This window comes from Algoriphagus marincola DSM 16067 (assembly GCF_000429405.1).
Taxonomy (GTDB): Bacteria; Bacteroidota; Bacteroidia; order Cytophagales; family Cyclobacteriaceae; genus Algoriphagus; species Algoriphagus marincola.
The window spans coordinates 57672-115342 of sequence record NZ_AUBU01000001.1 but is presented as its reverse complement, the minus strand read 5'-3'; the positions used below and the strand labels follow the sequence as shown (position 1 = coordinate 115342).

Here is a 57671-nt window from a genome sequence, read left to right as displayed (position 1 = left end):
TGAACCAAAGGGAAAAGAATCCTAGGGCAGTGGTCATCATGGTCAACAGTACCGGAATAAAAAGCTGCTTATAGGAATGTCTAATCGCTTCCTTTTGATCTGTATCGGCTTGAAGCTTCTTGACCAAATGAACAAAAAAGTGAATCAACGCACTGAGCCCAACTATCAGGAAAATGGTTGGTTGCATGACAGACATTAAGGCTAAGGGCTTTCCCATCCAAAGAATCACACCAAAAGCCCACAAAACCCCAATCAAGAGAACCACAAAAGGAATCACCACTCCCCACCAGGATCGAAATAACAAGGTCAGGATCAAGAGCATGACCACCAAACTAATGGCAAAGAAAAATCCGAACTCGGATTGCATCAATTTTACGAAATCTCCCTGAGTTTGAATTTTACCGGCAACGGCTCTTAGTTTTAATTCGGACTCATCGATTTCCTCACGAATAGCCTGGTAAAGCACATCCCCAGCCTCCTTACTCATCCCTGTTTTATTTTTTACAAGCAAAAGCAAGGCATTGCCATCCTCAGAAATCAAACTTCCTGCAAGCTGACTTTTAGGTAAGGTTAAGTTAACCCGACTTTCATCCCAAGTGACTACCTGTCTAAACTGAACTCCAAAAGCTCCAATTCGAGGCTCTCTTAGGTCTAAAACTGAAATGGTAGTATCCACTCCTTCCAAGACCTTAATTTGAGATTGTAGACTTTCGAAATTCGAAAGAAATTCAGGCTGCCAGAGTTCTTGGTCATCATTTTCAAAAGCAAGAAGAAGGTAATCATTGTCCCCTCCGAAAATATCTGCGTAACTCTTATAAAAGCTCAGCGCTTCATTATCCTGCGGAAAAAACTGTTCAAAATCATAATCAAACTTTGGAACGGGTCGCCAAATCAACAGAATGAGGGTAAAAAGTCCTGAAAGCGTGAGAAATATGTTTGATTGTTTTTTTGAAAACATTCTGAAATGCTGGTCCAAATCTCTGACAAGTATAAGCAGAAAGCTTCACCTTTGTTTGTAGAGATTCAGATTTTCCGAGGAAGCTATTATCTTGTATCAATATTTAAAACTTGAAGCAAAGACCATGAAGCAGTATCACGATTTGATGCAAAAGATTTTGGATGAAGGGACAAAGAAAACGGACCGAACAGGTACAGGAACCTTGAGTATTTTTGGTCATCAGATGCGATTTGACCTATCTGAAGGCTTTCCTGTGGTGACTACAAAAAAACTGCACCTTCGTTCCATCATCATCGAGCTTCTTTGGTTTTTGAGAGGAAGTACAAATATTGATTGGCTGAAAGAAAACGGAGTATCCATCTGGGACGAATGGGCGGATGAAAATGGAGACCTCGGCCCTGTCTATGGATATCAGTGGCGTCACTGGCCTGATGGCAAAGGCGGTGAAATCGATCAAATCAAGAAACTCGTAGAGCAAATCAAGAATAAGCCGGATAGTCGTAGACATATCGTCAGTGCTTGGAATGTAGCCGATGTAGACAATATGGCTCTTCCGCCTTGTCATACCCTTTTCCAGTTTTATGTGGCGGACGGAAAGCTTTCCTGCCAACTTTATCAAAGAAGTGCAGATGTTTTCTTGGGAGTACCTTTCAATATTGCTTCGTATGCGCTTTTCACCATGATGCTAGCGCAAGTATGTGACCTCGAGCCAGGAGACTTCGTTCATACTTTTGGAGATGCTCATCTTTATCTGAATCATCTTGAGCAAGCCAAACTCCAACTAAGCCGGGACCATAGGCCTCTCCCTACGATGAAAATAAACCCAGACGTGAAGGATCTTTTTGCTTTCAAGTACGAAGATTTCGAATTGGTGAATTATGATCCGCACCCACATATCAAAGCTCCTGTGGCAGTCTAATTAAGAATCTCGTGCAATGCTAAATCTACAAAGAGAGACACTAATCGATAGCTATATCAGCTCCTATAATCAAAAGGATGTGAAGGGAATGCTAAAACCTCTTCATAAAGATGTAATCTTTGAAAATTATACAAATGGAGAGATAACTCACAGTACCCAAGGAATTGATGAATTTGAAAAGCAAGCTATTCAAGCCTTGGATTTTTTTGAAACCCGGGAACAATCACCGGAAAAATATATTCACCAGGCACGTTACACTGAAGTTCACTTGAAGTATCATGCCATTCTTGGGAAAGATTTTCCGGATGGAAGCTTGAAAAAAGGTGAAGAAATCAACCTGAAAGGCAAATCAGTTTTCACATTTAAAGATGGATTGATTTCAAAAATTCAAGATTACTCTTAAAATAAAAAAGGCTGTCAAATTCGATGACAGCCTTCTTTTTTGGGATTATCTTAGTCTTCTAACTCATATTTGAGCGTCCTTCCTTTTTCTACAGCAGGCAGTCCCTCTGTCATCCAAAGTGGAGCTGGTGCACCTTTCAGATAATGGTCAAAGAACTGACTTAGTCGAATAGATAGATCCTTTCGATTTTTGCGTTGACGAAGGTTATGATCCTCTCCATTGTACTGTAAAAGCCATGCAGGCTGATTCAGTCTTTTCAAAGCCATAAACATTTCAATCCCCTGGTACCAGGGCACTGCTCCATCTTCATCATTGTGCATGATCAATACCGGTGTCTGTACTCTATCCATGAAGAATAGTGGAGAGTTTTCGATGTAGTAAATCGGCTTTTCCCAAAGCGTACCACCAATTCTTGACTGGGTCTGCTCATATTGGAACATTCGGCTCATCCCTGTTCCCCAACGAATTCCGCCGTAGGCAGAGGTCATATTTACCACGGGAGCACCTGCTCCTGCTGCCTTGAACATATTCGTTTGGGTAATCAAATAAGCAACTTGATAGCCTCCCCAACTCTGACCTTGAATGGCCATATTATCCGCATCCACAAATCCTTTTGCCACAATAGATTGTACACCTGGAATGATACAGTTGTAGGCACTAGGTCCCGGAAGTCCTAAATCGTATTTGATATCTGGCACAAATACCACATAATCATTGCTTACGAAATAAGGAATATTGATTGTGGAAGCAGAAGGTGCAGGAGAACGATAATTATGCAATCCATCACTGTTTCGCTCATAGAAATATACCATCATTGGATACTTCTTGTTCGAGTCAAAATACTCTGGCTTGTAGAGCAATCCTTGCAGTGGGGTACCATCATTGGCTAAATAATCTACCAACTCCACGCTGCCCCATTTGACCTGACTTTGCTGAGGATTCAGGTTTGACACCTTTTTCATATCCTTCAATTTCAAATCTGTGATATACAGGTCGGGACTTTCCTGATAGGTGCTTCTCTGAATTACCAAATGATCGCTCACTTTCGCTTTATTCAATCCATAGTATCTGTGTGGAGTCATCAAAACTTCTGAAAGCGTTTGTCCAGAATAATCTCCCTTGTACATTCCGGATTCCTTGGTAAGCTCGTTGAATGCAGTTAGATACAATTCAGATTTCGGATCAATAAATCGCTCTTCAAGATCCAAAGATTGACGTCTAAATGTGATCTTATTCTTTCTTCCCTCGCCTTTCGTAATATTCAGAGCTGCAGTGGGATTACGTGGATCAATCTTCCATACATCATAACGATCGTTAATCAAGATAGCCGCATCTCCTGCCATCCAGCCTCCAGTACCATATGAACCTGGTAGGGATGGAGAATCATGGAGTTCTTCATAGAATGGCACATCCAACGCCTTCGTCAGATTGATTCGCTTTTTATTTGCGACATCAAAAGCGACCCAAGAACTGTCCCGAGAGCCATACCAAGTGATGAATTTTCCTTCCGGAGAAAGACTTGGATAGCCTGGCACATCTTTCTCAATCAATGTCCGTTCACCCGTCTCGAAATCCACCAAGTAAATGTCTCTACCAATCTGAATATTCCAGCTGTATTCTCGACGATACGGACTATCTGTCCATGCGATTGCCGTGGTATTTTCTACTTTGCTAGGCAAAATCAGATTTTGAATCTCGCGGTCTTCCAGCTGATGGATCTGCTTTGAAGAAATATCCATCACCGCTTTGTATGCTCTTTTTTCCTCTCTCGACTTGTTTCTCAATTGCATAGGTTGGATTTCAGCATCCTGCCAGCCCCAGATATCCAAGCTTACTCGGTCTTCATCCAGAATGGTGGTGTCGCTTTCGTATGCAAAGTCCAAGTAATCATTGGTCACTCCGAAGAAGAGTAACTTTTCATCCTCTGAAAACACGATCGATTCATCCTGACTGATTCTAGCATCAGATAAAATTCCTTGAGAATTTTCATCGGCTATTTTTTCGAGGTTTTGAGAAGCTGTTTGATAAAGCATCAAGGAGTAATAGGGCTTTTCAGCTTTGGTAGAATCGTCTGTGGTCACAAATGCCAAAAACTTAGATGCTGGAGAAAACTTCATCCTAGAATACTCAGTGAAGCCTTCATGAATGCTAGTTTCCTCTCCAGTATGAAGGTTGAGCAGGTGAATGGATGCATTATCTAAGGTATCTTCTGTTGCCAAGACAAATTGAAGAAAGTCTCCATTTGGCGAAAAACCGTAGCTCTTTACCCGGTCGAATTCATACTTTTTCGAGCCATCCAAGGATCGAACCAATAATTTTGTTCCGTCAGTTTTCTTTGGCTTCTCAGCTTTTGCCGTTGAGTCTGCAGGGTCCTTTTTCGCAGGTTTTTCCTTTTCAAAATGAATAGCAATCCAACTTCCGGACTTTTCAGGAATGGAAAATGATTTGACCTCCGCTAGCTTTTCGATGGAGCCTTTAGCCAAATCATAGATGAACAAGCTATCCTTAGGCATTTCATCCTTTTTGGTCTTTTTAAGCTTCAAAACACGAACCGAGTCATACTGTGGCTCTATTTTCCCCACGGCAAAAGCATCGTCAGGAGAGAAATTCCAGCCTGATGCACGAGGGATAATCATTTTTTTGGAGGGATCCCGATAGGGCATCAACTCCAGTCTTGCATCCCCTTCTTGAGGTGAGATCATATATCCTACCCACTTCCCATCTTTGGTAATGCGGTCAGAAGATAGGCTCTCCCATCCGTCATAGTCCGCATGAGTCAGAGAGCGTTTTTGCTGAGCGTGCCCTTCTAGACTCAGAAAAAGCAGCAAGAAAACCCCTGCCGCAATTATTCTACTTTTAATCATCATATAATAATCAATTATTTAGCGTAATTTCTTGACTGATAAATCCTCCACGCGTGGAAGACAGTTTGATTTTTCCGGTGACTTCTTCATCCATTTTTACTTCCACCCGGAAGGTCACTTTTTTTGTCTCTCCTTTCCCTGTATGTCCTGCATAAATTGTTTTATCGTAAAGCTCAGGAGATGTGATTTTCACTTTGGCATTTTCATACCCTTCCATCAGTTCCTTATCAAACTCCAGCGAGACACGATCTTCCTGAACAATCTTAACCAATTTGGCTTGCTCAAGGGCAACAGGCAATCCACCTACATTGGTCCAAGAAAGCGAAACCTCAAATACCCCATCGGATATTTTTTTGACCTCTGGAGTCTCTACTTTCAACTCAGGTAATCGTTGAGCCATAGCCAAATTGAACAAGGCTTGTTTTCTAGCCCAATCCTCAAGTTGCCAAGGTGGACCATTTTGTCCAAAGAATTTAGGATGAAAACCTCCAATCTCTACTTCGCCCAATTCAGGATGGGTGAAAGGTGTCCAAGATTTAAATCCACGGCCTCCGTTTTCCTCTTCATCCCATACAAGACCATCATAGTCATCATAGACCCCATCCCCATTATAATCTTTCATAGCCCCGTTGTTCCAGAGCTCATCACCATACCAAATGCTTCCGAAATAAAAGTAGCCAAAGTCAGGACCATGACCGAAAAGCGGAGAAGGCTTGAGTGGATCACCTGTCAATCGATTGACTTTGTAGCGAGTAGAATAAGTCTCGTAGACATCTCCAGCCCATGGATAGGCCGTATAGGAAAGTCCAAGCTCATCCATTTCCTTGTAAATCGCCAAGTCTTCAGGATACATTCGCTCCTCACTTTTGGAAGTGGATGGTGGACGAAGGTGCATGGGAACACGTGTATCCATGGAGTTGACCACAGAAATATTGGGATGGCTTAGAATCCACAATACAGTAGAGCGGGTTTCTGCTTCACTTAATGGGTATTGACCGGCACCATATTGAGTGTAGCCTCTTCCTGTAAGGTCTCCTCCGATATCCGGACGCCAATTTTCAGGGTAATTTCTATGAAGGTCCAAGCCTCCTACCCCATCTTCATTGTAATCTCCATCTCCATCATTGTCGATTCCTTCGGTGAAAACTAAATAATCACCTTGGCCGGCAAAAACACGCTTCATCAGCTTGCCGGATGGATGGTCGGGATTCACGATATAATTTGCTTTTTTCTTTTCCTCCTCCGTAGCGGCCATTTTGCGCATTTGATATATGATCCCATCTCCATCAAGATCTTCCTCGGGATCTTCGTCCACCAAACCATCTCTATCATTATCATGAGGTCTCACGGTGCTTCTGTTTCTCTGAGCCGAAAAAAGATAAAGGTTGGAACCGTCCGGGTTATTTTGTGGTCGGAGATAAATTGCTTTGGTGTCAATCAGATGAGTGATCTCTTCGTCCTTTCCGTAGTTTTCCAATAGGTGCTTGGTCAGCCAAAGAATAGATTCTGAGGAAGTGATTTCACCTGAATGTCTCCCTCCTTCGAAATAAGCAGCAGGCTTATCGGTATCCTTCCCTGTCTCCTTATTCGTGATCGTCATTTGGTAAATGGGCCTACCTTCAAATGAATAGCCGATCACATATAAATCTGTGATTTCTGGAAAGGCTGCGGCCCATTTTTCGTACCAATGGTACATCACATCAACAGTGTGATACTTATCAAAAGTAAGTTGGTCACCAGGGGTATATTCCACTTCAGGGAAAACCTCCTTTTTGAAAAAAGAAGGACCATGGCGTTCACCAGATACAGTGTAGTATTTTCCTTTTGAGTCTTTTTCAGGATAGGCTTTATCCTTTCGGAACTCCTTGACTTGGGCAAATCCCTGCCCTAAACCAAAAAAGGCTAAGAGTAAAAGTGTGAGTTGCTTATACATATTGGTGGCATTTTATTACTTGGCTAAGGTAAAAAAGCCAAGAAATCGATTCACCACCGTTTAAAAAAAATGTAGGAGAATTATTCTTTTCGAATTGTCAATTCGAAAGTCGTCGAATTGTAAGTTGGGTATCCTGGCACAGCCTTGCAAGCAGGCAATTTCCTGATTAAATAATCCATCCGCTCTTGCGTACCTTTATCCAATTCAGTTATGAACTCATAACCACTGACTTTTCCTCTAAAATCCACCTTGACCAAGACCTTCACCTCTTCATACTCTCTTGACTTTTTGGTGCGGAACAAAAATGGCGAGTAAGAGTCAATCATATCTAAGGTATACTCTGGCCAAACCCAACTAGAAGCAAGATCGCGAGCAATCTCTTTTTCCTTCACTGTCAAAGGCAAATAGGTCACTTCTTCGGAAGATACTATCTCCGCCTCTAAGTTTTCATAGGCTAAATTTCTGAAACTAACCTTATTGTAATTTACTTCAGCTTTGGAGACAATGCTTGCTGCCTGTGCGCTTGAAGGTTGAATTGGGTGAACACTAATCAATGTTACACTTAAAAACGCTACAAAAATCTTGATGGATAGGGCTGTTTTAGTCATGATTTTTAAAGGATTGCTCAAAAATACATTAAATTTTTTTTCGAATACAATTTTTTGCATTTTAAATTTTAGAAAGCCCAAACAAAAAAGTCCTGCCACCGGCAAGACTTTTTTCAGAATATAAACCCAAATATAACTTTAGAGATTAAAAGTCCGATTTTTAGCTGAAAATTCGGATTTTATTAATCACTTCAAAATTAAAAATAATCAAAAGCAATTAAATCCAAATTTTTTAAACGTATTCAAATCGGCTACAAATAAAAAATAAAATCGATTCAATTACAAATTGAAAAAATAATTTTGCATTATTTTGAACAATCTCTAATTTACAAGCAGTTTCGTTAAAAATCATCTAAAAACTATCTAAAAAGATGGACAAAAATTCAGATATCGATAATATAGATTTAAAAATTATCTCCTTACTCAATGAGGACGCAAAGACTCCCTACACCGAAATAGCCAAAAAAGTCTTTGTCTCATCCGGGACGGTTCACGTCAGGATGAAAAAGCTAGAGGATATGGGGATTGTGAAAAGTGCCACCTTAAATATAAACTTCACCAAACTTGGATATGACATCGCGGCTTTTTTGGGAATCTACCTGGAGAAAAGCTCCCTCTACGACACCGTCATTGAGCGACTCAAAGAGATATCTGAAGTTGTCAGCGCCTATTATACCACAGGCAACTATTCCATTTTTGCAAAAATCATCTGCCGAGATACCAACCACCTCAGAATGGTTCTGGACAAAATTCAAAAGGTAGAGGGCATAGACAGAACAGAAACCTTGATCGTTCTTGAAGAAAGTATCAATCGCCCGATTCAATTTTTCGATAAAGAAACAAAATAAAAATACTATTTGGACTAAATCTAAATAAAAAACTATCCTGTTTAAAAGCCTCTATTGGGGCTTTTTTTTATTTTTATTTAAACTGAATTTCAGCGTTTTTCTGCTCATTTTCATTGACAAACAGCATCCCTGATAGAATTTTCGTATAACCGGGAACATTATATTTTGATTATAAGTTGTACCTTCGCAAGCAAAATGTAATTAGTCTAAATAACTCGCCCCATGAGCAAAGACAATCAGATTTTAGAAGAGTTTACATCCAAAGAATATGAGCACGGCTGGTCCGTCAATTATGAAGCAGATGAAGCTCCTTTAGGCCTTAATGAAGAAATTATACGATGGATTTCCGCCAAAAAAGAAGAGCCTCAATGGCTTTTGGATTGGCGCTTGAAAGCTTTTCGCGCTTGGGAGGCTATGGAAGAGCCTGAATGGGCTAACGTCACCTACCCAAAGGTGGATTTCCAAAAGCTTCGATACTATTCAGCTCCTAAGCAAACCAAAAAGCCAAAATCATTGGACGAAATCGATCCTGAGTTATTGGCCATTTATGAGCGCTTAGGGATTTCATTGAATGAGCAAAAAAGGCTTCAGGGAATTGCAGTCGATGCAGTCTTGGATTCCGTGTCTGTAGCAACCACTTTCAAAGGCACACTTGCCAAGTTGGGAATCGTATTCTGCTCCTTTAGCGAAGCAGTAAAAGAACATCCCGAACTGGTGAAGAAATACTTGGGATCAGTAGTTCCCATGACAGATAACTATTATGCTGCTTTGAATTCAGCAGTATTTTCTGATGGATCATTTTGCTACATACCGAAAGGAGTCAGATGTCCGATGGAGCTATCCACCTACTTCCGTATCAATGCTGCCAATACAGGACAGTTTGAGCGAACTTTAATTGTAGCCGAGGACGAGTCTTACGTATCGTATTTGGAAGGCTGTACTGCCCCACAAAGAGATGAAAATCAACTTCATGCTGCCGTTGTAGAAATTTATGCAGGAGCACATGCTGAAGTAAAATACTCAACCGTACAGAACTGGTTCCCTGGAGACAAGGATGGAAAAGGCGGAATCTACAACTTCGTAACGAAGCGTGGAATCTGTGCCGGAGATCATTCTAAAATTTCTTGGACTCAGGTGGAGACTGGTTCTGCTGTGACTTGGAAGTATCCTTCTTGTATCCTTAAAGGAGACAATTCAATCGGTGAATTTTACTCTGTAGCTGTCACAAACAACATGCAGCAAGCTGATACAGGAACAAAAATGATCCATATCGGCAAGAATACTAAATCACGAATCGTATCGAAAGGTATTTCTGCAGGTAAATCTCAAAACTCCTACCGAGGACAGGTTCAAGTGATGAAACGTGCTTCCAACGCACGGAATTTTTCACAGTGTGATTCATTATTGATGGGTGATCGATGCGGAGCTCATACCTTCCCATACATTGATATCCAAAATCCAAGTGCCAAAGTAGAGCATGAGGCTACTACTTCTAAAATTGGAGAAGATCAAATTTTCTACTGTAATCAGCGTGGTATCAGCACAGAAGATGCAGTAGCCTTGATCGTCAATGGATACGCCAAAGAAGTATTGAATCAACTTCCTATGGAGTTTGCGGTAGAAGCTCAAAAGCTTCTTGCCTTGACCTTAGAAGGATCAGTAGGTTGATCCAGTAAAACCATTAGAAATAACACAACTATGCTAACGATAAAAAATCTGCATGCCGCAGTGGAAGGCACGCCTATTCTCAGAGGAATCAATCTCGAAGTAAAACCAGGTGAGGTTCACGCTATCATGGGACCAAATGGTTCTGGCAAATCTACGCTTGCTTCTGTTTTAGCAGGACGGGAAGAATATGAGGTTACTGAAGGAGAAGTAATTTTCAAGGGAAAAGATCTATTAGACTTGGCGCCGGAAGACCGTGCTAGAGAAGGAGTCTTTTTGGCATTTCAATACCCGGTAGAAATCCCCGGAGTATCTTCTACCAACTTCCTAAGAACAGCCCTAAACCAAGTACGTGAATATCGTGGTCAGGAGCCTTTGGACGCAGTAAAGTTTCTTTCCTTGATGAAGGAGAAAATGAAATTGGTTGAGATTGACCAAAAATTGCTTAGCCGTTCGCTCAATGAGGGATTCTCTGGAGGAGAAAAAAAGAGAAACGAAATTTTCCAAATGGCAATGCTAGAGCCCACGCTTTCCATTTTGGATGAAACAGACTCTGGTCTCGATATCGATGCACTTCGAATCGTATCGAATGGCGTCAACAAGCTGAAAAGCGCTGACACTGCTACTATCGTAGTAACTCACTACCAAAGGCTGTTAGAATACATTGTCCCTGATTACGTGCACGTGTTGTACAAAGGACAAATCGTCAAGTCAGGTACAAAAGACCTTGCGCTCGAACTGGAAGCGAAAGGGTATGACTGGATCAAAGAAGAAGTAGACGCTGCTGTATAAATCAATAAACATGAGCACTTTAGTAAAAGAAGATTTATTTGAGAATTTGCTTGAAAGCGCTCCCGCTAACTTCACGGAAGCCAGACAGACAGCGAAAAACTTATACCTAAAATCAGGTCTTCCTGCTCCAAAGGAAGAAGAGTATAAATTCACCGGAATCACCAAAAAGCTTGAAAAAAGCCTAGATAATTACAATCAAGCTAATCAGCTTTCGGTAGAAGAAAACCTGATCAAAGAATCTGTTTTTCAAGGATTTGAGGGAGATGTTTTGGTTTTTTCCAATGGAAAATTCCTTCAGGAAATGTCCTCCACTATCGAAGGCCTTGAAGTTTCTGATATTCTATCAAGCTCAGCGGAGATCGGTTCTATTGCCAAAGCAGAAAAAGATGCCTTTGCAGCTCTAAATCAAGCGAGCTTTTCAGGAGGAATCAGCATCAAAGTCCCTAAAAAGACCAAAATTGAAAAGCCCATCTTGCTGCTCTCTTTCAATGGAGCAAATGACGGGCAGGTTATCACGCCTCGATTCTGGATAGAAGTGGGTGATTTCTCAGAGGTTACTTTCCTAGATCAAAGTATCAGTATGGGAGAGGAAGCTTACTTTGTAAACAAAGTAGTTGAAATCAAAGGAGGACTAAACTCCCACATCAATTACTACAGACTACAAAACGAATCCAATCAGGCGATTGAGATCAGCAATATTGAGACAGATATTCAGTCTGATGCCCGATTTACTTCTGTGAATATTTCTCTTTCCGGAGATATGGTTAGAAATAACCTTAGCCTAAACCTTCTCGGCAGCAACTCGGAAGGAAATATGTACGGGATTTATTTGCTGAACGGAAAAACGCATGTAGATAATCATACCAATGTGGACCATACGATTCCGCATGCTGAGTCAAATGAGATGTATAAAGGTATTTTTGATGCTCAGTCCAGAGGAGTTTTCAACGGAAAGATTTTCGTAAGACAGGACGCACAAAAAACCAATGCATTCCAACAGAATAATAATGTCCTTCTTTCAGATGATGCCATTGTGAATACCAAACCACAACTGGAAATTTGGGCAGATGATGTTAAATGTTCCCATGGCTGTACGGTAGGTCAACTTGATGAAGAGGCTCTGTTTTATCTACAAGCTCGAGGGATCGGTAAGGTCCAAGCCAAAGGATTGCTTTTATATGCTTTTGCTGGAGAAGTGATGGAGAAAATTGAGGAAGAAAGCTTTAAAAACCATGTTGTCGGGCTGATCCAAGATCGTCTAGGCAGCAAATTCTAACAATACATGAGTTTTGATTTGGAAAAAATCAGAGGCCTGTTCCCTGTGCTTCACCAAGAAGTACATGGCAGGCCTTTGGTTTATTTTGATAATGCAGCCACTACCCAAAAGCCTCAGGCAGTTCTTGATGCTTTGAGGAATTACTACGAACACGACAATTCCAATATTCACCGAGGTGCGCACACCTTAGCAGATCGAGCAACACGCCATTACGAGGCTACTCGAGAAAAAGTCAAGGACTTTATCAATTCACGAGAGTCTGCTGAAGTAATTTTCACTAAGGGTACCACCGAAAGCATCAACTTGGTCGCTCAGACTTTTGGAAGAAAGTTTATCGGAAAAGATGACGAAATCATTATTTCCACCATGGAGCACCACTCCAATATTGTGCCTTGGCAGATGCTGTGTGAAGAAAAGGGAGCCAAACTTCGAGTGATTCCCATTCAAGAAAATGGAGAAATTGTCTTTGAGGAATTTGAAAAGCTGCTTAACCCAAAGACAAAACTCGTCAGCATCGTTCACGCTTCCAATGCCCTAGGCACGATCAATCCAGTCAAAAAAATCATCCAGTCAGCTCATGAAATTGGAGCTAAAGTGCTTTTGGATGGAGCCCAGTCTACTTCGCATTTAGAAATTGATGTGCAGGAACTAGACTGTGATTTCTTAGCCTTTTCGGCTCATAAGCTTTATGGACCTACTGGACTAGGCGTATTGTACGGGAAGCGGGAGATTCTGGAAGAAATGCCTCCCTTCCTTGGTGGTGGTGAAATGATCAAAGAAGTCAGCTTTGAAAAGACCACTTACAATGAAATCCCTTTCAAATTCGAAGCGGGGACGCCCAATATTGCCGATGTAATCGCATTTGGCCAGGCGCTGGATTTCATTCAGTCCCTTGGCAAAAAGCAGATCAAAGCGCATGAAGATAATCTTCTGAGCTATGCAAATCAGCTTACCAAAGATATAAAAGGCTTCATTCCGGTAGGGACTGCAGCGGACAAAGTTTCGGTCCTTTCTTTTAATATTCAAGGTATGCATCCTTTTGACCTAGGGCAAATGCTGGATGCGAGAGGAATCGCCGTGAGGACAGGGCATCACTGTACACAACCTTTGATGCATCGATTTGGAATTGAGGGAACTGTACGGGCTAGTTTTGCTGTTTACAACACCAAATCTGAAATCGAAAATATGGCGGAAGGAATCGCCAAAATTGCTAGAATCAAAAACAAATGAGTAGCATCAGTACCTTACAAGACGAAATTGTATCAGAGTTTGAAATCCTCGGTGAAGATCGGGAATCTACCATTTTTTATATCATGGAGTTAGGTGAAAAGCTACCTCAATTTCCAGCTGATGAACAAAAAGACGAGAACTTGATCAAAGGATGTCAATCCAAGGTTTGGTTGATCGCAGACGAGGAGAATGGGAAGGTCAGATATTTCGCTGATTCTAACACTGATATTACCAAGGGATTGATTTCACTGTTGATTCGCGTATTGGATAATCGCAGCCCAGAGGAAATCATTCAGGCAGATTTGAATTTTATCGACCGAATAGGAATGGGAAGTATCATCGGAAGCCAGCGTTCAAATGGACTGGCATCTATGATCCAACAAATGAAACGCTATGCGCTAGCGTATCAAACAAAATTGAACGCCTAACATGGAGGAAACCAAAACACAGACAAAAGAAAAGGTAATACAAGCCATCAAGCAGGTCTATGACCCTGAAATACCCGTAGATGTCTATGAGTTAGGCTTGATCTATGAGATCACCGTGTACCCGGTCAACAATGTGTATGTCTTGATGACTCTTACCTCACCGAATTGTCCCTCGGCGGAATTTATTCCTTCTGAGGTAAAGAATAAAATACAGCAGATTCAAGGTATCAACAATGTAGAAGTAGAGGTGACTTTCGATCCCCCCTACTCACAGGACATGATGTCAGAAGCTGCCAAACTTGAATTAGGATTTCTGTAAGTTTCAAATAATAAGTAAAGAATATGTATCCAGAAGAATTAATCGCACCGATGCGTGCAGAATTGACAGACGTCGGATTCGAAGAGTTCCGTACAGCTGATCAGGTAAGCGAGCACCTTAGCTCTGAGCATAAGGGTACCACCTTCGTGGTTATCAATTCAGTATGTGGTTGTGCAGCCGGAGCTGCAAGACCAGGTGTACGATATGCATTGGATAAGGCTGCAAAAAAGCCTAGTACACTTGCCACGGTTTTCGCTGGAAATGATCGCGATGCCGTCAATAAAATTAGAGAAATTGTATTGCCTTACCCTCCCTCTTCTCCAGCTATGGCCTTGTTCAAAGACGGAGAATTGGTACACTTCATTGAGCGTCACCATATCGAAGGTAGAAACGCCCAGATGATCGGAGACCATTTAGTCGAAGTTTTCGAACATTTTTGTGATTAAAATTAGCCCTTCGGGGCTTTTTTTACGTTTGGCAAAAAAGATATACCTCAGAATAAAAAACTGTCCGTATATCACCTTGCAAAAAAGCCTTCCAACCAAGTGAAGAATACCAAAACAGGCCCTTATCCTTTAGCACAATCAAAATACACCAAGTGTAAATAATCCTAAATAAAATAGGGGATTTTGTTAACTTATGGGCGATTATCAAGTTTTTGAAAGTAGTAATCCAAAAATAAACCTATATGTCTGAATCCGTAAAGCTGTCCTATAACGGACAAGATTTTGAATTTCCTGTCACAGTGGGAACCGAAAACGAACCTGCTATTGACGTTGCCAAGCTTCGAGGCTCAACTGGCTTAATCACCCTAGATCCAGGTTACAAAAACACCGGTTCTACTACCAGTGCCATCACATTTTTGGACGGGGAAAAAGGTATTCTTCGCTACAGAGGATATCGTATCGAGGACTTGGCCGAAAAATCTACTTTTCTTGAAGTGGCTTACTTACTTATCTATGGTGAGCTTCCTACTCAAGATCAATTTGAAGCTTTCTCCAGTGAAGTAACTCACCATACATTGGTGCATGAGGATATTAAAAAGATTTTGGACGGATTCCCATCCAATGCCCATCCAATGGGTGTACTATCCTCTTTGATCTGTTCACTTTCTGCTTTTTATCCAGAGTCGCTTAATCCAAACAGATCCGAAGATGAAGTAAACTTGAGCATCATCAGGCTGATTGCGAAAATGCCAACTTTTGCTGCTTGGGCATATAAAAATGAAATGGGACATCCAGTAAACTATCCAGACAATACTTTGGATTACTGTTCCAACTTCTTGAAAATGATGTTTGCACTTCCTGCTGAGAAGTATGATGTAGACCCAGTGGTAGCAAAGGCTTTGGATCAACTTCTAATCCTTCACGCTGATCACGAGCAAAACTGTTCTACCTCTACCGTACGAATTGTAGGTTCTTCCCAGGCATCTATTTACGCTTCTATCTCTGCAGGAATAAATGCTCTTTGGGGACCTCTACACGGTGGCGCTAACCAATCAGTGATCGAAATGCTTGAGGCGATCAAAGCCGACGGTGGAGATGCTAAAAAGTATTTAGATAAGGCGAAGGATAAAAACGATCCTTTCCGTCTTATGGGCTTTGGACACCGCGTTTACAAAAACTTTGATCCGCGAGCTCGAATCATCAAGAAAGCTGCTGACGATGTGCTAGAAAAGCTAGGCGTTAAAGATCCAGTTTTAGATATCGCAAAAGAACTCGAATATGCTGCGCTAAATGATCAGTACTTTATCGATAGAAAGCTGTATCCAAACGTAGATTTCTACTCAGGAATCATCTACCGAGCGCTAGGTATTCCTACCGACATGTTTACGGTGATGTTTGCCTTGGGTCGTCTCCCAGGATGGATCGCTCAGTGGAAAGAAATGCGTGAGAATGGAGAGCCAATCGGAAGACCGCGTCAGGTTTATGTTGGTGCAAACGAGCGCGACTACGTTTCCATGAACAAGCGATAAGCTTTATTGACCAATATCAAAGGCCAACTTCAAAAGTTGGCCTTTTTTATGCCCTATCTTTGAGGATAATTAGAATCCTAAATCATTTTATCCAAGTACATAAATGAAACCAACTACACTTGAAGAGGCAGTAGCGATTACTAAGAAATTCACCTCTAGACCTTCAAATGAAGAACTTTTGAAATTATATGCCCTTTACAAACAGGCTACAGAAGGTGATAATGAAACCGAACGTCCAGGAGGATTTGACTTCAAAGCAGCTGCCAAGTACAATGCATGGTTGAACCTGAAAGGACTTTCCAAAACTGAAGCTGAAAGTCAGTATTTGGAGCTAGTCGAAAAACTATCCGAAAAACATATTTAAAATTTTGAGCCCGATAAAACGGGCTTTTTTATTGGAAGTTTTTCCTTCCAAACCACTCCGCCAAAGATGACCCAATCAAGAGCTGCTGGAAATGATAAAGCATCACGGGGAGTAATACCAGTCCCAAAACAGCAGGATCTGGAAACATAACTTTTCCAATAACAACTCCATGTACCAAGGATTTTTTGGATCCACAAAAAAGTGCTGTTATCCTATCCTTGATAGAAAAACCGAGAAGGCGTGAAACCAACTCAATCGACAATAGCACCATCAGAAAAAGTATAAGCATCAAAAAGGCTATTTTCAAAAGACTTAACCAGGAATAAGATTGAAATATTTTCTGGTAAAAGCTATCTGAAAAAGCGGTGAATACAATCATCATTATAATCGCCTGATCGAGATATTTCAGTCTTTTAAGATGCGATCTGATCAATGGAAATAACTTTCCGTGTAATAAAACACCAGCAAAAACCGGCAAGATGACCTTAATGGTCAAATCCACAAAGGTAGGCCAGAAATCCACCTCACCCTGTCCGAGGTTTTCAGCCAAAATACCCATCCAGGCAGGGGTAATTACCACCCCTAGTAAACCTGAAATACTTGCATTGAAAATGGCGGCAGGAACATTTCCACCCGCAATATTAACCATTACTACAGAGGCACTGACCGTGGAAGGCAAAGCAGCTAAATAACTAATACCCAACTCGAAATCTTGATCAACCCAGGGCAACCACCTGAATATCAGCAGAACTAAAAAGGGAAAAACAATGAAGGTGAAAAGCTGAATCGTCAGATGCAATTTCCAATTTGACAAGCCCTCCATAAACTGCCTTGGATTTAGCTTGACTCCATAAAAGAAAAAAACCAATGCTATCCCGCCATTGATCCAAGGCTTCCAATGAATAGGGCCTTCTGAACTTCCTAATTTTGGGAAAAGCCAAGCCAAAAAAATGGCTAAGATCAAGCCCAATAAAAAGTTATTGAATCCGACTTTCTGGAGCAGCTTTTTGACTTTTTTCATTTCCAGGAGCTAATTCTTTTGAGGTTGTCACAAAGAATAGCTGTGGCAACCGCTACATTGAGTGATTCAGCTTGACCGAAGGCGGGAATAGCTAGTTTTTTGCTGATAAAGGGTTCCAGCTCTTGAGAAACTCCATTTGATTCATTCCCCATCAATATAACTCCGGATGCGAAAGATTGGATGGAATGGACATTTTCTCCATCCATAAATGCTCCATAGACGGGTAAATTCAACGCTGACAAAACTTCTGCTAAATCACAGTAGTAAAAATTAACCCTTGTGAAGGAACCCATCGTTGATTGTATCACTTTAGGATTATAGAAATCGGCCGTTTGTTTGGAAAAGAGTAAATTTTTGATTCCATACCAATCAGCGATGCGGATGATCGTACCCAAATTTCCCGGATCCCGTACATCGTCTAAAGCCAGAACCCAATCTGAGGATTGGATTTCCGGCAATTGATTTTCTTTCATTCGGACCAAAGCGATCGCCGAGTCATTACTCTGATACTGGCCCATACTTTCGAGTTGTGCAGGGGTAGCTAGCTCAAAGGATACCTTAGCTTGGCGGAGCCGTTCTCCATAGGTGTCCAAGAATTCATGAGTTGCATAAACACAATCGGTCACAAAGGAGGATTCCAATAGCTCCAAAACGCTTTTTCTGCCCTCCACAAAGAACTGCTGATGGGCAATTCGGTATTTCTTTTGATGTAAGGATTTAAAAAACTTAATTGTATTTTTGCTTAGCATGTCGTCTGATTACACCATTTTGAAGAGCTCCAAATATATACTTTTTCTTTTGCTGCTTGGACTATCATTTGGATGCTCACTCACCAAAAATCTTCAAGAGAATGAATATGCGCTTTTTGAGAATGAGCTAAAAGGCATCGAAAAAGCCGATGAAGAACGATTGTCTGCTCTCCTTCAGCCTGAAACGAACTTTCGCATTCCTCTTCTGAATGTTTCTCCGGGCGTATCCATTTATCGAATTGGCCGTTCGTTTTTCGACAGTAGCAAAGTGGCAGAAAAAAGAAAAAACTTTGAGGCCGAACTCCAGTCTTTAGAAGAAAAAGAGGAGGTTGACTCTTTAAGCCGAAAAGAAGAAAAACGTATCGAAAAAGTCTCTGGCCGAATTGAAAGTTTGAAGTACAAGGAAGAATATGGGAATGGACTGATGCGAACCGGCAATCCAGTGACGCGCTTGGATTCCACCACTATCAAAAACACGACCCAAAATCTTTCTGGTTACCTTAACAACAATGGTTTCTTTGAATCAAAGGTGGATTTTGAGGTAAAGACCAAAAAGAAAAAAGCCTATGTCACTTATGAAATTGAGGAAGGGCCACTCTACCTGATCGACTCTGTCTACACCCGGACAGACAACGAAGAAATAATCAAACTACTCAATCAATCAAAGCAAAGAAGCCTTCTAAAAACAGGCAAAGCTTATGCTCAGGATGACATTACTGCAGAGAGAAACCGAGTAGAAGAGCTCCTGAAAAACAATGGTTTCTACATGTTTACCAAGACCTATCTAGAATACCTGGTCTACATGGATACCGTCGCAAAAACCGTTAAAATCAGTCAGGAGATCCAAAAACCAACCTTTGCTGAAAAACATATAGTCTATTCCTTGGATGAAATCAACTTTCGCGTCAACCCACCATCCAATGAATTTGCTGACCAACAGGTGAATGTAGAGTACAATGGAATTGACTTTTCTTTTTATCGAGACAGGTATTCTGAAAAGATTCTTGATTCAAGAGTCCTGTTTGAAAAAGGGAGTACCTACCAAAGAAATATGGTCATCGAGAGTCAAAAACAGCTCAGCAATCTTGACCTATTTCGCTTTGTCAACATCACCTTTGACACCTTAGGCAACTCACTGACTGCTAACATATTCACTCAGCCAGCAGAAAAATATCAATTAACCAATCAGGTAGGTCTAAGCATTACAGAGCAGCTACCGGGGCCATTTTTCAGTACTTCCCTTCGAAACAGAAACTTTTTCAGAGGTGGAGAAATCCTCGAATTCAATTTCAGAGCAGGTTTGGAAGGAGTGGCATCAGCCACAAATCAAGGAGTTTATCAAAGTCGGGAACTGGGCATCTCTTCTTCAGTGATTTTCCCTCGGTTTTTAGTCCCATTTTACCCATCGAGCTTGAGGAAATTCGGACGATATAACCCAAACACCCGAGTTCAGATTGGTTATAATTATACCAACCGGCCTGAGTATACACGAACCAGTTTCAACGGAAAACTCGCCTACACATGGGCTACGCTGAATAATCGGCAGCAGTTCACCGTGAATGTAGCCGATCTAAACTACATTCAGACGCCTGCCATCACTCCAGAGTTTGGAGAAATCCTGCTAGACCTTGCCAATCAAGGAAACAATCTGATTTGGTCATTTTTACCTTCCTACATCAGCAGTATTTCAGGCCAGTCTATTATTAATTTCAATAGCTATGGAAACTTCAGGAACCGTCCCTCCTCCATGCTTAGACTTTTTGTAGAAAGTGGCGGTACGCTGCTAAATTTTCGGGATATACCGACGAACAGTGAGGAAACCGAAATCGCTAATTTCCAGTGGTTGAAGTTACAGGCAGACTTCAGAAGGTACTATCCTTTGGACGAAAAACAAACATTGGCCTACCGGCTAAATTTTGGAATAGCCCAACCATATGGTGTCAGTAATGGGATTCTTCCTTACGAAAAATATTTCTTTGCGGGAGGTGGAACTAGTATCCGGGCTTGGCAAGCCAGACGACTTGGCCCTGGTAGCTCAAACCCTCGAAGAGGTCCAGAAGGCGAGTATGATTACCCTTTTGAAGAGCCAGCAGAAATGATCATCGAATCCATGCTGGAATACCGGAGAAATTTATTCAGCTATTTCGACATGGCTTTATTTTTGGACATCGGAAACTCCTGGGTCATCGGAGTGGATCAAACTAGACCGGGAGCCGACTTCCGTTTCGATCGATTTTACAAAGAACTGGCAGTAGGTTCAGGCATTGGACTCCGGATGGATTTTGATTTCCTGATTATCCGATTGGACCTTGCTACGAAAGCAATTGACCCCGCTCAGCCTGAAGGAGAGCGTTGGGTTTTAGACAATATTTCATTCAGACGACCTTTTGGGGTCAGAGGGCAGACCGTATTCAATTTTGGGATCGGTTACCCTTTCTAAAATTAGTTATGGCTAGAAAAACAAAAGAAGAAATTGCGCTGATTTACCAGCAAATGCAGGATCATATTTGTGCCAAACTCGAAGAATATGACGGTCAGGGCCATTTTATGGAAGATAAATGGGACCGTGCGCAAGGAGGTGGCGGGAGAACCAGGATTTTCAAAAATGGTCAAATAATCGAGAAAGGAGGAGTGGCTTTTTCTGCAGTTCATGGACCGACACCTGAAAAGATTTTGGCGAAACTAGGTCTTGAAAAAGCTGACTTTTTTGCCACTGGAGTTTCCATTGTTTTGCATCCATTTAGTCCCATGGTTCCGATCATCCATATGAATATCAGGTATTTCGAAATGGATAATGGTGTTCATTGGTTTGGTGGGGGAATTGATTTGACTCCCCACTACATTGTGCCTGAAGATGCCCAATACTTTCATCAAGAAGTGAAAAAGACCTGCGACGCATTCGACCAGACTTACTACCCAAAATTCAAAACATGGGCAGATGATTATTTCTATTTGAAGCACCGCAATGAAACCCGGGGGATTGGAGGGATTTTCTATGATCGCCTTTCGGGTAAATCAGATGCTGATTTTGAGCAAATTCTTCAATTCAGCTTAGCTTTAGGACGGCTCTTTCCTGAAGTTTATGGTCATTTTATGAAGAAAAACTCCCGCATCAGTTTTGGAGAAAATGAGAAAAGATGGCAGAGCCTCCGCCGTGGTCGCTATGTGGAATTTAATCTTGTGTGGGACGCAGGTACTAAGTTTGGACTAGATACAAATGGCCGAACAGAGAGTATTTTGATGAGTATGCCTCCACAAGCAGAGTGGACCTACATGCATGAACCTATTGTAGGAAGTCAGGAGGAGTTTACGCTGAACCACTTGAAGAAAGATATTGACTGGCTAAACTTTCCTACATGATTGAGCAATTGTCAATATGGGACGAGCAGCTGTTTTTATGGCTAAATTCCTTTCATACAGATTGGCTGGATCCCATTGTATTTCAGCTTACAAAAACCGTCACCTGGCTCCCTTTATTCTTATTCTTGATCTATAAGATTTATCGCTATGACCCCAAAAACAGTTGGTGGGTCTTTGGCGGGGTCGCTCTGACCATATTATTTGCGGATCAGGTTACTTCAAGCTTTATGAAACCCTTTTTCGAGCGACTCCGACCCTGTCACGATGCTCGCTGGGAAGGCTTGATTCACAATTATGAAAGATGTGGTGGGCTGTATGGATTCGCATCCTCGCATGCTGCCAACACTTTTGGCATGGCCACTTTTCTCAACTTAAAAATGAGAAAGAAAGTCCCTTATTTCGGTTGGCTTTTCTTATATGCGGCTTTGGTCAGCTACACTAGAATCTACCTTGGAGTGCATTATCCATTTGACCTGTTTGTTGGAGCTTTGATTGGAATGGCATCAGCTTATCTTGTTTGGTTTATGATTGTCTATGTAAAACGAGAAGTAGTCAAAAAAATCCTTCGATAATTGAATCCTGCAAATAAGAGTTAAGCGCATTTCATTGCATTATTCAAAGCTTCCTTATAATTTCACAAAAAACCATCAACATTATCATGAAAAAAATCAAATCACTCCTGACACTCGGCTTAGCCTTTAGTTTTCTGGCAGCCACAACATTGACATCCTGCGGAGGCAAAAAAGAAGAAAGTCAAGAAGCTGCTACTGAACAACCTGCTGAAAGCAGTGAGCATCCCTCTGACGGAGGCGAGCATCCCACTGATAGCTCCGAACACCCATCTGAAGGTGGAGAACATCCATCGAATGAGCATCCTGACAATGATTAAACAAAAAACGGGTCTTTTAGGACCCGTTTCTGTTTTAAGAATTTTCACTTCTCTGGAAGGTGAACTTTGATGGCGCTTTGACTTCCTTACCATCGATCTCCAGATAGGGAAAAGCTATAAAATTAATTGGGCCTTCTTGTGGGCCTGGATTTACTTGTAAATCACGTCCCCTGCTGAGTTCAATTCGGTTGGCCGGATGCCTTCCAAAGTAATAAGTTGCCAATGCGGTGTACTTATTAGCCTCTGAGATATCCACAGGCCACCACTTTCCATCTGCATAAAATTCCGCCCAACAATGATACCCATCAATTCCTCCCTCATTCCTATCCGAGGGGATGGATGCTCCGATTGCAAAACGAGCAGGAATATCTACAGATCTAGCCAAGGAAATAAAGAAGGAATGAAATTCTGAACAATTACCAGTTTTGGAATCGCAGGCATAGTTTGAATCGCCGTTTCCATAGTCTCCAAACTTCATGTACCGCATATTGTCAATAATATAATCATACAATGCTCTTGCTTGGATAAGCTTGGAATCATTGATTTTTGACCCTAGTACCTCTTTAGCAATCTCTTCAAAGCGACCACCTTTAGGCATCAGACGATTGGAGGCAAGGTATAAATCTGGATTCGGGCTTGGTGCCTCATACGGTCCTTTTTCCTTCCGCTTGACAGCATAAGAAAACTTGATTTCCTTACCACTATCTGTAGGCCCTAATTCAAAATAGACAAACTTATTACCATATTCCTGATCTTCTATTTCCACCGTCTCACCCGCAAGCTCCATTTCCAACACTTCCACTTGCTGATAATGATCTGAGATAGGAACCGGAACCCACATTCGTGCTTCCGATTGAAGTTCAGGAACACTGATATGATAAAAAAACTGGAATTCATCACTTCCCTCTACTACACCCAATAATCGGTTGGTAGACTCATCTAGAGGTACTCGATACCAAGTTTTATCTTCTTTATTTTGCTTCCATGAGTAGAATGGCTTCCCATTGAGTTTGTGCACGGTAGTTTCTGTGACGGTCATAGCACCGGGCTTTCCTTCCATGAAAAAGTCCACATCATATACATCTCCACTTTCATCCACCAAGTCTACGCAAGCAAAGTGTGTTTCAGGGCCAAGATTTGAGAGATACTCTGTATGTACTCGGACTAATTTCATTTTCAAATCATGATTCTCATCCTTTACCGGAAAAACCCCTCCATTTTCAGTTGTTTTCTGATCGATAAATGCCTTAATCCCAGCTTCAATCTCTGCAATTGAGACTTTCTCAATTTTTTGAACTGATTCTATTTCTTGCTCCTCACTCGATTGACAGCTTGTGAAAACTACAATTAAGCCCAGTAGCAATACGATAGGCAATGAATTAAACTTGAACATAGGATGATGAATATCTTTATTTTCAAAGGTAGAAAAATTCAATGAAGCTCGTCAAAAGCAGTATCCAATGTTAAGTTTTTCCCGATTGCCAAAAACTTAACATACATTTTTGCCATGTTAAGTAAATATTATCTTATCATTGCGCGATCATTAACAAAGCGGAAAATTGAACCCGATATACCTTTTTGTAGTCATTGCAATCTTAATTATTATTGCTGAAGTGGTACAAAGATTGATGAATAGCAATAAGCAATAGAGTAAAAAGTAAAAGTTGTACATAGAAAAGCTGGACTATACGATAGTCTGATCACGCCTAAAAACCTGACCCTCAATGGTCAGGTTTTTTTATTTCTACGAAATTTCCATTCACTCAAAATTGAGCCAAATGGAGTTTTCATCACTTCAGAGGCTAAAATGTAATCCATAAAATGATCACAATTTCTTTCAAATTAATCCCAAAAAATAAAGCCTGATATTTTTTTCAGGCCTATCAATAAACTTTCAATAATTTCCATACATTTGCAATCCGTTTGGGGAGCTAAGCTCATCAAATCTCGGGGTGTAGCGTAGCCCGGTCATCGCGCCCCGATAGGGATCGGGAAGGCCGAAAGCTCGAATCCTTAAATGGCAAATGGCCGTTTTAAAAATCAAAAATTCTCGGGGTGTAGCGTAGCCCGGTCATCGCGCCTGCTTTGGGAGCAGGAGGTCGCAAGTTCGAATCTTGCCACCCCGACACTTTACTTGCCAGCAAAACTTGCTGGCATTTTTTATTTTGGGCTACTTATCTTTTCTAAACCAAGAAAACCATGCTCGCTTGCCCGCTGAGTTATCTTGGACAGGGACAGCATCACTAAGTAAAAAACCAAATGCCTCTAGCCCAGAGGACCTTTCCAAGGTGATTTTCAAGACTCCTACCAATGGAATGAAAAGAACCATACCAGAAATTCCCCAAAGCCATCCCCCTAGAAGAATTGCCAAAATCACAGCGAGGGCATTGACTTTGACATGTGAACCCACTACCCAGGGGGTGATAATATTATTTTCGAATAATTGGATCCCCCAGAGAACCCCGAAGGTCATCAATGGATAAAGCATGGAGTCCGTGGTGAGAAAAACATATAGAATCGCAAAAAAAGAGGACACGAATACGCCTACATAGGGAATCAAATTAAGAACAGCTATGAAAGCGGCGAACAAAAGAAAATATTTCACTCCGATCAGGAAAAAGAATAAGCCCGATAAAACTGCCACAATCAAAGTCACTAAAATCATTCCCGTCAAATAAGACTGTATGACCTTTCCAGAATCCTTTGCCCAGGTGAGAATCCTTTCTTTGCTTTTTTCTGAATATTTAATCAAAAAAGTCACGAAAAAATCCCGATAATACATCAATAAAAAGATATAAAGCGGGATAATTCCAGCCAAAGTCAAAGATTTACCAGTAGCAAAAAGTGTTTCATTTAGATTCTCAATTTTTACTACGGACCACAACTCTTCCTGATTCTGAGGATCACACACTTCTCGCCCAAGCAGCCCTTCCAACTGTTCGACATAAGCTCCAATCTTCCTATTGAAATTTTCTCCAATCTCCGGAATGTCTTTGACCAAACCGATCATCTGATTCAATAGCACATAGACAATTCCTCCGGCTATCAGAGTCACAAGTAGGATACTCATGATAATAGAAATACTCCTTGGCAGACCTCTTGAATCCAGCCAATCAGCAATGGGAGAAAGTGCAAAAGAAAAGAAAACTCCCCAAACCAAAGGGACCAAGATAAACGACCCTTCCCGGAGTACTAAAGCCCCGAAAACCAAAACAATCAGAAATAAAGCAGTTCGTTTTAGACGTTCCATTCTTTTCTAGTTTACCTTTGAAATATACCCATTCCGAAAGGAAATACTCCCCTATGATCAATTTTCCCTCCTAGAATATTTCAAAAAAAGCTATTTTCACCACATGTCTATTTGATCGAAGCTGCTTATAGAGTTTTGAAAAGCTAGAAAATACCCTACTCTTGAATTAAAAATACCCTAAACCTATGAAGAAAGTCCTGTTCCTTATTTACTTCTTTTCCACCCTTTCTTTTTCGCAAGTAGACACCTTGACTGTAAGAAGTGAAATAATGGATAAAAACCTAAAAGCCGCAATCACACTACCTGAAGGATACGCTGAATCGAATACAAAATATCCTGTAGTATACCTTTTACACGGAGGATTTGGGGCATTTTCTGACTGGCATCAAAAAGTCACGGAACCAGGACTCGTTCCCAAACTCGCTGACCAATACCAACTAATCATCGTCACCCCGGGAGTAGGTCCTTCTAGTTACTATTATGATAGTCCCATAATGGACAGTGTGCAGTATGAAAGCTACATTATCCGTGAATTAATCCCATTTATTGACCAAAATTATCGTACACTGGACCAAAAAGAATCACGAGCGATCACCGGGCTTTCTATGGGGGGCCATGGCGCAATGATGCTGGCAGCGAAGCACCGGAACCTTTTCACAGCTGTAGGCACGATGAGCGGTGTGATGAATATCGATACCCGACTTTGGAAAGTACCTGAGGACTTCAGAAATATTCGCGTAGGACAGCAAAAAGCTATGCTGGGGGCTAACCTCAACTATGACGCCCCTAACTTCAATCCCTACACGGTCATGGGACTATTGGATCAGCTTGAGCAAAACGGCCAAGATATTTTAATAGATTGTGGAGTGGACGATTTTCTGATAGAAACCAATCGTCAACTTCACCAAGCACTTCTTGACCGAGAAGTACCTCACGAGTACACCGAAAGACCCGGAGCGCATACCTGGCAGTATTGGACAGAGGCCCTACCAGTTCACATCTTATTTTTAAATCGACACCTAAGTCGAGAATAGTCTTTAATTTCACACCTTTACCACCACTCCCTCCAAACCTAGCAAATTGATTCATGACAAAATTTGATCAAATAAGACCTTTTTACGACGCCGAGGCAAACGCTGCTATTTTGGAAATTGTCAACAACCCCATGCTGATAGCCATGATGGAGTTTTCTTTTCCGGAGGACAAAACTGGACAATGGAAAGAGTTAATGAAGCGCACACATTCCCTGAGAGACTTTCAGATCAATTTTATTTATCCCGGGCTGATGAAAGTTTTGGAAAGGAGTTCGGATGGACTAAGCAGCTCTGGGTTTGAAATATTAGAACCCAATACCGCCTACCTCTTTATCTCCAATCATCGCGACATCATCCTTGACACTTCCTTATTGAATGCCTGTCTCTATGAAAAGGGGCTCGTCATGACCACTTCGGCTATTGGAGACAACCTGATCAAAAAGCCTTTTTTGAAGACCCTTTCAAGACTCAATAGAAATTTTGCGATACGCAGAGGACTCAAAGGAAGGGAGCTACTGGAAAGCTCACAGATCGCTTCGGAATACATTTCCAATTCACTTCTGCACGAGAACAGATCCGTATGGATCGCTCAGCGAGAAGGAAGAACAAAAGACGGAAATGATGTCACTCAAAAAGGAGTCCTCCGCATGTTGACTTTGGCTGAGAAGGATGCAGATGCTTTCCAATATTTCAAAAAAATAAAAGTGGTCCCTGTTTCCATCTCTTATGAATATGACCCGACAGACAAACTTAAAATCCCACAACTGATAGCTAAGGCTCGTGATGAAAAATACATTAAAAGCGAAAATGAAGATTTTTTGAATCTCTTGAGGGGCATTATTGGTACCAAAAAGCGAATCCATCTATCCATCAATGGAGTCTTGGATAAGGAAATTGATGAAATCGACCAAAAAAATGGTTCGCTCAGTGACAAGCTTAGCGACTTGGCTACTATCATTGATCAAAAAATATGGGACGGCTATAGACTTTGGCCAAGCAATTTCATAGCGCACGATATGCTACATCAAAAAAATGAATTTGCTCAAGAATACAATAGGGAAGAGAAAGAGGCCTTTGAGAAGCGAATCGAAGAAAAAATTGATTCTAAAAACCCAGAAGAAGTACATAACTATTTGGCCATGTATGCCAACCCCGTGAGTAACAAGAAGCAATTGAGCACAACATCCAGCCCAGGTTCCTAACGAATACAACTATGTCGATCATCCCAATCCTGATTTTCCTACAGTCGATGTTTGCTTACCCTGTAAACCAAAAGAATATAGAGGTAGCGCAAATAATCACACCTCTCGGTGAAATCTTGATCATGTTGGATGAGCGCACCCCTCGGCATCGCGAAAGTTTTATCGAGCTGGCAGAAGCAGGATATTGGGATTCATTGACCTTTAATCGGGTGATTCCAGATTTTGTCGCTCAGGGTGGATGTCCAGATACTCCAGAAGGATTCAATGACCCGGAATACCTCTTAGAACCGGAGTTTGATCCTTCCCTTACCCATGTCTACGGTGCTGTTGGAGCCGGAAGAGATAATAATCCAGATAAGCTTTCGGCCCGATGCCAATTCTACATTGTTGAAAATAAGGAAGGATTACATCGTTTAGATGGGGATTATACGGTATTCGGAAGGGTCATTCAAGGCATGGACATCGTGGAAAAAATTGTCCGTGTGTCTCGGGACGAAAATGATCAGCCGACCGAGGCTATTACTTTGGATGTAAATATCATTGAAATCCCTCCACGCCAACTTAGAAAAATCCTAGACACTCAGTGAGGCTTAGTCTCCAACTTATTGCTTTAATTATAATTAAAAGCAAATAAGTCTGATTTTGAGGAAAATTCTTTTTAAACTTAAATCATAGAGTTAGCTCTTAGGATGACTCACGTCAATCATCTTGAGCCATCAGGATGTCAGTTTTTATTGGATCAACTAGCATATAAACCTAAAACCATGAATTCCCCCCTAAAAATTTTAGTAATTGGATGTGGAAATATGGGGGCGTCACATGCCGCCGCCTATGATAAAATGTCAGAATTTGAAATCTGCGGATTAGTATCCCGAGGTAGCAGTAAAGAAAAACTAAATCAAAAATTGAATGGCAACTACCCCCTTTTTGATGACTATCAGAAAGCATTGACAGAAACAAAACCTGATGCTGTCTGTATCTCGACCTATCCGGATACGCATGAAGAAATTGCCATCAATTCTCTCGAGCAGGGCTGTCACATTTTTATCGAAAAGCCACTTGCCGATACTATTGCAGGCAGCGAAAGGATCATTCAAAAAGCTAAAGAGTCCAATAAAAAGGTGGTGGTAGGCTACATACTCCGTCATCATCCATCTTGGATCCGCTTCATCGATGAGGCTCAGAAGCTAGGCAAACCACTAGTCATGCGAATGAACCTCAATCAGCAAAGTCATGGAGTCATGTGGGATGTACATCGCAGTTTGATGAAAAGCCTGAGCCCAATAGTCGATTGTGGGGTACATTACATCGATGTCATGTGTCAGATGACGCGTTCCAAGCCGGTAACTGTATCAGCTATCGGAGCACGGTTGACTGAAGACATCGCTCCAGACAATTACAATTATGGTCAACTTCAGATTCGATTTGAGGATGGTTCTGTGGGCTGGTATGAGGCCGGATGGGGACCAATGGTCTCCGAGACAGCATTCTTCATCAAGGATGTCTTTGGTCCAAAGGGCGCTGTATCGATTGTGGCAAAAGATGCGGGAGGATCGGGAAAATCCGACGACGTAGACTCCCATACCAAAACAGAATCCATCCGTGTACATCACGCAGAGATAGACTCCAAAAATCACTTCACCAAAGCGGATGAATGGATTGACATGAAAGATGAGCCTGGACATCAAGAACTTTGCGACAGGGAACAGGCCTATTTCCTAAAGGCAATCAAAGAAAATATAGACTTGACCGATCATCTTGATGATGCCTTAAACAGCTTGAAAATAGCCTTCGCATGTGACGAATCTGTCAAAACAGGGAAAATCATTACGTTGAAGTAGCGTGATTTTTTCTCTCTAAAACTTCTAAACAATGGCTGAAAAAGAGAATAAAAATATATCTGAATCATCTCTTATCGGTTTGATAAGGAAGCTTGAGAAATCAGCCAATATGGGTTTTTGGGAGAAGAATCTGCTCACAGGAGATTACTATTGGTCGGATCAGTTTTTTGAGATTTTTGGACTTGATCCTGCAAAAGACCCTCCTAGTGAAAGTCTAAGACTCTCATGTATTCATCCGGAAGATCGGGAAAAGTCAAAGAAAGCCTATCAGAACGCTATTGAAGCAGGGCAAAGCTTTAAAATTGAGAAACGAATTATAAGGCCAGATGGAGAAATCAGACACATAGTTTCCGAAAGTCATATAGAAAAAAATGAGAAGGGACTTCCTATAAAGGTCTACGGAATAGTAAAGGACATTAGTACTGAAAAACTCCTTCAGAAAAAAGCAGAGCGAAAAAAAAGAGAGCTACAAAGCTTCTTTAAAAACTCCAAAGACCTATTGATTGAAATAAATTGGGATGGAATCATTCAAAATATATCCGAATCATCTTATCAAAATTTAGGATATCATCCAGATGAGTTGATTGGCAAATACCTCAAAGATCTGGTCTTTCCCGAAGACCTCCCCGAGACCATGCAAGCGGCCCAAAAAGTAAGAGCGGGAGAAATTGTTTCAAACTTCAAAAATCGATACATCCATAAAAATGGAGGTCTTGTCAATCTAGAGTGGTCTATCATCACTACAGATCCAGAATACCAGGCTCTTTTTATAAGTGCTCGGAATATCAACGAAAAAATTGAACTGGAGAAAGAAACTAAGGGACTTCTTGAAAGGCTCAACAGAGCCCAAAAAATCGCAAAGCTTGGGTATTGGGAGCTTGAGGTAAAGAGCGAAAAACTCTTTTGGTCTGACGAAATATATCGGATTTGGGAACTATCAACCGATTTCGAGCCGGACTTCAATTTTTTCAAAAACTCCATCCATCCCGATGATAGAGACGAGTTTTTGGAAGCCCTGGAACAGACACTTTCAGAATCTGGCAGCATGGATTGCGTCCATAGAATAATAATGGAAGATGGCCGAGTAAAATATGTCAGGGAAAGAGCAAGTCCTTATATCAATCCAGACTCCGGTCACCGAGTTCTTAGAGGAACTGCTCAGGACATCACAGAAGAAAAACTGATAGAAAACGAGCTAAAATCAAGGAATCACTTCATTGAATCTGCCCTCGAAAATATATCCATAGGAGTAGCTGTGAACGAAATCAGCAGCGGCAAAGCCACTTTTATGAACAATGCCTTCTCGGAAATTTACGGCTGGCCAAAATCAACTATCAAGGACGTAGAATCTTTTTTCAAATCAGCATATCCCGATCCCGAATACCGGGCGAAGATTTCTCAGCAAATCATGTCGGATATGCAGTCAGGGGATCCTAGCAGAATGCAGTGGCAGGACGTATTCATCACCACTCAGGATGGGAAACAAAGAGTAGTGTCAGCGAAAAACATTGCAATTTTGGATCAAGATTTAATGATATCGACCGTATGGGATGAGACAGACAGGTATTGGGCTGAGCAGACATTGAAAAAAAGCAATGAACGTTTTCATTTAGCTACGGAGGCGATCACAGATGCTATTTTTGACTGGAATATTTTAGGAAAAAAAATCTTTTGGGGAAAAGGATACCACCACCTCTTTGGCTATCCTGAAGAAATGCAATACGTACCGGAGGGCTTTTGGGAGAGTTGCGTACATCCTGATGATTTACCTCAAATTCTTGAAGACATACAGAGAGCGCGAAAAGACCCAAATGCAAAAAAATGGAAAGGCTCTTATCGTTTTAAGAAAGCTGATGGAACTTATGCATTTGTAAAAGAACAAACTTCTATACAGCGGGACAAGTCTGGCAAGCCTATCCGAATTGTAGGGGCTCTTCAAGACATCACCAAGGAAAAGGAACGCGAAGCCTCCATTGCCCAAAAAACGCTCTTTATCCAAAAATCGGCTGAATGTGCCCAAATCTTTCTTTCTGCAGACAATTGGGAGACCATCATGGATGATGTGCTGAGAATCATGGGAGAAACTATTCATGCAGATAGAGCTTACTTATTTCGAAAAATTGAAGATAAAAATGGACGGGATTATGTAAGGTTTGATTATGAATGGACCAATGGAAAAGTCAAAGAAGAAATCCAAAATCCAAAATATCATACTATTCCCATCGATGAGCATCCCTTACTCATCCAAGATGCTTCAGTCAAAAAACCATTTACAGTTTTATTGAGCGACGCTAGCGGCCACACCAGACAAATCATGGAAGATCAAAAAATCCTATCTATGCTTAATGGGTCGCTTTATGTAAATGGTGGATATTTTGGACATGTTGGCTTTGAGTGCTGTTTCGAAGAGCGAGAGTGGACTGATGAAGAAAAGAATTTCATACAATCCATCATTAATAACCTAATAGTAGCTATTGAAAAGCAAGAAACGATGAACCAGCTTGCTGAGGCCTTAGAAAACAATAGCAATATTCTTGAAAGTATCGGAGAGGCCTTTTACTCATTAGATGACAAATATCGCTTTACCTATTGGAACTATCAGGCTGAGCAGCTTACTGGACTGAAAAGAGAAGTTGTCTTAAATAAAACTATATGGGAAGTCTTTGAGGAAGCCATTCACCCTAACTTTGCAAAGCTGTTAAAGTATGCGATGTCAAGCAAGTCTCAGCAAGAATTAGAAATCGAGGACCCCTTCACAAAATCATGGTTGGAAATCTCCGTTTATCCTAGAGCTGTTGGGCTTTCCATATTTGTCAGGAACATTACCGACCGCAAAAAGGCCGAAGAGGAAATTGCTGAATTCAACGAGCGATTTACTATTATCTCCAATACTTCACATGATGCTATTTGGGATTGGAATATACAAACTGGGGAACATTACTGGGGAATAGGCTTCAATAAGTTGTTAGGCCAGGATGTGGCAGGTCTTCAACACGATCATAAAAGATGGCTAGAATCAATTCATCCGGAAGATGTTTTAAGGGTAAAAGAAAACCTGAATAAGGTACTGCAGGACCCAGAAAAAACAATTTTTGAATCTGAATATCGAATTATCAATCAAATTAAAACCTTTTATGTAGTAGACCTGGGTACTATTATCCGAGATTCGAAAGGTAAAGCTGTGAGAATGGTAGGAGCTATCCAAGATATCAGCCATAGAAAGCGATATGAGGAATCCCTGAAAGCACTCAATCAACAATTGATGATTTCAAATAGTGAACTCGAGAATTCTAATAGGGAACTGGAGCAGTTCGCCTATGTCGCTTCTCATGATTTGCAGGAGCCGTTAAGAATGATTTCCAGCTTCCTAGGTTTGATTGAAAAGAAGTATGATGACATTCTTGATGAAAAAGGCAAACAATACATCTCCTTTGCTGTAGATGGAGCCAAACGCATGCGAAGCATTATATTGGATTTGCTGGATTTCTCCAGACTCAAGGAAGCTACAGAATCCAAAATGTGGATCCAAATGCCTCAAATCATAAAAGAAGTGCTGCTTTTGAATAAAAAACTCATAAGTGAATCGGGCGCAAAAATTAAGATAAATAGCATGCCGTCAGTTTTTGCTCAAGAAAGCGGCCTGATCCAATTATTCAATAATTTGATATCGAATTCGATAAAGTACAAAAGAGACGGAGTAAAGCCTATCATCGATATCTCTGCTGAAGAGGAAGAAAACTACTGGCACTTTAAGCTTAAAGACAATGGAATAGGAATCGATCCAAAATACCTTGATAAAATTTTCATTATTTTCCAGCGACTTCATGGTAGAGAACATTACCCCGGTTCTGGAATTGGCTTATCGATTTGTAAAAAAATAACCGAAATCCATGGAGGAAAAATATGGGTAGAATCCACCCTTGGAGAAGGTTCTACATTCCATTTCACTCTTCAAAAACCTCAAAATGAGTAAATATCCTCAGGAAAAAATATTGCAGATGGTTTATAACCACCCAAAGACGGTTGGGGTATTAATCTGTATACTTTTTTTGATGATCTCAAGCTACATCACTTATACGGAGTATCAGCTCAGAGTTGCAAATACCGAACAACAAATGAGCACAGAATTAAACAGACTAAGTAACCAAATTGAAGCCTCACTGACTGATGCCACTGGAGCTATCAAATCCCTGGCACATTTCAGTAAATACTATGAAATCGAAAATAATTTTGAACCTACAGGCGAAGCGATTTTAGAAAGTCATCCATCAGTCAGTGTAGTACAGGTTTTGGATAGTGGTAAAATCGTCGCAACCTATCCCCTCAAGGGAAATGAAGTGGTCATTGGTTATGATATTCTTAAGGATGAAAAACAAAGAATTGAAGCAATTGAAGCAATAGAAAGAAGGAGCGTGTACTTCGCGGGGCCTATCAATCTCAAGCAAGGTGGGTTGGGAATAGTCGGAAGACTTCCCATTTTTTCTAATGAAAGCGATAGGTTTCAGGGCTTTGCTACTGCAATTATTTATTTAAACACCCTGTTTGATTCCACTTTCCAATCTTTAAATATTCCAAACGCATTTGTTCAGATAAAGAAAATCAACCCTGATAATAGAAGTGCCGATTCTGTTTTCTTTCAATCCTTGGCACATTCTCCATCTGTAACTGGAATATCAAAATCAAAAATACTCCCAAGTGCCAATTGGGAGGTTACAGTGGCACAAAGGGAGGGAATTAGTGTCCTGAACCAAATACCCGTGGTTTTACTACGAATAATTTCCGCAGGGTTACTTGGATTCTTGGCCTATAGTTTTGTGCGACAACCAGCACTTTTATCCAAAAAGATAGAAGAACAATCGCGCGAATTGTTAGCCGCTACCGAACGCTATGAATATGCCACTAGGGCCACTTCTGATGTGATTTGGGATTGGGACTTTGCATCTAGCAATGTACTTAGAAGTAAAAATTTTGAGCAACATTTTGGCTTTAATCCTGAGGAGCAAAAAAAGGATGTCAATTTTTGGAGTAACCTAATTCATCCCGAGGACCGGCCATACATTCAAAAAAATCTTAAAGACACTTTAGAAAGTGATTCAAACTATTGGAAAGCTGAATTCAGAGTAAAAGATAAGGCAGGGAATTACCATTACATCGTTGATAGTGGATATATTCTTCGTGACCAAGAGGGAAAGGCTATAAGAATGATCGGGGCAATTCAAGAGATCACCGAACGAAAAATAGCGGAGCTTGCCCTTGCCAGCGAGAAAGAAAGACTCATCAGAGTGATCGAGGGAACAGAAGCTGGAATATGGGAGTGGAATGTACAAACCGGAGAAACAATTTTTAATGAGGAGTGGGCCCGGATTCTAGGCTATAAACTACATGAACTTGAACCAATCAGTATCAAAACTTGGGAAAGCCTTTTACACCCTGAAGACCTTCCGGTAGCTCAGAAAGATCTTGAAGATCACTTTTCAGGCAAAGCTTCTTTCTACCAAACTGAGATAAGACTAAGGCATAAAGAGGGTCATTGGGTATGGGTCTTAGGGAGAGGTAGAGTGATGAGTAAGGCAGATGATGGAAGCCCCTTGTGGATGTTTGGTACACAGATCGATATTTCAGAGAAAAAAGCCAAAGAGGAGGCATTAGAGAGATTAAATAAACAGCTTCAATCCACTAATTCGGAATTGAAAGCCTTTGCTTCTGTAGCATCACATGATATGCGTGAACCACTCCGAATGATCAGTTCATTCCTATCGCTTCTACAAAAAAAATATGCAGAGAAACTGGATGAAAAAGGGAATCAATACATTGATTTTGCTGTAGGAGGCGCAAAGCGATTAAGCCTGCTTATTGAAGATCTTTTGGAGTATTCACGAATTGGGTTCGATTCGAAAAACAAAGAATCAGTTGATACAAATAAAACCATTGAATCGATTATTGATATCAACAAGCAGAGTATTGAAGCGAAAGGAGCTCACATAAAAGCTGAAAACTTGCCAATTATCCAAGCGATAAGGGTGCCTATCCAACAGCTATTCCATAATCTGATTACCAATTCCTTAAAATTTGCCAAAGAAAATAGCACGCCAATTATTTCGATAAAATGTGTTGAATTGGAAAATTTTTGGCAATTTATAGTTGAAGACAATGGGATAGGCATAGAGGAAAAAGAACAAGACAAAATCTTTGAAGTTATGATTCGACTTCATTCCAAGGAAAAGTATGAGGGAAGCGGTATGGGATTAGCGATTTGTAAAAAAATTGTAAACCAACATGGTGGGGAGATATGGGTAGAATCCGAAATTGGAGTTGGAACAAAGTTCATTTTCACGATTGAAAAGACCTAAATCTCATAGAGCAATAAAAATTAGTATAAAAAGCTTAAGCCCATTACCGGAATCTGATTCAGTAATAGTAAATCAAAGTTATGAGCAAGAGGATGGCAAAAATCTTACTGGTAGAGGATAACGAAGGGGATATTGTTCTCACAATGGAAGCTCTTATGGATTCACAATTACCCAATGAGGTCACTATAAAAAAAGACGGTGAAGCAGCCATCTCTTACTTAAGGGAACTGAAAGTATCCCAACCAAATCAGCTCCCGGACTTAATGCTTTTAGATATCAATCTTCCCAAGATGAATGGTCATGAGGTATTGACGGAAATAAAAAGCGATCCAGAACTTAAAAAAATCCCAATTATAGTTTTTACGACCTCCAGTTCGGAAAATGATATACAAGATGCCTACAGCAACTATGCAAATTGCTACATCACCAAACCAGTAGATGTAAATGATTTTCTTAGAGTAACTTCAAAAATCGAAGAATTTTGGTTTAATGTAGTCAAACTTCCAACTTCCCACTAAGATGCGAAAGGACACCAAACATTATGGTTTTTTAGTCGTCGAAGACAATTTGGGGGATTTTGTGCTTATCGAAGAATACCTTTCTGAGTATATCTTAGATGCAGAAGTAGTACATGCAGATTCATTTGCTTCTGCAAAACAAGAACTTATTACCAAAAAGAATTTTGACCTAATCTTCCTAGACCTTTCTCTTCCTGATCATGCTGGTGTAGATCTTATCAAAGATGTTTTACAACTATCCGAGGGAGTTCCGATCATCGCATTGACTGGTTTTTCGGATCTGGAATTTAGCATTCGTTCCTTGGCGCTAGGAATTTCTGATTACCTCTTAAAAGACGAGCTGAACTCTGCTTTTCTTTACAAAAGCCTCATATACGCTATTGAGCGAAACCGGTATATCGAAGAATTGCAAGATTCCCAGAGAAGGTACAGTGAACTCTTTCATCTGAACCCCTCCCCCATGTGGGTTTTTGAACAAAAAACACTTCAATTCCTGGATGTAAATGATGCCGCTGTCAAAAAATATGGATTCTCAGAGGCAGAGTTTTTACAAATGAAACTTTTAGATATCATCTGCAAAAATATTCCGAGAACCAATGTGGATCAAACCGTCAATCACCCCCTAAAACATGAGATTTATTTCAATAGGGAAATACACTATACCAAGTCTGGCCAAAAAATCGATGTTCAAATTGAATCCGCTCCAATAGAATACAATGACGTCGAAGCGAAGATTGTAGTGGTGAACGATATCACAGATCAAATCAGGCATATCGCTACGATAGAGGAACAGAATAAAACTTTCAGGGAGATCGCCTGGATTCAATCCCATGTGGTCAGAGCCCCTCTTTCTAGACTTATGGGACTGATTAATCTACTGGACCTCAAAGACAGTGAGACCTCCGAAGAAAATCTAGAATTGATCAATTATATCAAAAACTCCGCGGAAGAACTAGACCAAATCATCCGAGATATCAGCAAAAAATCCGAATCAATTCTATCTGATAAATCAGAAAATTGATAACTCTCGTTAAGTCGCAAATCAAAAGACCTAAAACCCATAATAATGAAAGACAAACATATCCTCATCACCGGAGGAGCAAGCGGAATTGGCTTAGCTATGGTTCGTAAATTTGCTGAATCGGGAAGCATCGTCTATTTCATCGATAATAATATCCCCGAAGGCGAACGCGTGATGCATGAGGAAATGGAACGTGGTCATCAGGTTAATTTTTGGCATGCAGATGTGACGGATTTTGATGCCGTCAGTCACCATGTCAAGCGCCACATTGGAAAGCTAGACGTTTTGATCAACAATGCGGGAGTTTCCCATATTGGTAAGGTGGAGAATACATCCATGGAAGACTTTGAAAGATTATTTCAAATCAACGTAAAAGGGATGTTTGTCTGTACCAAAGCAGCCCTTCCAAAGCTGCTCGAAGATGGTGGTGGATCTATTCTAAATCTATGCTCCGTAGCCGCAACCATTGGGATACCAGACCGCTTTGCCTACAGCATGACAAAAGGTGCAGCACTTTCCATGACCCTGAGCATAGCGAGAGATTATGTGGATAAAGGAATCCGTTGCAACTGTATATCTCCTGGAAGAGTGCACACTCCTTTTGTGGATGACTTTTTAGAAAAAAACTACCCTGGCCAGGAAAAAGAAATGTTTGATAAGCTTGCCGCTACCCAACCCATTGGGAGAATGGCCAGCCCTGAAGAAATCGCCGAATTAGCCTACTTTATCAGCTCTGACGCCGGTGGCTTTGTGACTGGTGCCAATTATAATATTGACGGTGGCTTCTTGAATCTAAAAATGTAACTTGGCTTAACCAAAATCAAAAATACTCAGTAATATGAAATTGCTTCGATTTGGACCAATCGGCCAAGAAAAACCCGGAATACAGACAGCAGACGGCAAAAATTTAGATTGCTCTTCCTTTGGAGAAGATTGGAATGAAAGTTTTTTTGAAAATGAAGGTTTGCACCGGCTTCGGCTTTGGCTCCGTGAAAACCAAAATAAACTTTCCGAAATCCCGAAAAACGCAAGACTTGGCTCACCTATCGCTCGGCCATCCAAAATCATTTGCATAGGTCTCAACTATCGAATGCATGCCGAAGAAGCCGGAATGCCGGTACCCGAAGTACCCATCATTTTTATGAAAGCCACCTCTTCCCTTTGTGGCCCCTATGATCCCATTTTCATCCCAAAAAACTCAACCCAGACTGACTGGGAAGTAGAATTAGCGGTCATTATAGGGAAAAGAGCCAAGTATGTCTCGATCGAAAATGCCATGGATTATGTAGCGGGCTATGCCACGCACAATGATGTAAGCGAGCGTGATTTTCAGCTTAGGCATGGAGGGCAGTGGGTCAAAGGAAAAAGCGCAGACCATTTTGCACCTCTTGGACCCTACATGGTTACAAAGGATGAAATTTCAGATCCTCACAAGTTGAGACTTTGGCTTAAGCTGAATGGAAAAATCGTACAGGACAGCAATACCTCTGATTTTATTTTTGACATTCCGACAATCATCGCTCACCTAAGTCAATACATGACCCTACTTCCTGGGGATGTGATTTCCACAGGTACTCCAGCAGGTGTTGGTATGGGGCTAAAACCTAATCCCAGATACTTGGAGCATGGAGATGTAGTGGAATTGGGCATAGGTGGTCTTGGAAACTCCCGACAAGTCGCCATGAATGACCCGGAGGCATGAGAATCGACGCTCATCAGCACTTTTGGGAATATGATCCTGCCCGACAAGATTGGATAGACGATAGTATGAAAAGCATTCGAAGGGATTTTAAGCCCGGAGATCTGCAGCCATACTTGGAGGAGTTTGGGTTTGATGGCTGTGTCGCCGTGCAAGCCGAGGAAAGTCTTAGAGAGACCGATTACCTGCTCGATCTAGCCGATCAAAACAACTGGATCAAAGGTGTAGTAGGCTGGACAGATATTGGCTCGAGCAGACTCAGCCAAGTCCTTGAGCAATATCATGGCAACAAGAAGTTGAAGGGCTTTCGTGAAATTCTTCAAGCCAAGCCTCCACAATACATGCTTCGGGAAAATTTCCTCCGTGGACTCAAATCCCTAAAATTGAAGGGATACACTTACGACATCTTGGTATATCCTTGGCATTTGTCAGCTGTTTTAGAATTGGTGACAAAATGTGAGGAGCATGCTTTGGTAATAGATCATTTGGCTAAGCCTCTTATCAAAGACGGGGAATGGAAAGAGTGGAAGAAAAACCTTCAACCGATAGCCGAGCGGGAGTTTGTATATGCAAAGGTTTCGGGTCTTGCCACTGAGGCAGATTGGAATAATTGGTCAGAAGAAACGCTTATGCCTTACATCGAGATTGCTTTGGAATTATTCGGGCCAAAGCGCCTGATGTTTGGTAGTGATTGGCCAGTATCTCAGTTAGCTGGAAGCTATGAGAAAATCCTCCAAGCTGTGGAAAGTTTCACCGACAGCCTTTCTCCTGAAGAAAAATCATGGATAATGGGCAAAACAGCTGCGAAGTTTTACAAACTTGAAAAATAAGATGGATCTGCTGCTCAAAGATAAAGTCATTCTCATTTCAGGCGGAGCCAAAGGAATCGGAGCCGCCATCTCAAAAGGTCTAATCGAAGAAGGAGGAATTCCTGTCATAATTGACCCTTCATCTGAAGGGGAAGAAATTCTTATGCTTGCGAATGGAAAAGGACTCCACATTCCAATTCGACTGGAGCAACCCGAAGATGCAAAAAAGGCCGTCGAATTGACCATCGAAAAATTTGGGAGCATACATGGAATCGTAAATAATGCTGGAGCCAATGACGGCGTGGGCCTTGAAAATGGAAGCCCGGAGGCCTTTGCCAAGTCAGTTTCAAAAAACCTTCAGCATTACTATGATCTGGTTCATTTTTCAGTTCCTTTTCTAAAAAAGTCCAAAGGTAGCATCGTCAACATTTCCTCAAAAACTGCCATTACTGGCCAGGGTGGGACTTCTGGATATGTGGCTGCAAAAGGAGCGCAACTTGCTCTCACCCGGGAATGGGCCGTCGAGCTCCTACCCTATCAAATCCGAGTCAACGCCGTCATTCCTGCCGAAGTGATGACGCCTTTGTACGAAAAATGGCTTAGCTCTTTCCCCGATCCAGATAGTAAGCTCCAGGAAATCAGCAATCGAATTCCATTGGGAAAGCGTATGACAACTCCTGAGGAGATTGCTTCGACTGTTCTCTTTCTAATCTCAGAAAAGTCCGCTCATACGACTGGTCAGCATATCTATGTAGATGGCGGATACACACATCTTGACCGAGCCTTATGAGCGAAAAACCACCCATAGTACCCAAAAGCCTACTTCTCCCTTTTGTGCTCATCACCTCGCTTTTTGCATTGTGGGGATTTGCCAATGATATCACAAACCCGATGGTTGCAGCTTTCAAACGAGTATTGGAGCTCAATAATGTCCAAGCTTCTTGGGTGCAATTGGCTTTTTATGGGGGCTACTTCACCATGGCTCTTCCTGCAGCCTTTTTCATCAAAAAATATTCCTATAAGACCGGAGTCCTTTTGGGTCTCGGCTTGTATGCCTTTGGAGCGCTACTGTTTTATCCCGCAGCTTCCTGGGAAAGTTATGGCTTCTTTTTGGCCTCTCTCTATATCCTGACTTTTGGGCTGGCTTTTTTAGAGACTACGGCCAATCCCTATATCCTTTCCATGGGTCCGGAGCAAACTGCAACCCAACGACTAAACCTAGCCCAAGCTTTCAACCCCATGGGAGCTTTAGCAGGGCTTTTCGTAGCAAAGCAATTCATACTCAACTCCCTTCAATCTAATGAAACGGATGCGGATGGAATGATCATTTACAGTACCCTCGAAGAGTCAGCAAAGGCTGTGATCCGAACCAATGATCTGATGGTCATTCGCAACCCTTATGTCATGCTGGGCTTGGTGGTTTTGGGGATTTTGATTCTGATTGCCTTGGTGAAAATGCCAGAAAACAAGGATAATAAGGGTAGAATTGACTTTTGGCCTACCATGAGAAGACTTTTTTCAAAACGGAATTTCGTAGAAGGCACCCTAGCCCAAATGTTCTACGTCGGTGCACAAATCATGGTCTGGACCTACATCTATCAATATGCAGAGGCCTTGGGAATAGATAATGCCTCTGCCGTCAATTTCGGATATGCAGCTTTGATCGTCTTTCTTTTGGGTCGCTGGGTATGCACAGTATTGCTCAGGTACATTTCAAGTTCAAAGCTACTGAGCGTTTTCGCCCTGATGGCTATGCTATTTACACTCGGAGCGATTTTCCTTCCTGACATGCTCGGGCTTTATAGCCTGGTCGCCATCAGTTTTGCCATGTCTTTGATGTTTCCTACTATCTATGGCATTGCTCTGGAAGGTTTGGGAGAGGACTCCAAATTCGCAGCAGCATTTCTGGTCATGGCCATCGTAGGAGGTGCGATCATGCCGACTTTGCAAGGTATGATTTTGGACTTGGGTGGTAGTGGCTATTCTGACATCAAGATTCTGGGTGTATCCGAAGTCAATTTTTCATTCATTCTTCCATTTATGTGCTTTTTAATGGTTTGGTTTTTTGCAGTCCGTGTGAACTCTATTTCCAAAACTTAAACCATGCAAACATTCGTTTTGATCTGCGACCTGAAGGATGAGCCTGAGGCAATTGAAGCATACGATGCATGCCATCAAGCTGTAGTTGAACCTATTTTAGAAAGCATTCGACAAGCAGGAATCCTAGAGATGTCCATTTATCGATGGAAAAATCGTCTGACCATGATCATGAAGACCGATGATGAATTCACTTTCGAAAAAAAAGCAGCGCTGGATAATGCCAATCCAAAGGTGCAGGAATGGGAAGCTTTTGTCGGACAATACCAAAGCAACCTTCCCGGAACACCTCCCAACTGGCGATGGGCTTTGATGAAAAAAGTTTTTGATTTTAGAGCAGTAGATAAATAAATAATCTTCCTATGAAACGAATTGGAATACTCCTAACACTCCTGGTTTTTGGTAATATTTCTTTGGCACAAAACCATATCATCCCCTTGTGGGAGAACACTCCTCCTCTACAAAAAGAAATGGATCTCAAAGAAGAGGCGATTCAGGAAGGGATTCTTAGGATTTCCAATGTTCAAATTCCAACCATTGAAGTATATCTTCCCAATAAACAAATTGCCACTGGGAAAGCTGTTTTGATCTTTCCTGGAGGAGGCTATGGGATTCTTGCTTATGATTGGGAAGGTACAGATTTCGCCAAATGGCTCAACTCTCAGGGAATTGCCGGAATAGTCGTCAAGTATAGACTTCCCATCTCTAAGTCCTTGACCAATCCCAAAGAAGTACCGCTGCTAGACGCACAGCGGGCTTTGAGACTAGTTAGACACCAGGCTGAAGAATGGAACATAGATCCGAATCAAATCGGGATCATGGGTTTCTCGGCGGGAGGTCACTTGGCCTCCACATTAAGCACTCAATTTGATCATTCAATCGACAGAGAAATGGATGAAATCGATCAATTATCCGCCAGACCTGACTTTTCCATATTGGTATACCCGGTCATCACTTTCAATGATCGATTTACTCATGGCGGATCCAAAAGGAACCTTTTGGGAAAAAATCCTGATCCTGATCTTGTCACGCGTTTTTCAAATGAGTTGAATGTTGACGAAAACACCCCGCCTACCTTTTTAATCCACGCACAGGATGATCAAGCAGTCCCTTTAGAAAACAGCACCCTCTACTACCAAGCGCTCCACGCTGCTGGTGTAGAAGCCTCCTTGCATATCTATCCAAAGGGCGGTCATGGATTTGCTTTTGGTATGGGAAGAGGCGCAGTAGCAAACTGGCGGGAAGTTCTTTTAGACTGGATCAATAATTTGAAATGAAATGCCGATCAAAGTAATTGCCTTCGACGCGGATGATACACTTTGGGTAAATGAACCCTTTTTTCGGGAAGCTGAGGAGAAATTCTGTTCGCTTCTGGAAGACTTTATGCCGGCACATGCCATTCTGAAAGAGCTGTATCGAACAGAAATTCAAAATTTGGCTCTTTATGGCTATGGAATCAAAGGCTTCATGCTTTCGATGATCGAAACAGCCATGCGTGTTTCAGACCAAAAAGTCCCCGTTTCATTGGTAGAAAAAATCCTTTCCATAGGCCAAGAAATGCTTCAAAAGCCCGTGGAACTCCTACCAGGAGTAGAAGAGGTACTCACTTCTCTAAATGGTGACTATCGAATCGTACTAGCCACCAAAGGCGATTTGGTCGATCAGGAGCGAAAGCTCCAAAAGTCTGGCTTGGAAAAACATTTCCACCACATCGAGATCATGAGCGAAAAACGGGTGGAAGATTTCGCCAAATTGATTGGGCATTTGGATGTCGCTCCAGAGGACTTTTTAATGCTTGGAAACAGCCTGAAATCAGATATCCTGCCTGTTCTGGAATTAGGGGCTTACGCTATTCATATTCCCTTTCATGTGACCTGGATTCATGAACAAGTGGACCATGAAATCGTCCACGAGCGATTCCATACGGTGGAAAACATAAGTTTAGCAGCAGAGGTGATTCGGGGGATTTAACTCAAGAATTTACGAGGTTTTGAGTTTCCGATTGTGGTAAACCTTTAATATGAAGAGTGATTCCATATTCAAGCCATGCTTTTAAATTGGTCAACCAAAAAGTCCAGCCTGTAGAGCAGCCTACAAAAATATTGAGTTTACTTTCCTCATCAGTAGGTATGTGATCCTGAGTCAATTCCACCTCGACTCCCCATTGACTTTCCTTGAGATGAATATGGACATTGCCACCTGCTCCGAAGGTAAAAGAAATTCTGTCTTTTCCATTCGCCTCCAAAATTTCACCCTTCTCCTCAAAGTCCCAATTGTGCCATTTCCAATTGAAAGAATCCCCGCGTTGAACCAGTTCTTCGCCCTTCCTTTTTTGTTTGGATGAATCCCAATAAGTTGCTTGCTCCAAAAACCAGCTTTCGATACCAGAGGAGCAAGCCCAGGCCCTGTAAACTTGATCCATAGTCGCTTGGATATGAATCCGCTTACTAAAGCTCGTCCATTTATTTTGAGATTCCATAGAATTAATCTAGGAAAAAAATGCTAAAAGCTATTCCCCCTTCCTCAATTTCTTCATAGCCACTTCCACCTGGGACAAGGGATATCCTCCCAAAATCCCACGAAAAGCACCATTCGGATGAATCACCACAAAACTCCCACAAGGATATGGGTACTTGAAAAACTGCTTTTGGAATAGGCTATCTGGATCCGGCTTGTAGGAAATTTTACCCTGATATTTTTCTAAGCCACTTGGATTTGCATAAAGGTAAACTGGCTCAGTTGCCAGATGCTTCTCAGCCCATTTCAAAAGCGTTTTGTTTTCCTTTTGGAAAGAGTCGGCATTATTTCCCTGACCAGAGGAATTACACCCATCCTTTCCTGGATAAAAAATCACCAAGAGCATTTTACCTTCCCGAAAGGCCTGTTCATTTCCGGTCTCCTGAAAAAATATTTCAGGATTATCCAATAGACCAACCGGCATGCGGTGAACGAGCATTTTACCTCCTTCACCATCTGGAATACCAAAGTAAGCCTGCTCTAGAATCTGCTTTTCAAAATACTCACGACTGATCTCCCGACCCAATTCATCCTTGTAACCGGTTTGGGCAAAAGAAGAGCTTAGAGCTACGAGGGATATGCCAACCAACCAAATAATGCGAATCACATTCAATACCATTTCTGATGATTATTCGAAGAAATATACCACTAGCATTTGACAGGTTGAATTTCCCAAATTCACGGGATTATGCTCCAATCTCCCGTCGAATAACATAGAATCACCCGCTTCGAGTTTAATCGATTGATCGCGAAAATGATAAACCACTTCTCCGGAAATAATGTATTTGTATTCAAAAGCATCTGTTTGAACAAAGTCTCTTTCCGAACCAGGCTGTATCTCCAGAAGCACAATATCAATGGTACTTTCTTTTACTTTTTTGGTAAAAATCCTGAAGTATTCATACCCACTGGCCGGTTCCTTTTCAAATCGCTCGTATTCAGCTCTTCTATGGACTACAATAGGTGCTTCCCTTCCATTCAGGCTTAGCTCATTGAAAAACTCATCCAAATCCACTTCAATAGCTTTAATGATTTGAATTAAAACCAAAAGAGATGGAATGGTGCGCCCATTTTCGATTTGTGAAATAAGCCCCTTGGTGACCCCTGCCCGATCAGCTACATCCTGTAAAGTCAGATTTTTTTCTTTGCGAATTCGCTTGATCTTTTCACTGATTTGGACAATAACTTCGTGCTCCATAGTTAGGTAATAAAGGGAAATTTCAAGTAAACTACGGAAAACTTTTTACCACCGAAAAAAAATCGGCTATTTACCCAAAAGTCCGTTTACCACTTCCTCTCCCAATCCGAAAGACAAAGTCATCCCAGCTCCACCTAAACCATTTACGATACAAATATCTTCTGAAAGCTCATGTATAAACTCAGTTGCCCCATTGGTCATCTTAGGATAGATTCCATGCCACGTGGATTCAATTCTCCAGTCTTTAAACTGAGCAAAGGTTTTTAAAAAATCGAAAATCAACTCATTGATATCTTGCCTGTCAAATGGAGAAAGGTCCAATCCATATTCGTGACTATCCCCTATAGTCAATTCTCCTAGACCATTCTGCGAAACCATAACGTGAATACCCCATTTAAGCAATTCTGGAAATTTCTCTTGATAGGTTTCTTTCAGCTTTTGAAGACTAGGAGACACTTCGAAGCCTTTATAATGAATAAAACTAAGTCCAGAACAAAGAGCAGGACCAATCCGCCAATTCTGGGGTTGCTGCACCAATCGAGCCATTTGAAGCTTACACTTTGTAATAGCAGCAGCTTGAAAAACTTCAGGATACAATATTTCGAAATCTGCACCTGAACAAATGAATATCCTATCCGCCTCCCAGCGCTTTGAACCACTAAATACAATATTTCCCTCTACCTTAGAAATAGCCGTATTCCAAAAAATCTCAATCCCTGGCTGATTCTCAAAATAGGCCCCTAGCTTTGCTATTGCCTCTCTTGGATCGACTATTACCTCTTCTTCCGTCCAAAGAGCACCTTTAAGACCTTGGAGCTTTGCAGCTGGACTTTTCATAGCCACTTCTGAGGGAGAAAGTGAATGGGCAGATTTGAGACCTTTCATTTCCCTCACATATTCCTCTACTACCTGCATCTCCAAATCTGTGTAGGCCAAGTGTAAAGCCCCAGTCTGCTCTGCATAAAAACCTGCTTTTTGACTCATTTCAAGCCATATTTCTCGGGAGCGAATGGCCCTGTCATAGGTCTTACCCTGCGCTTGCCCGACTGGCCAAACCATCCCGAAATTCCGAACAGAAGCACCTTGAGCCTTCGGGTGTCGCTCAAAAACCTTAACTTCATATCCTTTTTGATGGAGAGCTCGAGTGATAGATAGACCTACAATACCTGCTCCGATTACGATCGCTTTTTTGGTACTCATAGTGAATTGATAAGGGTTACGGAATGAGGCTTTGCCCGCTCTTCTCGCAGAAGTTTTCTTTGAAAATAAATAAACGAAGCAGCCATTAAAACGAGTGAAAGCCCCAAAAAGCCAAAAATGGCCGTGATATAAAATTGAAGCCAAGGAATTGAATCCCAGCCCACAAGCTGCTTGGAAAATAGGATTAGACTTGAACCTAGATACCCAAAACTATCAACTAAGTACATTAGAAACCCCACATTTCCACTTCGCTTAAAAGTGGCTATCAGCCGATCAAAAAGAAGGCAATTAAACGGTATATAGGCCATATAAACACCTGCGCCTACCATAACCATCCAAAAGAATGGAGAAATGAAACCAGCTTGTAGTCCTAAGGTCGAAAATATAGAAAGCCCGAATCCAATCAGGATAATCCAATGATTGATGAAAAATGCCTTTTTGTTGTTTTTGACCAATACCAATCCAGTCATTAAAACCAACAAACCTAAAGTAATGGGAATTTCGGTTTGAGTAAGAAGCTCAGGCTCGACCGAAATATTCAGCCCATCCCAAATTTCAATAACAAAATTATCCCGAAGATCGCGAAGTCCGGTAAGCATCATATAGACGATTATCAACAGAATAATCCCAGGTCTAAATTCCTTAAAAAAATCTCTTCGATCTTTTCTACTCATCGGAGCTCGAGGACTTCGCAATTGGATATCTTGATCAGTGGGTTCAGGTATATGATTAAGCAAAAATACGCTGAGCAACAATAAGGGAAAAAATACAGCTCCTGTGGCAAAAGGCATCCAATGCTCTGAGATTTGCCAGTTTTGCATTAAATAGACCCCGACTGACTTGACAAATCCCGATGAAAAAACAAAACTCGCAGCCAGCATAGAACCCATCATTTCAGTAAACTGCCTACCTTCCATGTAGTGGAAAACAATCCCCCAGATTAACCCTAAAGGAAAACCATTGATTAAAAAAAAGACTACTGAATAAGGCTCTGGTACTACTGCAAAACCAAGCAAAGCAATCCAGGAAATGGAAATCAAGCCTATTATCAACCATGCTCTTCCTTCTTTCTTAAGCTCAGAAATGACTTTGATCCCATAAAACTTACTCGCCATGTAGCCTAATGTCTGAGCAAGAATAAGCCAGATTTTTAGATCAAGTCCCCATAGCAATTCTCCTTCAAAAACAGCAGCTGCAAAAGGCTTTCTGAAAGCATACATGCTGCTGTATGTCAAAAAACCCATGATTGCGGCAAAAAGACTCATCTTGAAAGTACCTGCTTGTTCTAATCGCCTAAAAAGTGAAGGAACGCGATACATGTTAGCTCATTAAAGCGGATTCATATTGCTTCACTATTTCAATGAGCTCTCTCAGATTACTCACAAGATGAGTAGGCCGATGAGGAATTAACTCTTCACGTGAATAGACCCCATTTGTCACCCCAATACTCATCAAACAATCAGCATTATGACCTTCATTGATATCTACTTCTGTATCGCCGATTTTAATCACAGATTTGGAGTCTTCTATACCAAGTTCGTCCATAATCTTTTGAATCATAAAAGGATAGGGACGCCCTTTTTGTACTTCATCACTTGCCGCCGTAGCATCGATATGACCACTTTGATCCCATCCAACTCGTTTTAAAATGATGTCAGTGATATCTCTACTAAAACCAGTATCCAATGCCACTTTGATACCCATATCGTGTAGTGCCTCGAATACTTCCTCTGCATCATCTACAGGCTTGATACCAGGTTCCGTAGCATAATGATGTAGCATTCCATTGACAAAATCAGAGTGAATTCTTTCTATGATGGCGTCGGTGATTTTATCTGAGTTTGGTTCGTGGATTTCTAAGAGTTCCCGGATAGCCTGAGGCTTCGAATACCCCATTTTTTCATTGGCCTCTTTCAAGGTTACCTGTGGATATCCAGCTTCATTCAATGCTTTCTGAAAAGCCTTAGCAACATTATTTTCATCATGAATAGTCGTTCCTGCCATATCGAAGACAGCTAGTCTGATTTTTCCCATTATTTGTCATTTACTTGGCTAAAAAAAAGGGAGACTAATGATAGCCCTCCCATTTTTAAAGCTAAACCAACTCAATTATTGTTTAGCAAAATTAAACATCAAATTCATTTACTCCATGTAATAGTTATTATCTTTTTGTTATGAATAATTCTTGAGCCATACTTTGATAGAAACTCGTTAAAATGGACTTTAAAGGATTAGAATCAATTTTTTTTTAAAAAAAGCCTCCATATTTTATGATGAATATTATTCATTCTTAAACTTAAAAGAAAATAAAAGTTAAGTTTTCCAGCAAGAAAAAATGATAAGTTATTTTTCATAATTTTAGTATTTGTAAACATGAAACGATGAATTATTCTAGCTTATCTATTGAACAAAAGCTCGATTTGATTTTTGGACTTTACAAGAATCACGGACATGAAGACTACATAGGAGAACCCGTCTCCCAAATCGAGCACATGTGTCAATCAGCACAACTTGCCGAAAGGGAAGGATTTGACTCAGAGGTCATTCTGGCAGCCTTCTTTCATGATATTGGCCACTTACTAAATCATCTGGAAAACACAGAATCCATGGGGGGCTTTGGTGTAAAGCGCCACGAGCAAATTGGTGCGGACTTTCTTCGAAGTTTGGGATTTCCCGAAAAAATCCTCCAACTGGTAGAAAATCATGTCCAGGCTAAAAGATATCTCACTTTTCGCTTCCCAGAATATCTCGAAAAACTTTCAGAAGCCAGCAAAAAAACGTTGGAATTCCAAGGTGGGCCGATGGACAATGATGAAGCACTTGCCTTTGAAAATGACCCCCTTTTCGATATTTCCCTGCTGATGAGGAACTGGGATGAAGAGGCAAAGGATGAGAACATTCCTTTGCCAGATTTGGAAAAATACATTTCCCTGGCAAGAGAAGTTCTCTATTCCTCTTCAGTAAACTGATCGATTATTTCCCCTTCCAAATTGAATACCCTGAGATTAAAACTATCCTTCCCAAAATCCAAGATACCAAAATGATGTTCCTTAATCACTCGGTCCATTTTGGGATAGTCTGAGCTTTTATCTTTTGGTTCAAGTCCTCCTCCAGCACCACCTACGATTAGAAAGTGAACCGAATTTCCTGAAAAATTCAAAGTGAGCCGTTCGTAATCATGCGTATGGCCTGCTATGACAAAATCAATCAAACCCCTATGAAAATATGGTTCTAATGTCTCCCGAATGCTCAATTCTCCATGATATCCTGGCCAGCCCTGAGAATAAGGGGGTTGATGGATTGCTATCACTTTCCACCGTAGGTTTGACCAGGTTTCCGACGTCAGTATAGAATCCATCCAAATCTGCTGTTCCGTTCCTTTTGGAATTGAAACTGGGAAATTGACATTTGGGTCCAAAGCCAAAACACCCACAGAACCAAGTATCTGAAAACCAAACCGCTTTTGACCGGGCAAAAACAGATGCCTCTCCATCTCTTTGGCTATCAAATCTTCATAGAAACCATCGTAATCATGATTTCCTGGAATAAGGATCTGAGGAGCATTCATCTGTGAGGTCACTTGTAAAAATCGAGAGTAAACGAAAGGTTGAGAACCATTATTCACCAAATCCCCAAGCCCTAGACTAAAATCAGGATTTTGACTAGCGATTTCATGAGAAATCTTCTTAAAAGTCTTCCATCCTCCTTGAGAATCCCCCCAAATAGCAAGCCTGATTTGATCAGCAGGCTCAGCTTGATTAAAATGAAAAGGTCCAAAAAGAGATTTACCCTGTTGAATCCAAATCTTATACACTTCACCAAATTTTATAGGAAAAGTAAAGATTCCATCTTTCGAAGAAACAGAATACTTCTCGCCAGATTCTCTACCAATAACTGATTCACCTCCCTTTTCGCTTTGCCAACGAAGGAAAGGCTCTCCATTGGAGTCCAGAATAATAATCGGCTCAGTCATCATGATGGGGTAGTCAGCCAACTTCCCCACCCGATCTTTCTGGTCTAATTCTAAGAGTTGAGCCTTGAGTCCTGAATCTGTAAGCAACTCAATTTTTCGATTGAGCAATAACGAATCCAGCAGCTCATTTCGATCAGTCATCCATTTCAAAAAACTTGATTCAGCCATCCAAAAGGCTTTTTTCAATCCTCCGGAAACCGCATTATTTATCACCCTGACAATAAGCTGAACCTCTCCTTCCTGCTCAACCCTATAGAATTCCCCTTCAGCAGATCGCAGAACTCGCTCTCCATTTACCCAAAGTTGAGCTCCATCGTCTCCATCCAAAAAAAGTACTCCCCCATCTAAATTACCTTTCCATGAATACCAAAGGGAATGATTAGGAAGGACCAATTTATGGGGCAAGGAAACCGCTTCGCCTTCCGAAGTAAATTCAGGAATAGGCTGTTCCATACCCGGAATCGAATCAGCACCAAGGTATTGCCAGCCCGTATCTAAAGCCAGCGTATCCTCTTGAGGAAAGGACATCTCAAATAAAGAGATGAGTTTAGATTCATCCGAAAAAAACACCTCCCCATAAGTTGGGGAGGTTGGTTTTTCAAAACAGCTTGACGAAATCATTACTAAAAGTATAAATACATTCCTTTTCATCGGACCATATCCTTGATGACTTCTCCTGCCTTAGGATCAGGATATTCCATACCCAATAGTTTGAAAACTGTCCTGGCAACCTGAGCAGAGTGCCACTGTCCTTCAATTTTCATTTCACCTGAAGCTGGAGTATCAGGTCCTATTGCCATCATCCAAATTTCACCACCTTCTGGAACGGAAGCTCCATGACTTTTCCAAGAAGTCTTGGTAATTCCCCGTCCATGATCTGTAGTAATGATTAAGGTTGTTTTGTCTTTATACTCAGGATCTGATTGAACCCAATCCCAAATCTCCTTGATGTAGGCGTCAGTTTGATGAGCCGACCAAATATATTGATCATACTTGCCTCCATGTGCCCAATCATCCGTCTCTCCATAGGCAATGTACATCACTTTTGGTCTGTGCTTTTTCAAACCTTCCATCGCAAAATGATGGGTAAATGGATCTAAACGAACTCCACCCCAAGGTCCACGGATCTCCTGCTGTATCCGATTGACTGTTCTTTCTACATCCGTCAGATCATCTCCTTCAGCCAGATCAAAGCCAGCATTGACAGGTACACCGCTACGCTCTTCATGAATTATATACGGAAAGACATCCCAGGAACCGAAAGCCATTACCTTACCATTATATTCTGGCATTTGATTGAGATACTCAAGGAAAGTAACATTTGGATTATTGATTTTCGAATTGGAATTGATGCGGTCATCATCCGCAAAGCCAGAAAGAACCTCATTGTATCCAGGATAGGAAAACCACATTTTATTACTGTTATCCACTTTATTACCAAAATGCCTATTCCCATATAATTGACCTTCAGTGGCTATAGTGCCCCAAAAGAATGGGAACAGCATCTCTCGGCGCTTTTTTGGATCGGAATGCCAGTAATCTGCCAAAAGAGACCCCGGCGTATCAATTAGTCCCGTATCATCTACCATTAATGAATCTGCTCCCTTAAAGAGCTCCTGCCATCGCAGACCATCAAAGGTGATTAAGATTATGTTTTCTGTTTGAGTGGTTTTCTGAGCCAAGAGATCCATCCCCGGTAAGGACATAATCAAAACCAAAAAGACTATTTTTCTCATAGTATTGTAATTTAAAATTAGCTACCAGGCAAAAAGACTGGCAGCTCTTGATTGATTTAAGTTAGTGGCTTATCAATTAACATCCCACCAAACCCGGGTAGTAATTTCATCAGGACCCTGACGGGAAATCACTTCTTGATATTTTTCTCCATTAAGAGACTGTACTGAAGAAGGATACATGTATCGAACGGGTACGGTATTGATGAAGGCTGCTGGACCTGGCAAGATCTCTGGATAATTAGTCCTTCTCCAATCATACCAACCTTCCATTCCTGTGAAGAATAAAGCCAACCATTTCTGAGTTCCGATTTTGCGAAGCTTATCTTCAGTAGAACCAGTATAGGCAACCTCATCCTGTGCAAAATAAGATTCATCAATCATCAGTTTCTCAGCGATTTCAGGCAAATTGACAAAATTGTATCGATCTCGATAGTAGTCAAATGAGGCTTGAATACCATTTCGGTAGTATTCCTCTGCAGATCCAGTAGAGATAAAATTTCTCTCACGCGCCTCAGCCAAGATGAATTGCAATTCTGCATAACTCATTAAGATCGCTTGGTACCCTTGTGGATTTGCCAGCGAAGTACAGGCCGAGCAAGACCAAAGCAACCCAATTCTAGAAATAAAATTAGACCCTCCCTTTGCAGGATCACCCGAAGGGGAATACTGGAGAGCCTCTTCATCTGCAAGACCATTAGGCACACCCTGATAGTCTTCTATTTCACCAATCACGCCTGCACCACTATCATTGGTGGGTTGAGCGTAAGCGAAAAGCCGTGGATCATTATAATCCTTTAAAACACCCTCCATCTTTTCGGAAAGTCGATATTCGTCAAAAGAACCCGAACGGGTAGTATAAAGTGGGTGCTGATTTGGAACATCAGACAGGTACTGTAAGGCTGCCTGATCTTCATTAGAAGTAAAGATCGGAGACTGAGAAGGATTACTCAGAATAGATTGCATTGCAGCAGATGGATCGCGACGATCAGAAAGACGCATGAGAATTCGAAGCCTGAGGGAGTTGGCAAATTTCTTCCATCTCATCACATCCCCATCAAATAGGATATCACCTTCGACAACTTCATTTGTCGAGCCTAAAAGATTATTTGCCTCCTCTAATTCGGTCAAAATACCATTGTAGATTTCTTCCTGAGTATCAAACTTGGGATAATTAATATCCTGCTTAGCGCGAGTAGCCTCTGAATAAGGAAGGTCACCGTATGCATCAGTCATGAAGGAGAACATGTTTGCTCGGATCACCTTTGCAATCCCCACATAGTTGCTTTGACCCGCTTCTGTAGAAATCTCAATCACATTGTTCAAATCTCTAAGAGAGTTGAAAAAGGTACTGTAAGGATTTCCCTGAGGACCCCAGTTGTAGCGGTCCTCGTTGGTAAACTGGATTTTGGCAGATTGCTGCATAACCACATTTCCATATCCCCATGCGCGACCAGCTATTTCATTGGTCGTATTTCGGATCACCGTAGGCAAAAGCAAAGCCGAAGAAACCGTCTCGGGACTGTTAGGATTAATGTTGATTTCTTCAAAATCCTGATCACAAGCTCCCAAGCCCAAAAGAAAAGAGAGGCTCAGTGCAGTTATATATTTCTTATTAAAATTCATGATTACAAATTTTGATTTTCAGTACTGAATTAGAATTTGACATTGATATTGAAGCCAACACTTCGAGTAGAAGGGAAAGCCATATTTTCTACGCCAGGCTGAAGTGTCCCTCCAGACATAGAAAGTGTCTCTGGATCAAAATGCGGGTTTTCTGTCCACAGGGCTAAATTCCTACCTACCAGAGATACTTTCACATCCTGGATAGGCAACCTACCCAATACGGAACGAGGAATAGTGTACCCGATCGTCACTTCTCGTAGCTTCAAGAAGGTAGCATCATATTTGGCAGCTTCTACATTGTTTCGCTCGTAATAACGGTTGTGCCAGTTTCTGGATGTGATTTTTACCGTATTTGGAGAGTAGGATCCATCACTATTTTGAACCACTCCGGGACTGACTATCCCGTTTCCTTCTACACTTAGGTCATATCCATTCTCTCTTCCCAAAAGAGTTTCTTCAAGCTGACCGGAGGTACTACCGATGGTTTTGGTTCGAGAGACCACAATGCCTCCATGACGATAATCAAAAAGGACTCCCAGGGAAATTCCTTTGTAGCTAAAATTATTCTGGAGACCTAGCATCCAGTCAGGATTATAGTTTCCTTGAAGCTTCAGCTCAGGGTCACGAAGAGGAGTACCGGTAGAGTTGTGAATGATTTCGCCAAAGAATGGGCTATTGGGATCCTCAACTCGGAGGAATCCCACCCCATATATATTCCCCATTCTTTCACCGACTCTAGCTTGGATATTTGCGCCATTTCTACTTGTAAGGGTGTATGCATCCAATCCATCAGTCAATTCCAACACACGACCACGAGTCCTGGTAAAATTGGCTAGGAAGTTCCAATTGAAGCCATTCTGTGAGACTACCGGAGCACCACTCAAAACCACTTCAATCCCTTTATTCTGAATCTCACCGGCATTAATAATTCGAGAAGCATAACCAGTGGCAATATCCAGTTCGATTGGTATAATCTGATTACGGGTACGATTGTCAAAATACGTGAAGTCCAATCCAACTCTTCCTTCCATGAAGCGAATATCCAATCCAGTTTCAAAGGACCCTGTTCTTTCAGGCTTTAAGTTGGCATTGGCCAATCGATTTGATTCTGTCTTAGCCTGATCTGATCCCCAAGCTACCTGTGGGTTAAAGACATTAGTCAGGCTAAATGGATCTGTATCATTACCTACTTCTGCATAAGCACCTCGAACCTTCAAGAAGGAAATAGCACTCGGCAGTGTAATCATATCTGATATGATCGCGCTTAAAGTCGCTGATGGATAGAAGTAAGAATTACTTTCTACAGGTAGTGTAGATGACCAGTCATTTCTACCAGTAATATCCAAGAACAAAATATTCTTGAAACCAATCTGCCCGAATCCATAAAGTGAATTAATTCGCTTTTCTGAATTGAACTGATTGACCTGAAGATTCACAGCTGTATTGGTGAAGTTGTAAATACCAGGAATCAACAATTGTGGAGCAATGGTTTGCTGAAATCTATTTTCCTGTCGCATTTGGTTACCACCTAGTGCGATACTGTAGGACCAAACCGGCTTGGTGGTCTCAGAATAAGTCAAGAGAAAATCAGAGTTCTGCTCAGAAAAAGACACTGCATCCTCTCTGTAATTACCTCTAGGAAATCGCTGAGTACTAAATGCTCTTCGTCTGTCCCTCAATTCATTGTAGGTATCCAGACCAGTACGAAGCATCAAACTCAACTTGTCAGTAAATTTGTAATTCACCATGATATTCCCAAATATCCTCCCTTTGTCCTGTCCGTTGGTGTTTTCATAAACATTGAAATAAGGGTTATCATGGTAGTTATAGTTGTAATTAAACTGCTGCACCCCTTCCAATCCCGGCATCCAGTAATCCCGCAGGTTTTGAGTACGAAGTTGTCTACCGTACCAAATCCACAAATACATTAAGTTCTCCGTACCGTAGCTGATATTAGGTCTGTTGCCACTATTGGTATTTTGATAGTTGACAGCTGCATTTACAGAGAGCTTATCTGTCACATTGATTCCCCCATTTAGAGCGATAGTATTTCGCTTCAAATCTGTATTGGGCACAATTCCTTTTTGATTCAGATTGGTCCAAGAAAGACGGACATTGGCATTATCATTAGCTCCTGCAATAGAGACGTTATTTGAAAGCGTCACACCTGTCTGGAAAAAGTCATTGATGTTATCCGGCTGAGAGACCCATGGCGTTGGGGTAATCGTACTTCCCGCAGGAGCATTCAAATCTCCTCCTCTAAAACCCGGAACAGATCGGGGTGAATCAAATTGCGGAATAAGCAAGCCGGTGTCCATTTCAGGTCCCCAGCTTTCATCCACTCCATCAGCAATACCAGCTCCGGCACCATTGACAAATTCAAATTGGCCGTTATTACCCTGACCATATTTATCTTGCCATTGAGGCAATACTAAAGGATTGTCAAAAGTTGTGTTGGAATTAATGGTAACTCCAAGGCCTTTTTTACCTTTTCCGTTTTTGGTTGTAATCAAAATCGCGCCATTCGCTGCACGGCTACCATACAAGGCTGCCGCGGCAGGACCCTTCAAGACTGTCATGGACGCGATATCATCCGGGTTGATCTCACCGGCGGCATTTCCATAGTCTACTTCCTGATTTCCAGAGCCCGACGAACCAACAACATTATTGGAAATCGGAATACCATCAACAACGAAAAGCGGCTGATTGGCATTGATATTTAAAGAAGATTCCCCCCGAATTGTCACCCGTGTAGAACCTCCAAGGCCTGAAGTACCATTTGTAATTTGAACCCCTGCAACTCTTCCGCTAAGGGAATTAATCACATTGGTCTCTCTCGCTTCCGTAAACTGATCTCCTTGCACTTCCTGCACAGAGTAGCCAAGAGCTTTTGTCTCCCGCTCCACTCCCAGGGCAGTTACAACTACTTCAGTGAGGGCGACGCCCTCAGAGAGTGTGATGTCAATTATCGTAGAATTACCCACGGTTCTTTCGAGAGTCTC

At 41.4% G+C, this 57671-nt stretch carries 51 protein-coding genes and 1 tRNA gene (2 of these 52 cut by a window edge); 34 read left to right on the top strand and 18 right to left on the bottom strand.

Features of this window, described 5'->3' with window-relative positions:
- Positions 1 to 958 carry the beginning of an efflux RND transporter permease subunit gene (locus tag G457_RS0100530; protein WP_026944725.1) on the bottom strand. The gene continues 1295 nt to the left of window position 1, outside the view, so the window shows 958 of its 2253 coding nt (coding positions 1-958); it begins with the start codon at positions 956 to 958; its stop codon lies off the left edge, out of view.
- Between the two features lie 124 nt (positions 959 to 1082).
- On the opposite strand from G457_RS0100530, the gene G457_RS0100525 reads away from it, so the two are divergent.
- Positions 1083 to 1877 carry a thymidylate synthase gene (locus G457_RS0100525; protein WP_026944724.1) on the top strand — a complete coding sequence of 265 codons (795 nt, stop codon included), beginning with the start codon at positions 1083 to 1085 and terminating at the stop codon, positions 1875 to 1877.
- Positions 1878 to 1893: 16 nt separating this feature from the next.
- Positions 1894 to 2280, top strand: a complete 387-nt coding sequence (locus G457_RS0100520; RefSeq protein ID WP_026944723.1) for a nuclear transport factor 2 family protein — start codon at positions 1894 to 1896, stop codon at positions 2278 to 2280.
- A gap of 50 nt (positions 2281 to 2330) precedes the next feature.
- On the opposite strand, the gene G457_RS0100515 is transcribed toward G457_RS0100520, so the two are convergent.
- The 3 genes from G457_RS0100515 to G457_RS22115 all read right to left on the bottom strand — a co-directional run bounded on the left by G457_RS0100515 (position 2331) and on the right by G457_RS22115 (position 7685).
- Positions 2331 to 5147 (bottom strand): prolyl oligopeptidase family serine peptidase, encoded by a 2817-nt coding sequence (locus tag G457_RS0100515; RefSeq protein WP_026944722.1) that lies wholly within the window; start codon positions 5145 to 5147, stop codon positions 2331 to 2333.
- Positions 5148 to 5154: 7 nt separating this feature from the next.
- Positions 5155 to 7077: a M14 family metallopeptidase gene (locus G457_RS0100510; protein ID WP_026944721.1), complete on the bottom strand. Its 1923-nt coding sequence runs from the start codon at positions 7075 to 7077 to the stop codon at positions 5155 to 5157.
- A gap of 80 nt (positions 7078 to 7157) precedes the next feature.
- A complete protein-coding gene (locus G457_RS22115) occupies positions 7158 to 7685 on the bottom strand; it encodes a hypothetical protein (protein WP_155847055.1) in 528 nt (175 codons plus the stop codon).
- Between the two features lie 371 nt (positions 7686 to 8056).
- On the opposite strand from G457_RS22115, the gene G457_RS0100500 reads away from it, so the two are divergent.
- The 10 genes from G457_RS0100500 (at position 8057) to G457_RS0100455 (ending at position 16582) form a co-directional block, all read left to right on the top strand.
- Positions 8057 to 8533 carry an Lrp/AsnC ligand binding domain-containing protein gene (locus G457_RS0100500; RefSeq protein ID WP_024283199.1) on the top strand — a complete coding sequence of 159 codons (477 nt, stop codon included), beginning with the start codon at positions 8057 to 8059 and terminating at the stop codon, positions 8531 to 8533.
- Positions 8534 to 8755: 222 nt separating this feature from the next.
- Entirely contained in the window at positions 8756 to 10201 is a 1446-nt protein-coding gene (gene sufB / locus G457_RS0100495) for a Fe-S cluster assembly protein SufB (RefSeq protein WP_026944720.1), read from the top strand.
- 30 nt (positions 10202 to 10231) lie between these two features.
- Positions 10232 to 10990, top strand: coding sequence for a Fe-S cluster assembly ATPase SufC (sufC, locus tag G457_RS0100490; protein WP_026944719.1), 759 nt, complete (start codon positions 10232 to 10234; stop codon positions 10988 to 10990).
- Between the two features lie 10 nt (positions 10991 to 11000).
- Entirely contained in the window at positions 11001 to 12266 is a 1266-nt protein-coding gene (sufD, locus tag G457_RS0100485; RefSeq protein WP_026944718.1) for a Fe-S cluster assembly protein SufD, read from the top strand.
- A 6-nt stretch (positions 12267 to 12272) separates the two neighbouring features.
- Positions 12273 to 13496: a cysteine desulfurase gene (locus G457_RS0100480; protein ID WP_026944717.1), complete on the top strand. Its 1224-nt coding sequence runs from the start codon at positions 12273 to 12275 to the stop codon at positions 13494 to 13496.
- Entirely contained in the window at positions 13493 to 13924 is a 432-nt protein-coding gene (locus G457_RS0100475; RefSeq protein WP_026944716.1) for a SufE family protein, read from the top strand. The genes G457_RS0100480 and G457_RS0100475 overlap by 4 nt, the downstream gene beginning before the upstream one ends.
- A gap of 1 nt (position 13925) precedes the next feature.
- On the top strand, positions 13926 to 14243 hold the full coding sequence (locus tag G457_RS0100470; RefSeq protein WP_024283205.1) for an iron-sulfur cluster assembly protein: 318 nt from the start codon (positions 13926 to 13928) through the stop codon (positions 14241 to 14243).
- A gap of 23 nt (positions 14244 to 14266) precedes the next feature.
- The gene (locus tag G457_RS0100465) at positions 14267 to 14689 is read left to right on the top strand and encodes a BrxA/BrxB family bacilliredoxin (protein WP_024283206.1); all 423 of its coding nucleotides are present in this window, start codon (positions 14267 to 14269) and stop codon (positions 14687 to 14689) included.
- 242 nt (positions 14690 to 14931) lie between these two features.
- Positions 14932 to 16218, top strand: coding sequence for a citrate synthase (locus G457_RS0100460; protein ID WP_026944715.1), 1287 nt, complete (start codon positions 14932 to 14934; stop codon positions 16216 to 16218).
- Positions 16219 to 16321: 103 nt separating this feature from the next.
- Entirely contained in the window at positions 16322 to 16582 is a 261-nt protein-coding gene (locus G457_RS0100455; RefSeq protein ID WP_024283208.1) for an acyl-CoA-binding protein, read from the top strand.
- A 28-nt stretch (positions 16583 to 16610) separates the two neighbouring features.
- On the opposite strand, the gene G457_RS0100450 is transcribed toward G457_RS0100455, so the two are convergent.
- Both G457_RS0100450 and G457_RS0100445 read right to left on the bottom strand, forming a co-directional pair.
- Positions 16611 to 17603, bottom strand: a complete 993-nt coding sequence (locus G457_RS0100450) for a bile acid:sodium symporter family protein (protein ID WP_026944714.1) — start codon at positions 17601 to 17603, stop codon at positions 16611 to 16613.
- Entirely contained in the window at positions 17600 to 18352 is a 753-nt protein-coding gene (locus G457_RS0100445) for a TrmH family RNA methyltransferase (protein ID WP_026944713.1), read from the bottom strand. Before G457_RS0100445 ends, G457_RS0100450 begins: the two co-directional genes overlap by 4 nt.
- 19 nt (positions 18353 to 18371) lie before the next feature.
- Here G457_RS0100445 and tamL point away from each other — a divergent pair, with 19 nt between their 5' ends.
- The 4 genes from tamL to G457_RS0100425 all read left to right on the top strand — a co-directional run bounded on the left by tamL (position 18372) and on the right by G457_RS0100425 (position 22601).
- Positions 18372 to 20792 carry a translocation and assembly module lipoprotein TamL gene (gene tamL, locus G457_RS0100440; RefSeq protein WP_026944712.1) on the top strand — a complete coding sequence of 807 codons (2421 nt, stop codon included), beginning with the start codon at positions 18372 to 18374 and terminating at the stop codon, positions 20790 to 20792.
- Positions 20793 to 20800: 8 nt separating this feature from the next.
- Positions 20801 to 21712: an oxygen-dependent coproporphyrinogen oxidase gene (gene hemF, locus G457_RS0100435; protein WP_026944711.1), complete on the top strand. Its 912-nt coding sequence runs from the start codon at positions 20801 to 20803 to the stop codon at positions 21710 to 21712.
- Positions 21709 to 22284, top strand: coding sequence for a phosphatase PAP2 family protein (locus G457_RS0100430; protein ID WP_026944710.1), 576 nt, complete (start codon positions 21709 to 21711; stop codon positions 22282 to 22284). Before hemF ends, G457_RS0100430 begins: the two co-directional genes overlap by 4 nt.
- A gap of 86 nt (positions 22285 to 22370) precedes the next feature.
- Complete coding sequence (locus G457_RS0100425) at positions 22371 to 22601, top strand: hypothetical protein (protein WP_035482896.1); 231 nt, start codon at positions 22371 to 22373, stop codon at positions 22599 to 22601.
- Positions 22602 to 22635: 34 nt separating this feature from the next.
- On the opposite strand, the gene G457_RS0100420 is transcribed toward G457_RS0100425, so the two are convergent.
- Positions 22636 to 23994 (bottom strand): transglutaminase-like domain-containing protein, encoded by a 1359-nt coding sequence (locus G457_RS0100420; protein ID WP_026944708.1) that lies wholly within the window; start codon positions 23992 to 23994, stop codon positions 22636 to 22638.
- Between the two features lie 658 nt (positions 23995 to 24652).
- Between G457_RS0100420 and G457_RS0100410 the strand changes: the two genes are divergently transcribed.
- Positions 24653 to 24727: transfer RNA gene (locus G457_RS0100410), tRNA-Pro, on the top strand.
- A gap of 44 nt (positions 24728 to 24771) precedes the next feature.
- Here G457_RS0100410 and G457_RS20810 read toward each other — a convergent pair.
- Positions 24772 to 25851 carry an AI-2E family transporter gene (locus tag G457_RS20810; protein WP_035482895.1) on the bottom strand — a complete coding sequence of 360 codons (1080 nt, stop codon included), beginning with the start codon at positions 25849 to 25851 and terminating at the stop codon, positions 24772 to 24774.
- 185 nt (positions 25852 to 26036) lie between these two features.
- Here G457_RS20810 and G457_RS0100400 point away from each other — a divergent pair, with 185 nt between their 5' ends.
- The 16 genes from G457_RS0100400 to G457_RS0100325 all read left to right on the top strand — a co-directional run bounded on the left by G457_RS0100400 (position 26037) and on the right by G457_RS0100325 (position 44393).
- Complete coding sequence (locus G457_RS0100400; protein ID WP_035482893.1) at positions 26037 to 26885, top strand: alpha/beta hydrolase; 849 nt, start codon at positions 26037 to 26039, stop codon at positions 26883 to 26885.
- 53 nt (positions 26886 to 26938) lie between these two features.
- Positions 26939 to 28087, top strand: a complete 1149-nt coding sequence (locus G457_RS0100395) for a 1-acyl-sn-glycerol-3-phosphate acyltransferase (protein WP_026944706.1) — start codon at positions 26939 to 26941, stop codon at positions 28085 to 28087.
- A gap of 11 nt (positions 28088 to 28098) precedes the next feature.
- Complete coding sequence (locus G457_RS0100390; protein ID WP_026944705.1) at positions 28099 to 28674, top strand: peptidylprolyl isomerase; 576 nt, start codon at positions 28099 to 28101, stop codon at positions 28672 to 28674.
- A gap of 177 nt (positions 28675 to 28851) precedes the next feature.
- Positions 28852 to 29928 (top strand): Gfo/Idh/MocA family protein, encoded by a 1077-nt coding sequence (locus G457_RS0100385; RefSeq protein ID WP_026944704.1) that lies wholly within the window; start codon positions 28852 to 28854, stop codon positions 29926 to 29928.
- Between the two features lie 31 nt (positions 29929 to 29959).
- The gene (locus tag G457_RS22110) at positions 29960 to 33901 is read left to right on the top strand and encodes a PAS domain-containing protein (protein WP_026944703.1); all 3942 of its coding nucleotides are present in this window, start codon (positions 29960 to 29962) and stop codon (positions 33899 to 33901) included.
- Positions 33894 to 36278: a PAS domain-containing protein gene (locus G457_RS0100375; protein WP_026944702.1), complete on the top strand. Its 2385-nt coding sequence runs from the start codon at positions 33894 to 33896 to the stop codon at positions 36276 to 36278. The genes G457_RS22110 and G457_RS0100375 overlap by 8 nt, the downstream gene beginning before the upstream one ends.
- Before the next feature lie 92 nt (positions 36279 to 36370).
- Positions 36371 to 36796: a response regulator gene (locus G457_RS0100370; protein ID WP_248602801.1), complete on the top strand. Its 426-nt coding sequence runs from the start codon at positions 36371 to 36373 to the stop codon at positions 36794 to 36796.
- A 1-nt stretch (position 36797) separates the two neighbouring features.
- On the top strand, positions 36798 to 37817 hold the full coding sequence (locus tag G457_RS0100365) for a response regulator (protein ID WP_026944700.1): 1020 nt from the start codon (positions 36798 to 36800) through the stop codon (positions 37815 to 37817).
- A 45-nt stretch (positions 37818 to 37862) separates the two neighbouring features.
- Entirely contained in the window at positions 37863 to 38621 is a 759-nt protein-coding gene (locus G457_RS0100360) for an SDR family NAD(P)-dependent oxidoreductase (protein WP_026944699.1), read from the top strand.
- A 34-nt stretch (positions 38622 to 38655) separates the two neighbouring features.
- Positions 38656 to 39519, top strand: coding sequence for a fumarylacetoacetate hydrolase family protein (locus tag G457_RS0100355; protein ID WP_026944698.1), 864 nt, complete (start codon positions 38656 to 38658; stop codon positions 39517 to 39519).
- Positions 39516 to 40346 (top strand): amidohydrolase family protein, encoded by an 831-nt coding sequence (locus G457_RS0100350; RefSeq protein WP_026944697.1) that lies wholly within the window; start codon positions 39516 to 39518, stop codon positions 40344 to 40346. The genes G457_RS0100355 and G457_RS0100350 overlap by 4 nt, the downstream gene beginning before the upstream one ends.
- A gap of 1 nt (position 40347) precedes the next feature.
- Positions 40348 to 41115 (top strand): L-fucose dehydrogenase, encoded by a 768-nt coding sequence (locus tag G457_RS0100345; protein WP_026944696.1) that lies wholly within the window; start codon positions 40348 to 40350, stop codon positions 41113 to 41115.
- Positions 41112 to 42425 carry an L-fucose:H+ symporter permease gene (gene fucP / locus G457_RS0100340; RefSeq protein WP_026944695.1) on the top strand — a complete coding sequence of 438 codons (1314 nt, stop codon included), beginning with the start codon at positions 41112 to 41114 and terminating at the stop codon, positions 42423 to 42425. Before G457_RS0100345 ends, fucP begins: the two co-directional genes overlap by 4 nt.
- A gap of 3 nt (positions 42426 to 42428) precedes the next feature.
- Positions 42429 to 42773 carry an L-rhamnose mutarotase gene (locus tag G457_RS0100335; RefSeq protein WP_026944694.1) on the top strand — a complete coding sequence of 115 codons (345 nt, stop codon included), beginning with the start codon at positions 42429 to 42431 and terminating at the stop codon, positions 42771 to 42773.
- Between the two features lie 11 nt (positions 42774 to 42784).
- On the top strand, positions 42785 to 43699 hold the full coding sequence (locus G457_RS0100330; protein ID WP_026944693.1) for an alpha/beta hydrolase: 915 nt from the start codon (positions 42785 to 42787) through the stop codon (positions 43697 to 43699).
- Position 43700: 1 nt separating this feature from the next.
- Positions 43701 to 44393, top strand: a complete 693-nt coding sequence (locus G457_RS0100325; RefSeq protein WP_026944692.1) for an HAD family hydrolase — start codon at positions 43701 to 43703, stop codon at positions 44391 to 44393.
- 1 nt (position 44394) lies between these two features.
- On the opposite strand, the gene G457_RS20800 is transcribed toward G457_RS0100325, so the two are convergent.
- The 6 genes from G457_RS20800 to G457_RS0100295 form a co-directional block, all read right to left on the bottom strand.
- Positions 44395 to 44901 carry an SRPBCC family protein gene (locus tag G457_RS20800; RefSeq protein WP_051260651.1) on the bottom strand — a complete coding sequence of 169 codons (507 nt, stop codon included), beginning with the start codon at positions 44899 to 44901 and terminating at the stop codon, positions 44395 to 44397.
- A gap of 30 nt (positions 44902 to 44931) precedes the next feature.
- Positions 44932 to 45558 carry a hypothetical protein gene (locus tag G457_RS0100315; RefSeq protein ID WP_026944691.1) on the bottom strand — a complete coding sequence of 209 codons (627 nt, stop codon included), beginning with the start codon at positions 45556 to 45558 and terminating at the stop codon, positions 44932 to 44934.
- 9 nt (positions 45559 to 45567) lie between these two features.
- On the bottom strand, positions 45568 to 46137 hold the full coding sequence (locus G457_RS0100310; RefSeq protein WP_026944690.1) for a helix-turn-helix transcriptional regulator: 570 nt from the start codon (positions 46135 to 46137) through the stop codon (positions 45568 to 45570).
- Between the two features lie 66 nt (positions 46138 to 46203).
- A complete protein-coding gene (locus G457_RS0100305) occupies positions 46204 to 47337 on the bottom strand; it encodes a TIGR03364 family FAD-dependent oxidoreductase (protein WP_026944689.1) in 1134 nt (377 codons plus the stop codon).
- Complete coding sequence (locus G457_RS20795) at positions 47334 to 48602, bottom strand: DUF5690 family protein (RefSeq protein ID WP_248602800.1); 1269 nt, start codon at positions 48600 to 48602, stop codon at positions 47334 to 47336. Before G457_RS20795 ends, G457_RS0100305 begins: the two co-directional genes overlap by 4 nt.
- 55 nt (positions 48603 to 48657) lie before the next feature.
- Entirely contained in the window at positions 48658 to 49371 is a 714-nt protein-coding gene (locus tag G457_RS0100295) for an HAD hydrolase-like protein (protein ID WP_026944688.1), read from the bottom strand.
- Between the two features lie 347 nt (positions 49372 to 49718).
- On the opposite strand from G457_RS0100295, the gene G457_RS0100285 reads away from it, so the two are divergent.
- Positions 49719 to 50306 (top strand): phosphonate degradation HD-domain oxygenase, encoded by a 588-nt coding sequence (locus G457_RS0100285; protein ID WP_026944687.1) that lies wholly within the window; start codon positions 49719 to 49721, stop codon positions 50304 to 50306.
- On the opposite strand, the gene G457_RS0100280 is transcribed toward G457_RS0100285, so the two are convergent.
- From G457_RS0100280 to G457_RS0100265, 4 genes are all read right to left on the bottom strand, one after another.
- Complete coding sequence (locus G457_RS0100280; RefSeq protein WP_026944686.1) at positions 50285 to 51931, bottom strand: metallophosphoesterase family protein; 1647 nt, start codon at positions 51929 to 51931, stop codon at positions 50285 to 50287. The genes G457_RS0100285 and G457_RS0100280 overlap by 22 nt on opposite strands.
- A gap of 26 nt (positions 51932 to 51957) precedes the next feature.
- A complete protein-coding gene (locus G457_RS0100275) occupies positions 51958 to 53046 on the bottom strand; it encodes a sulfatase-like hydrolase/transferase (protein WP_026944685.1) in 1089 nt (362 codons plus the stop codon).
- Positions 53047 to 53118: 72 nt separating this feature from the next.
- Positions 53119 to 54669 carry a SusD/RagB family nutrient-binding outer membrane lipoprotein gene (locus G457_RS0100270; RefSeq protein ID WP_026944684.1) on the bottom strand — a complete coding sequence of 517 codons (1551 nt, stop codon included), beginning with the start codon at positions 54667 to 54669 and terminating at the stop codon, positions 53119 to 53121.
- Between the two features lie 29 nt (positions 54670 to 54698).
- Positions 54699 to 57671 carry the 3' portion of a SusC/RagA family TonB-linked outer membrane protein gene (locus tag G457_RS0100265; protein ID WP_026944683.1) on the bottom strand. It continues 243 nt past the right edge of the window, so the window shows 2973 of its 3216 coding nt (coding positions 244-3216); the start codon falls outside the window, past its right edge — the gene reads right to left on this strand; its stop codon occupies positions 54699 to 54701.

Bases quoted from the DNA above. Each gene is read 5' to 3' on its own strand.
- sufC (WP_026944719.1), top strand. From the start codon at position 10,232: ATGCTAACGATAAAAAATCTGCATGCCGCAGTGGAAGGCACGCCTATT.
- G457_RS0100450 (WP_026944714.1), bottom strand. From the start codon at position 17,603: ATGAAAAAAGTCAAAAAGCTGCTCCAGAAAGTCGGATTCAATAACTTT.
- G457_RS22115 (WP_155847055.1), bottom strand. From the start codon at position 7,685: ATGACTAAAACAGCCCTATCCATCAAGATTTTTGTAGCGTTTTTAAGT.
- G457_RS0100325 (WP_026944692.1), top strand. From the start codon at position 43,701: ATGCCGATCAAAGTAATTGCCTTCGACGCGGATGATACACTTTGGGTA.
- G457_RS0100385 (WP_026944704.1), top strand. From the start codon at position 28,852: ATGAATTCCCCCCTAAAAATTTTAGTAATTGGATGTGGAAATATGGGG.
- G457_RS0100510 (WP_026944721.1), bottom strand. From the start codon at position 7,077: ATGTATAAGCAACTCACACTTTTACTCTTAGCCTTTTTTGGTTTAGGG.
- G457_RS0100370 (WP_248602801.1), top strand. From the start codon at position 36,371: ATGGCAAAAATCTTACTGGTAGAGGATAACGAAGGGGATATTGTTCTC.
- G457_RS0100465 (WP_024283206.1), top strand. From the start codon at position 14,267: ATGTATCCAGAAGAATTAATCGCACCGATGCGTGCAGAATTGACAGAC.
- G457_RS0100500 (WP_024283199.1), top strand. From the start codon at position 8,057: ATGGACAAAAATTCAGATATCGATAATATAGATTTAAAAATTATCTCC.
- G457_RS0100460 (WP_026944715.1), top strand. From the start codon at position 14,932: ATGTCTGAATCCGTAAAGCTGTCCTATAACGGACAAGATTTTGAATTT.
- G457_RS0100350 (WP_026944697.1), top strand. From the start codon at position 39,516: ATGAGAATCGACGCTCATCAGCACTTTTGGGAATATGATCCTGCCCGA.
- G457_RS0100280 (WP_026944686.1), bottom strand. From the start codon at position 51,931: ATGATTTCGTCAAGCTGTTTTGAAAAACCAACCTCCCCAACTTATGGG.
- fucP (WP_026944695.1), top strand. From the start codon at position 41,112: ATGAGCGAAAAACCACCCATAGTACCCAAAAGCCTACTTCTCCCTTTT.
- G457_RS0100375 (WP_026944702.1), top strand. From the start codon at position 33,894: ATGAGTAAATATCCTCAGGAAAAAATATTGCAGATGGTTTATAACCAC.
- G457_RS0100315 (WP_026944691.1), bottom strand. From the start codon at position 45,558: ATGGTATTGAATGTGATTCGCATTATTTGGTTGGTTGGCATATCCCTC.
- G457_RS0100285 (WP_026944687.1), top strand. From the start codon at position 49,719: ATGAATTATTCTAGCTTATCTATTGAACAAAAGCTCGATTTGATTTTT.
- G457_RS0100520 (WP_026944723.1), top strand. From the start codon at position 1,894: ATGCTAAATCTACAAAGAGAGACACTAATCGATAGCTATATCAGCTCC.
- G457_RS0100425 (WP_035482896.1), top strand. From the start codon at position 22,371: ATGAAAAAAATCAAATCACTCCTGACACTCGGCTTAGCCTTTAGTTTT.
- G457_RS20810 (WP_035482895.1), bottom strand. From the start codon at position 25,851: ATGGAACGTCTAAAACGAACTGCTTTATTTCTGATTGTTTTGGTTTTC.
- G457_RS0100310 (WP_026944690.1), bottom strand. From the start codon at position 46,137: ATGGAGCACGAAGTTATTGTCCAAATCAGTGAAAAGATCAAGCGAATT.
- G457_RS0100365 (WP_026944700.1), top strand. From the start codon at position 36,798: ATGCGAAAGGACACCAAACATTATGGTTTTTTAGTCGTCGAAGACAAT.
- G457_RS0100395 (WP_026944706.1), top strand. From the start codon at position 26,939: ATGACAAAATTTGATCAAATAAGACCTTTTTACGACGCCGAGGCAAAC.
- G457_RS0100400 (WP_035482893.1), top strand. From the start codon at position 26,037: ATGAAGAAAGTCCTGTTCCTTATTTACTTCTTTTCCACCCTTTCTTTT.
- G457_RS0100525 (WP_026944724.1), top strand. From the start codon at position 1,083: ATGAAGCAGTATCACGATTTGATGCAAAAGATTTTGGATGAAGGGACA.
- sufD (WP_026944718.1), top strand. From the start codon at position 11,001: ATGAGCACTTTAGTAAAAGAAGATTTATTTGAGAATTTGCTTGAAAGC.
- G457_RS0100455 (WP_024283208.1), top strand. From the start codon at position 16,322: ATGAAACCAACTACACTTGAAGAGGCAGTAGCGATTACTAAGAAATTC.
- hemF (WP_026944711.1), top strand. From the start codon at position 20,801: ATGGCTAGAAAAACAAAAGAAGAAATTGCGCTGATTTACCAGCAAATG.
- G457_RS0100360 (WP_026944699.1), top strand. From the start codon at position 37,863: ATGAAAGACAAACATATCCTCATCACCGGAGGAGCAAGCGGAATTGGC.
- G457_RS0100270 (WP_026944684.1), bottom strand. From the start codon at position 54,669: ATGAATTTTAATAAGAAATATATAACTGCACTGAGCCTCTCTTTTCTT.
- G457_RS0100475 (WP_026944716.1), top strand. From the start codon at position 13,493: ATGAGTAGCATCAGTACCTTACAAGACGAAATTGTATCAGAGTTTGAA.
- G457_RS0100330 (WP_026944693.1), top strand. From the start codon at position 42,785: ATGAAACGAATTGGAATACTCCTAACACTCCTGGTTTTTGGTAATATT.
- G457_RS0100275 (WP_026944685.1), bottom strand. From the start codon at position 53,046: ATGAGAAAAATAGTCTTTTTGGTTTTGATTATGTCCTTACCGGGGATG.
- G457_RS22110 (WP_026944703.1), top strand. From the start codon at position 29,960: ATGGCTGAAAAAGAGAATAAAAATATATCTGAATCATCTCTTATCGGT.
- G457_RS0100295 (WP_026944688.1), bottom strand. From the start codon at position 49,371: ATGGGAAAAATCAGACTAGCTGTCTTCGATATGGCAGGAACGACTATT.
- G457_RS0100470 (WP_024283205.1), top strand. From the start codon at position 13,926: ATGGAGGAAACCAAAACACAGACAAAAGAAAAGGTAATACAAGCCATC.
- G457_RS0100420 (WP_026944708.1), bottom strand. From the start codon at position 23,994: ATGTTCAAGTTTAATTCATTGCCTATCGTATTGCTACTGGGCTTAATT.
- G457_RS0100480 (WP_026944717.1), top strand. From the start codon at position 12,273: ATGAGTTTTGATTTGGAAAAAATCAGAGGCCTGTTCCCTGTGCTTCAC.
- G457_RS0100345 (WP_026944696.1), top strand. From the start codon at position 40,348: ATGGATCTGCTGCTCAAAGATAAAGTCATTCTCATTTCAGGCGGAGCC.
- G457_RS0100445 (WP_026944713.1), bottom strand. From the start codon at position 18,352: ATGCTAAGCAAAAATACAATTAAGTTTTTTAAATCCTTACATCAAAAG.
- G457_RS20800 (WP_051260651.1), bottom strand. From the start codon at position 44,901: ATGGAATCTCAAAATAAATGGACGAGCTTTAGTAAGCGGATTCATATC.
- G457_RS0100335 (WP_026944694.1), top strand. From the start codon at position 42,429: ATGCAAACATTCGTTTTGATCTGCGACCTGAAGGATGAGCCTGAGGCA.
- G457_RS0100390 (WP_026944705.1), top strand. From the start codon at position 28,099: ATGTCGATCATCCCAATCCTGATTTTCCTACAGTCGATGTTTGCTTAC.
- G457_RS0100305 (WP_026944689.1), bottom strand. From the start codon at position 47,337: ATGAGTACCAAAAAAGCGATCGTAATCGGAGCAGGTATTGTAGGTCTA.
- G457_RS20795 (WP_248602800.1), bottom strand. From the start codon at position 48,602: ATGAGTCTTTTTGCCGCAATCATGGGTTTTTTGACATACAGCAGCATG.
- G457_RS0100430 (WP_026944710.1), top strand. From the start codon at position 21,709: ATGATTGAGCAATTGTCAATATGGGACGAGCAGCTGTTTTTATGGCTA.
- G457_RS0100515 (WP_026944722.1), bottom strand. From the start codon at position 5,147: ATGATGATTAAAAGTAGAATAATTGCGGCAGGGGTTTTCTTGCTGCTT.
- G457_RS0100355 (WP_026944698.1), top strand. From the start codon at position 38,656: ATGAAATTGCTTCGATTTGGACCAATCGGCCAAGAAAAACCCGGAATA.
- sufB (WP_026944720.1), top strand. From the start codon at position 8,756: ATGAGCAAAGACAATCAGATTTTAGAAGAGTTTACATCCAAAGAATAT.